Source organism: Kitasatospora sp. NPDC008115 (genome assembly GCF_042957205.1).
GTDB lineage: Bacteria > Actinomycetota > Actinomycetes > Streptomycetales > Streptomycetaceae > Kitasatospora.
The window spans coordinates 1-47,341 of record NZ_JBIBHU010000043.1; the positions used below are offsets into that span (position 1 = coordinate 1).

Genomic DNA, 47,341 nt, shown 5'->3' on the forward strand with positions numbered 1-47,341 from the left:
ACCCCTTTGTGTTCGGCGTTTATTCTTAAAAACTTTCCCTTAACCTCCGCATTTTTTTGGGCGAGGTGGGTGCCGGGGGGGGGGGGCGTTTTGGGGGGGGGGGGGGGGGGGGCGTCCCAACCCCCCCCCCCCCCCCACTCGTCTGAGTCAGCCTCTGCGGCGATCGCCCGGGTGCAGGGCGAGCACGATTTCGACGACTGGGCCCGGCAGCGGTTCCGGCTGCTTTGCAGGCACTCGGCTTGTTCAGGCGGGCCCGGCGGCGATCTCGCCCAGCGCCCAGTCGCTGCGCTGCAGTCCTCCCGAGTCCCGGCCGGTGCCGGACCTGGGCCGGCATGCTCCCGGTTCCGGGCAACGGCCGCCTGGAGGCCTGGCGGGTCACTCTTTCGAGTGGACTCCCCGGCCTGGCGGTTGGGAACACTGCCGCCGTGACCGATACTAATCTGTTCCAGCCGGGCACCCCGGTGGTGTGCCGCGATGTCCATGCCGGCAGGGTGTGGACCGCCATGCCGAAGCGGGTCGTCGAGGACACCGGACACGTGCTGACCCTGGCCTACTGGCCGGGGATCGAGAGCCTGGCCCCGAGGACCTGGATCACCTCGCTCGCCACCGGCGACGACACCGCCCGCAAGCAGGGCCTGGCCGATCTGGCGGCCGGCACCTGGAGGCTCGGCCCCCACCGCTGGCAGCACACCGAGGTGCGCTCCCACTTCCTGGCCGGCGAGTGGTTCTCCGTCCACTGCTTCCAGGACGCGACCACAAGGGAGCCGCTGCGCTGGTACGTCAACTTCGAGCGCCCCTACCAGCGCCGCGGCTTCGGCATCGACACCATGGACCTCGCCCTCGACCTGGTCGTCACCCCCGACCTGTCCGGACACCACTGGAAGGACGAGGAGGAGTACGCGCAGCTGCGCCGCCTCGGGGTGGTCGACGACTACACGGCCCGTCAGCTTGAGCGGGCCCGCGGCCGGGCGATCGGCATGCTGGACGGCCAGGGCGGGCCGTTCGCCGCCGGCTGGCCCACCTGGGCACCGGACCCCGCCTGGCCGCTGCCGATGCTGCCGCCCGGCGCCGACGAAGCGACCCCCTCGACGACGCCCTACCGGGCGTGAGCGCGACGGCGCGGCTGCCCTGGTGCTGGTCTATGCGGCCGCGGGCTGCGCCGGTTCGCTGGTGTGGTGGAGCCGGCTGCGGGCGGTCACCCGGTCCTCCCCGGAGAGTCCCGACCAGTAGGGGTCCGCCCACACCGCGTGGGCAGCCTGCCGCTCGGCCTCCTCCAGCCGGGCGGCAGGCCGCCAGCATGGAAATCCGCTCATCTGGTGGGCCTGGTTGCCACACTGGGCGGATGAACGAGAGATCGCCGGATCAGTGGCTGGCAGCGGCGCAGCATATTGACGCCCGGATCGAGGAACTCCGGCCTCAGGCCGACTACCGCCACGTGGTCGGCCAGCACGTGATCTCCAAGGTGCTGCTCAAACGCTTCGCCGTGCCATTCGGCAGCGCGGGGCTCAAGCTCGTTCCCTTCGACCTGAACCACCCCGACCGGCTGCACAAGCTGGCGGGCCTGCGCGAGTGCGGGAAGGTTGACAACTTTGCACGCTTCGCTTCCGCCTCCCTGGAACAAGTGTGGGGCCGGCTTGAGACACGGATACCCCCCGCTGCGCGCGCGGTAGAACGAGGCGACGTCTTCCAGCACGACCAACACGTGCAGACCCTGAAGGACCTCATCGCCCTGCATCTGGTCCGCTCGCTGAACTACCGCAAGGTTCACAACCGCATCTTCACCAAGGTCTACGCTGAGCACCGCACCTCTCTACTCACTGCCAAGTCCGACCTCCTGCGCCTTGCGGTACTTCAGCGCAGTGGACTCCACCTCGCCGGACCGCAGGGCCTGGCTGCGGCAGCTGACCAGATCCTGCGCCCACACCTCGACAACTTCGAGAACGGTGCGGACTTCAGGGCGCGGATCGAGGACACCTTCGCCAAGGCGAAGGAGATGATCAGCGGAGCCGGATTGGAGATCCTGGTTCCCGCCGCCGGTGAGTTTCTCCTGGGCGACACTCCGGCTCTGGCGATCCAGCAGAGTAGCGACAGAACCGCCTTCACGTTGCGATCGGCGACTCCACCGCCATCGTCCTGCCCTTCGGACCGAGGCACCTTCTGGTCGGCAGAACGCCCCGCAACGGTATGGGTATTGCAGCGGCGGAGGTGGTCGGCTTCCTCAACCGGTTGCAGATCGAGGCAGCGCAGCAGCGTGTCTACCTTCGGCCCAACAGCCGCCAGGACGACTTCGTCCGCAGCTACCTCAACCGGGGCGGCCGGAACTTTAGGAGGTAGAGGTTGGGAGGTTGGTCGTCCGGCCGCCAACCGGCCTCCCGACCGGTCCGCTAACCGGTGGTGAGAACCGGCGCACCAATCAGCGACCGACCCACCCGCCTGCCGCGCCTGAATGCCGGGAAAACCCACAGGTCAAATGCAGTGATGAGTGGCCATCAAGGCGAGGCTCACCACCCTGACAACCTTCTCCTTCCCCTTCCTGTCCCTGGCTTGGTGGTTGGTTGGGCGGGGCGGTGGCGTTGAGGGCCTGCTGCGCCTGCGGCGGGCGTATCTTCTCGCGGCCGGCTGGTGCCGGCCGCCCGCGGTGGGGGCAGGCGCGGCGCGCGGGCGGCCTCTGTTCGGGCCGGTCGGTGCGAGGGCCAGTTATAGGAGGTCTTGCGGCACAAGGGAGAACAGGACGAGGTCGACTCGGCCGGCATGTACGAAGCCGGCGTTCCGCAGGATGCCTTCTCGGTGCAGGCCGGCTCGGAGTGCGACTTTCTGGGAAGCGGTGTTCTCGGTGGCGGCCCGAAGTTCCATGCGCTGGAAGGCCTGGTCCGTCAGCATCCATCTTCCCAGCACCCGGGTGGCCTCGGCGGCGATCCCACGCCCCCTCGCCCAGGGCGCCACCCAGTAGCCGACCTCGCTCACGCGCGCCCGCCAGTCGGTCTTCTTCAGCCCGACGGTGCCCATCAACCGGTCGCTGGAGGCGTCGGCGATCGCGAAGTGGATACCGTCGCCGGACTCACGTAGGGCATGCGCGACCTTGGTGCACCAGGCCTTCGCGTCCTCATGGGTATAGGGCCGGGGCAGAGGGAGCCACCGCTGGGTGAACTCGTCCGAGCAAGCAGCCCGGGTGTCCTCGATGTCGCCATTGGTGAACGAACGAAGCGTCAGACGGCTCGTGTGCATGACCGTCTCAGGGAAGATGCCCGACATGCCCGTCTCCATTCGCAACCCGTCACCGCGGCCGGGCTGACGGTACAGGAGAGCGCCGGCTGTCAGGTGACGAGTCCTGCGCTTTGATCGCCGGCGAGCGTAGCCGTCCGGCGCGTTGGGCGAGGCCGGCGTCGCGGCCCGTACGCGGGGCAACAGGAGGTTCTCGGCGCGGGCGAGGGGGCGGCGGTGTGCCAGTACAGCCGGCGGTCGGCTGCCGGCGACAGGACGGACGCCGGGTCGCCGACGAGCGCCCGGCGGCGAGGAACTCGGCCTCGGCGTCCGCGCACACCTCGCCGCGCCCGTCCGCGTTGTCCGCGCGGCGGCCCCGGGTACGGGCCGCCGTACCGCCGTTGCCGCTGCCGCGCTCGGTGCCTGGCCGCTGCGGCGTGGAGCGGGACTCCGTGCCGGTGCCGCCCGCCGGGCCGGGGCTGTTCCTGTCGGGGGTGGTGTGGGTCCGCCGGCCGGGCCGGGTGGCCGGAAGGGGTTGTCCTCGGGGGCGTCGGGGCACGGTGGGACTCCGTCGCGCTCGCCGGGGCGTCGCTTCCGGAACGCGGGGCCGGGGGGTAGGGGTTCGAGGAACAGGCCGATGAGGTTGTCGGAGACGGGGTGCTACGGCCGTGCTGGTCGTGTCGGGGTTCGATCGGCGGCCGGGTGGGCTTGGTGCTGGAGTTGGTCGGGAAGGCCGGCCGAGGCCGGTTGGGGTGCCCGCGGTGCGTCGGTGACCGGGAGGAGGAGGGGCTGGGGCCGTTGGTGCTTGTCGGCTCCGGCCCGGCGCGAGCTGTTGGCCGCCCTGCTCTCGGCCCCGGACGATCCGTGGTGGGAGGTTCGGGTGTGGCATGCCGAGTTCTGCCCGGTGTAGGGCCGCGCCCCGTGAGCGGCGGTGCCGGAGCCTGTCGGGGTCCTGTGTCGTGTGGGGTGCTGTCGTGTCGTGCGGCCTGTGCGGGTCGGGGCTTGCTCCCGTGCGGGGTCGGGGGTGTTGCAGCTGCGCGCGGCAGGGTGCCGTCGGGGTGGGCGCCGGTCTGTTCAGTGGCCCGTGGTGTGGATGTCGTGGTTCACGTGCGGGTCCGGTTGTGAGTTCCAGAGGTTGACGGTCTCGCGTAGTCGTAGGGGTTTGTCTGCCGGGCCTTTCACCACGGCCGGGATGATGCGGTCTTTGTGGGTGCAGCTGCCCTCGGTGTGTAGTGCCGGGTTCATGCAGTGGTCCCGGCGGTGCGGGCGTACCGGCCACCGGCATGTCCACTGCGGTGCCCGGCGGCCGGACGACGCGGCGGCGTCCTGTTCGGCGGCCGCCGGGGGCCTCGGGCCGGGCGGTCCCGGTGGAAGGTCAGCCGCTTCCGCGGACGCGGACGGTGCCGTCGGGGTCGGGGAGGACGGCGGTGGGCAGGGTGCAGGCGTTGTCGGAGAGGACGGCGAGCCGGCGGACGCCGGCGAGGGCGGCGGTGTCTTCCGGGTCCTCCGGGTCGATCCAGCAGGCGGCGAGCCGGCCGTCGGTGTGCTCGCGCAGGATGTAGTGGCTGCAGTCGGGGTCGAGCGTGCCGAGGACGGTGTCCGGGTCCGCGGTGAAGGGGTTCGGCCGGACGGCCAGCCGGGAGCGCGGCGCGAGGCGGTCGCGCACGGCGTCCACGGTGCCGGGGGTGAGCCGGTGCCAGCGCGCGGTGTTGGCGGCGAAGCGCTCCTCCAGCAGGTGGGCCTCTCCCGCCGCGACCGCGCGCCGCAGCCGTGCCCAGTAGGCCTCGTCGGCCGGCGGTTCCGGTGCGCTTCCGTCGGGTTCGGGCGCGTACGGGGAGGCGGTGAGTGGTTCCGGGAACAGCCCCAGCTCCCGCGCGCGGTCCACTCCGGGGCGGGTCGGTCCGGCGGTGCCGATGTACATGTACTGGTCCCAGCCGACGTGCACGAAGAAGCCTTCCGCCGCCTCCAGCCGGCACCACGCGCCGGCGCCTTGCAGCATCGCCCGGACCAGCTCGACCGCGGTGGCGAGGTCCACCTCGGCGCCGTCGTGGAAGTCGGCAGGTTCGGCGAACAGGCCGGCGAGGTCGTGGGCGGCCGGATCCGGGTCGGCGTCGAAGTGGCCGGTGCCGGAGAGCTCCGGGTCACGGACGGTCAGCCGCTCCACCCCGGCCGCCCGCGCGAACGCGGCGACGGTCGCCAGGTACGCGGCCTCGACCGGCCCCTCGTCGCAGTCGGAGTCCAGCGGTCCGACGTAGTAGCCGTTCCCGTCGCGGTCGGCCGGGTCGTACTTGGTGACGCGGTGGACTCGGGTCTCAGGCACCGGAACACCCTAGGCCCTTGCCCGACGCGGTCGGGCGGGCCGACACCGGGCGGGCAGAGGTGAGCGGCCGCCCTGCACCCGCTTCCTCGGCGTTGACCCGGGCCGCTTCTCGGCCGTCGGGCGGACCTGATGTGGTCGGGTGGCACCCGAAGCGCGCTGGTTGTCACCAGCCGTAATGCGCGACCTGTGTGAAGTCGTGAGTGGAGCACGATGGTTGCCGACGCTTCGGTGCGTGCTACCTGGCACCTGCGGTCGGTGCTCGGGCTTTCTGTTACCTGCCGACGTCCTGGTCGGGGTGCACGCCGCCGTGCCGAGCGGTGCTTGGGTCGGCGCCGGTCGGCCGGTCGCGGTCGGCGCCGTCGTCTCGCAGGGCATGCGGGTCCCGTCCGGCTCGCCGACCGGGGCGTCGCCGTTGCCGGGACGTGGGGCCGGGGCGGGGAGTGTGGGTGGGGTGGTGGGTTCGAGGAAGAGGTCGATGAGTTCGGCGGGGACGGGTTGTTGTCCGGGGCCGGGGCGGGGCCCGCGTCGGGCGGGGAGGGCGCCCGTGGCGGGTACGACGCCACCGCGGCCCGGTGCGCCGGCCGCGTCCGCGCCGCCGGCTCCGCACCCGGAGAACGGCCGCCGGGACCGTGGTCGACGCCGAGCTTGTGGTGGGGTCACAGGTGCCGGAGACCCATGGCCTCACCGCTCTTGATCAGATGGCAGGTCTGGCTTGCTGGGCATCGCGTGGACGGTTTGCCCGGTCGGGGTGGATGATCCGGTCATGCCGACTGAAGAAGAGCTCGACTCCATGGAGGTGCGCATCGCGGCCGCATCCATGGGTGCGTGGATTCCTGTGCTGGCGACTCGCGGTGCGACTGTCGGGGCGAGCCGCATCCAGATCGCCCCAGTCACTGCTGTGGAAGACGATGAGATCTATCTCAGTCGGTTCACCAACGGAGAACAGGTCCAGGTCGGTCCGGACTTGCAACTGGATGCCGATCTCGATTTCAGCGCTTCCGCGCGACAGGACATGCCTCGCCTGATTGCTGAGGTGAGGCGACTGCGCACTCTGCTGGAGGGGGACAGTGATCGGCGGCATGCTGCTTTCGTGGCGCTCCGCGAGCTCGGGCGAAGCCAGGACTACCGTGACCGGGCGGATGCCGGTCGTGGCTTGGCGGGCTTCGCCGACATGCAGGAGGCCCATGGGCCACTGCTGGAGCTCGTGCTTGATCCGGGTGACACCTTCGTCACCCGGGTGACCGCGGAAGCCGTGCTTCGGCGAAGGGACAGGATCGGGCTGACGATAGTCGCCTCCGCGATGGCAGTCGCCAATCCGAATCACAGCGATTGGATCCACACTGCCATCGTCGACGTGTTCAGCATCTTCTCCGAGGACCGGGGCAAAGCGCTGCAGTTGTGCGAGGAGATATTGCGGGACGCTGACGACCGCGTCGCCCGGGGGGCCCGTCAGCTGCGCGACGTCCTGGCCGAGATCGACCCCGTTCTTCGCCCCGCGTAGCGCGGATCAGCCTGCCGGAGCTGCGATCTGGGCTTCGAGGTCAGCGACGCGCCGGACCTGGCCCGGTCACACCCGCCCGGGTATCCGCCGGTCGCCCTGGTCGTCACCGGTGCCGGGCCTCTCGCGCCGGCGAACCGCCAGGAAGCCGTGGCGGACCTGTCGGTGGGCGCGTGGATGCGCCGTCGGCGCATGGCCGCGGGCCTCACCTGCGTACAGGTCGCGAAGCTCGACGGCCTGGACGAGGTGTGGCGCCTGGAGCCGGACTGGAACAGCTCGTACCGCCGGCTGCTCGCCTACCTCGCCGCAGGCGGCACCCGTGGCGGCCCGGCGAATCGCACCGGCCTCGGCGACGACCCGGCCTTCCGGCCCGGCACCTGGCTGCGCAAGCAGGCGGGGGCCTGCACCGAGGGCAAGCTGACCGAGCAGCAGACCGCGCTCCTGGACGCGCTCACCCGGCACGCCGAGACCGTCACCGGCTGACCCGCCCCGCACCGATCCCGCTGTCTCGGCCCAGGGCGACGCCCCCCGCACGGACCGCACCGGCCCAGCTCCCTGCCCACGCGGCGAGCCGCCTAGGCTGGCCCGATGAGTGACGGGGTGTGGGAGGCGTTCTTGGCGGGGGTGGAGCCGGGGGCGCAGCTGCGCAGGCGGTGGCGGTCCGGGCTCGGGGACCGGCCGGACGCGCCCGTACAGGTGCTGCTCGCCCTGTTGGAGGGCGACGAACTGCACTTCCTGCACCGGCGTGGGCTGCCCGCGCCGGTGCTGGACGCGGCGGTCGTGCACCCGTCCAAGGGGGTGTGGGGGCGGGTGGCCGAGTCCGGGGCGCTGTCGCCCGGGCAGTGGGATCGGCTGCTGGACGCGCTCGCCGGGCGCGGGGCGAGCGGGGCCCTGCTCGGGGCCCTGCGCGAGATGCGGGACGACTTCGCCGCGCGCGGGAAGCGCGCTGCGGTCGGGGTGGAGCGCCCGCCCAGTGCGGACGCGGTGGCGCCCCGAACACCCGCGGAGATCGCCGCGCTGGCCGACACCGTCCCCGAGATCCCCGCGGAGGACAGGACGTACGGGCTCTGGTGGGTCGGCGCGCTGTTCCATGACCCGGACGCGATGCGGCAGTTGGCGGCCCACCCGAACCGGTGGGTCCGCCGCAGCGTGGCCCGCGCGCCCCGGCTGCCCCCCGACGTCGCCGCCCGGCTCGGACAGGACGAGGACCGGGTGGTGCGGCTGTTCCTCAGTGAGTCCTGTGCGGACGCCCCCGCCGAGACCCTGCTGGACGTGTGGAGCTGGTGGTCCGGCAGTTTCTCCTTCCCCGGCCGGCCCCGCAACCACCCCAACTTCCCGCGCGAGGGCCTGCGCCGCCACGCGGACGACCCCCGCCCCCGCTACCGGCTGCTCGCCCTGGACGACCCCGCCGCGCCGCCCGTGCTGGCCGTCCGCCTCGCCGCCGACCCCGACCCCGACGTTCGGGCCCGCGCCGCCGATGACCCGCGCCTGCCGTCGGCCTCGGCCCTCGCCCTGCTCGACGACCCCGACCCGACAGTCCGCCGGGTCGCCGCTCGCCACCCGGCGCTGCCCGCTGCGACCCTGGCCGCCCTGCTCCGTGACCCCGGCACCGCCGAGGACGCCGCCCGCAACCCCGCCGTCCCGCTGCCGGTGGCCCTGTGGATGGCCGCCTGCTAGCAGCCGGCCCGGCCCCACGATCCGTGGCCGGAGCGGGTCGCCGCGAAGTAGCTGTTCCGCACCAGGGTCCGCGACACCGACCCGGCCCTCGCCGGCCGGGAGCCGGCCGACCGAGACCGAGTTCCTGCTGCCGGGCGGGCGGCGCAAGGTGCGTCCGGTCGGCACCCGCCCCTGCCCGCCGCCCGTCCTGTGCGTGGTCAGCGCCTGCTGCGCCCCGGGGTGCGGCCGCTCCGTCCGGGGCCGCCGGTATCCCCGTCCCCGCTGGCACCGCCGCCCGGCCTGGCCAGGGCACGGATCCCGCCCCGCAGCCCCGACCCGGCACCCGTCGCGGTTGCTGCTGCTCCCGGGGTGCGGGTGGTTCTGACCGGGGTTTGAGGAAGCGGGTGGCTGGGGTGGGGCGGTCCGCCGGCCGGGGCCGGGGCCCGCCCTCCAGCTCCCGCCCCGGCAGCCGTCCCCGCTGTGCCCCGGGAAGGGGTGCCGTCGTGGGGGCGGCCAGACGCCTACGCCACGCCCTGACCGCCTACCTGGACGCCTGGAACAACCAGGCCGGTGCTGCACACGGAGCGGCGTTGCGTGCCCGGCGGTTCGAGGACATCGACAGGGTGACCGTCGGCGTTCTGACCGGCAGGGCGGCCAGGAGCCAGGAGGACGGGCTCGGCAAGGTGCCGGCCGGGCCGTGGCTGCTGCTCTCCCCAGCCGGTGGCTGCGACCGCGCCTTCGCCGGCATCGGCTGCGTGCCGGCCGCCCTCGCTGCGGGGTGTCGGGCGGGTGTAGCCGTTCGGCACGGTGTGCGAGGTCGGTGGTGGCTGCCCGTAGGCGGGGTAGCAGGAGGTTTTCGGTGCGGGCGCGGGGGTGGCGGTGTGCGGGTACAGGCGGTGGTCGGCTGCCGGCGACAGGCCGCACGCCGGGGCGCCGGGAGCGCCCGGCGGCGAGGAGCTCGGCCTCGGTGTCCGTGAACTGCTCGCCGAGCCCGGCTCCGGTGCGCCTGTCCGCGGTGTCCGCACGGCGCGCCCGGGTACGGGCCGGGCAGGCTCGGCAAGAAGCCCGACAGGGCCGCGCCGGCCTTCACGCCCGTCAGCTTCCAGGCGGCCAGCGGGTGGCCGGCGGCGACGGCCTCGAGGTTGCGGATGCGTTGCCGGGCGGTAGCTACGCAGGTGTCGAGCATGTGGGTGCCAGTCCCTGTCGGGCGGTCGGTGTCCAGCGGTACGGTGGCGCTCCCTCAGGACCATGATCAGGGGATCAACCATGGTGTTCTCGTTCCGCGTTGACAAGGTGACCCTTGCCGACGGCGCCGTCGTCTCCGTTCCAGCCGATGGGATGACGGTGTTCATCGGCCCCAACAACAGCGGCAAGTCGAAACTTCTGGAAGACCTCGCCGGACACCTCGCCAACTACCCCGGACCGCCCGCTACGCCTCGGTGGGTGAGTCGTGTGGATGTTGAGTGCGAAGGGACTTCCGAGGACCTGCTCCAGTACCTGCACAGCGTCGGGCTGGTGCCGCGGGTCCGGCCGGACGGCCAGACGGCCTATCCCCTGCAAGGCCGTGGAAGCATCCCGGGAGACGAGACGGGGATCGCTGAGCACACGTTGACGTCGTGCTGGAACAGCGGCACCTACGGACAGATTGCGCCCCTCCTGCTGTCTGCGCAGTGGACCGGCGATCGGCTCCACGACCAGACGTCCGCCCAGCCCCCGAACCCGATCTACCCGCGCCTATAACAACCTGCCCGGAGTCGTAGAGCAGGGCGACGGATTCCGCAGCTTCGTCAACCTCCTCCTGCACTCACTCGTGCGCCCCACACCCGTCATCGTCATCGACGAGCCCGAGGCATTCCTTCACCCACCGCAGGCCAGACTCCTGGGCCGTATCCTCGCCGAGCGCACACCGTCACCCTGCCAGGTGTTCGTCGCCACGCACAGCGCCGACTTCCTCGGCGGCGTCCTCGAAGCCACCACCAAGCCGGTAGCCCTCGTCCGGCTCACCCGCACTCCAGCAGGCCCCCGTGCGAACCAGTTGGACCCCGAAGACGTCGTCGACATCCTCCGTACTCCCCTCCTGCGCTACTCCAACATCATCACCGGGCTCTTCCACGACGGCGTGGTGCTCGGAGAGTCGGAGGCGGACTGCCAGTTCTACGCCGCGACCTTCGACGTGATCAAGAAGGACGACCGCCCCAACGACAACCTGGTCTTCCTCCACACCAGCGGCAAGACCCGCCTCGCCGACACCGCGGCCAGACTCCGGCGGTGCGGTATACCCGTCGCGGTGATCGCTGATCTGGATCTTCTCAACAACAAACAAACCCTGAGAACAGCCCTCACGGGCGTCGGCGGCGACTGGGAACGGATCACGGCCGAATTCGAGATCCTCGACCGCCACATGCGAGAGGAGAAGAGCATCGTCACCGCCGCCGCAGCCAAGAACCGGATTCTCAAGGTTCTCGGAGACCCGAAGGACGGCGACCTGATTACCGCACAACAGGTCGACGAGATCAGCAGCATGCTCAAGGCCACCAGCAGCTGGGCCCAGCTCAAGAAGGCCGGCCTCCCACAACTCAGCGGCGCGCTGGCCTACCAGGCCACCAAAAGGATCCTCGACGTGCTCGCCGAGCACGGGATCTTCGCGGTGCCGGTCGGAGAACTCGAACGATGGGTACCTGAACTGGCCGTGAGGAAGAACCGGTGGCTCACCCGCGTCTTCGAAGAAGGCCACCACAACAACCCCTCCGAAGACCTGCGCCGCTTCTGTGAACGGATCAAGAGCTACCTGGCCACCGCCGCCTGAGGCTGAGCTCGGCGTGCTTGGCCTTGATTCCGCGTTCCCCCGCGCGGGAGAGCGCGGGGCCGTCTCGGTGGTGCCGAGGTTGTAGACGTGCTTGATGTCGACCACGTCCGGCTGGTGCCAGCGGGGGGTGTGCCGGCCGTCCGAGGCCGGGGCGTGCGGGCGCCTGGTCCGGAGTCGGCCGGGGTCCGGCCACGGCTCTCCTGCGCCCGGCTGGCCTGGTCGGCCGTCAGGCCCGCTGTGTACGCCCGGCCTGGTCCGTGGGACCGGGCCGTTCTCTGCCGCCCGCTTTCTGCACCCTGGCCCTGGCCCTGGCCCTGGCCCTGGACCAGGTCCAGGTCCAGAGCCGGCTGCTGCGCCCCTGGCCGCGGCGATGTCCTGGTCTGGTCTGCCGAGGGTCCGGTGCGGTGTTCCGGTCGCCCGGGTAGTGCCGGCGTCGTGGCGGCCCGGGTGGTGCCCACACCTGGTCGTGCCGCCGAGGGCCTGGCCGCAGGTCTGGCTGTCCCGGCGTACGCGGTCGGGTATCGGATGCGGGGAAGGCGGGTAGCGGTCCGGCCATGGGGGGTTGGATCGCGCCGGTGTTCGCGTTGGTGGGTGTGTGTCTGGGGGCTGTGGCGACGCACTTGGCGGAACTGCGCAGGGCCCGTTGGGAGGACCGCCGGTGGGCGAGGGAGCAGAGGACGCGTGTCTACGGTGAGTTCCTGACCGCGTTGGAGGAGACCGGGCAGGCGCTGTTGAAGGTGCTGAGGACCTTGCCCCTGGGTGAGCGAGGCGAGGCTGCGCAGGAAGCGTTCGCCGCCCATGGTCTGGGGGCGGTGCGGCAGTGTCTGCATGTGGTGGCGCCGGCGAACGTCGTGGGGGCGGCGGACGCCGTGTTTCGGGAGCTGAGCAGGGGCCGTGACATGGCGGACGGGTTCGATGCCCTTGACCATGCCGCGCTGGTGGAGGCGAAGGACCGTGCGGGTGACCTGAGAGATCGGCTGCAGCGGCTGATGAGCGAGGACATTGGCAGGTAGGTCCAGCCTGGCAGCTGCTTGTTCGGGGTGGGTGGTGTGGGGGCCCGGCGGCCGCTGGCAGCCACGCGTATGGGGGCGTCCCGGCCGGCCGAGAGCTGGCTGCTGCGCCCCCGGCCGCTGTCCCTGGTCGGCCGTCAGGCCGTCCCGTAGCGCCCGGCCCAGGCCGCTCCTGGCCGTCGCTGTGTCCGCCTCTGCTGGGGCCGTTTTCAGGTGAAGAGGTCGGGACGGGGACAGGTCTCGAGAGGGAGATGGGGGCGGTCTGCCCATTGCCACCAGACGTGGCCCAGGGGGCAGCCCCAGACAGCGCGGCATGTGCGCCTGCCGTCGTCGTCCCGCTCGAAGAGAGCCATGGCGAGCCCCGCCAGGGGCCGGTCGCACGTGGGGCAGGCCGGCGTGTTCTTCTCGGAGGGCACGGCAAGCACGCTACCGGCCGTGATCCGGCCCGTCGTCCGCTGCGCCCTGCCCAGCCGTCGTGGGAGCCTCCTGGCTTTCGGCCCGCTGTGCCCGGCAGCGGACCGGCCCGGTGTTCGGTTTGGGGGTGCTGCTTCGGGAATTGCCGTCCTTGATGGTTCGCGCTGTTTGCCGGGCGGCCTTGATTGGCGGTCTCGGCGTCGGTGGCGAGGGCCGTAGGGCCCTTTTCGGCGTACCTGGGTTGGATTTCTTCTCTGATGGGTGGCGTGTGGGTTGCAGCGGTGGTGTGCCGCCAGTTTTCAGTGGCTGGGTGGTGGTCGTTGCTGGTCGTGCCGTGTGTCGCTGAACGGTGGTGTCGCGTCCGTACTGAAGAGCAGTGTCGCGGGCCGGTGAAGTTCCGATGTCGCCTGTGACAGAGACCGTGATGCGGCTGGCGCGGGTTGTACCGGGGCGGTCACCGAGCTGCGGCGCGGTTCTGTCTGAGGTGGAACTCGACGGAACGACACAGGCTCAGCACGTCCTGCGGGTCGTCGGCCCGGTGGTGGAACCGGCGGATGAGTATCACCGAGTCGAGTGTGATGCCTGCGCGGGCCAGCACGAACAGCAGGGTGAGCAGAGCGGCGCGGGCGTTGCCGTCGTCGAACGGGTGGAAGAAGCAGACATCCAGGTAGGCCCGGGCCGCCCTGGCAGCCAGCGAGAGTCGGCTGTCATCGGCCTGGGCCAGACAGACGTCGAGGCGGGTGCGGGTGTCGGGGCCGATCCCGTAGCGCTCCTCGCCGCCCTTGGCGAGGGCGGGGTGGGCGCGTAGCAGTGGCGGCTCGGGTGTGCCCAGTACGTGCTGCTGCCAGCCGCGCAGCAGCTCGAAGTCGAGCGCGGCACCACGCGCCGCGTCGGCCCGCACCAGCTCCAGCGCGGTGAGCAGGCCGGCGGCGCGGGCGGGGTCCACTGCGGCGTCGAAGGAGCGGAAGTCCTCCGCCGCGCCGTCGTGGGCGGGCGTCGCCAGTCCACTGTCTGCGCTGTCCTCGCCGTCCGGCCACGGCACGCTCTCGCGTACCGCGAGCCAGCACTCCAGGTGGTCCGGGAGCTCGCCCGGCTCCGGTGACCAGCGGGTGTCCTGCGGGCGCAGGGGGCCGACGAGCCGCTCGGCGACGTCCTCCGCCAGGACCATGTCGGGCGCGGTCCAGCTCTTGAACCGGCCGCCGATTGCCTGTTGCACCAGCCGCTCAGCCAACTCGGGGGCGACACCCCAGTAGCTGAGGAACCAGCCCAGGACCTGCTGACAGTGCCCGTACCAGCCACTCTCGGCGCCTGTCCGGTCGGCCACCTGCAAGATCAGATTGCGGGCGGCGCGCTCCCACAAGATCCGATCAGCCACCAGCGTCTCCGGGTCCAAGGGGTAGGCCTCGAACCACTCCGTGAGGTGCTCCAGCCAGTCACGCCACTCGCACAGCGACGCCACGACGTGGTCGAGGGTCTGCTCTGCAGTGGTGATCGAGTGCGACCCGCAGCACCAGTTCCCGACCGGCCCGCCCTCGACGTCCCCCTCACCGAGCGACCACCGCCACCCCGCGGCCCACCGGCCGTAGCGCTCTATCAGCACGTGCGTCATGGCATCGGACCAGGGTTTGGCCACCTCCCAGGCCCAGTTGACCTTGGTCAGATCGAGGTGGGGGTCCAGCCGGGAGGGTACCCGCCGCGCCGGGCCGAGGGAGTGGACCACCTGCGCCGCCGAAGCGGGGTCGAAAGGGTGGCCGGCGGGGTCGACCTCGTCCCAGGTCAGGCCTGTGGGGGAGAGCGCATTGAACACCCGGTCAGAGTGCCACGGAGCCCAGGGGGGCCAGCAACGCTATTCTCGCCAGATCGCGGCCAGGCGGACCGCCACCAGTACCTGGCCCGCCGGGCCCGCCAGGTCCCCGGCGGGACACCCGGAGCAGTGCCCGCAGTGGTGTCCCAGCGGCAACCGCGTGAGCACGTCGTTTCGCTGGACCCTGCCGTCGGCGATGGAGGCGATCACCGTGGCCGCGGGGAGCGCGGAGAGTTTTCCCGGGGCGCAGGAGAACGTCACCCACACGCCGGTATGGGTGCCGGTCAGCTCTCGCGGGCCCTCGGGCGTGCGGTGCACCCACCGGATGCGCTCGCCGGGCCGGGCGTCGGCCAGGGTGAACAGGTCCGGGGACCAGGTGGTCCAGGACGCGGCCACGATCGGGACGGTGACCGTGGCCGACACCCCGGTAAGGCCGGCCACCGTGCCCGCCAGAGCCGCGCCGACCTCCTCGGTGTAGCCGCCGATCGGCTCCGCGAAGAGGATCAACCCCGACCCGGCGGGCCGCCGGCGGGGGTCGAACGCCTCCTTCGGCGGGGTGGTGGCGGCGGCCAGGGCCAGTGACGTCATGTCGGCCGTCGCGTAGTACAGCTGCGCCTCGCGCAGCACCTGCGTCTCCTGCCGCAGCAGGAACTGCGCGCCGGCCGCGCCGGGCGACGCATTCACCCCCGGGACCACCGGCAGCAGATTCGTTCGGCCCGCGTCGATCGCCAGCGCCATGGACTGGACCGCGGCCGTCTGCTGGTGGGCAGTCACCATCCGGGAGCGCCACTTCGGCAGCTCGGCGGGGTCGGGCGGGGCCCAGGGCGGCCCGGACAGATCGGTCATCGTCATGTCCCCGGACAGTGGCGAGGAACACCGAGGCCAAGGTGCGTGGTCGAGCGGAGCCGATCTATCACCAGCCGCCACGCCCGGCCGGCGACCGCCTCCCCGCCGGCCGCAACACGGGGGCGTGACAACGAATCCCCGCTGCACACCTGACCTGGGCATTCCCCTTTTCCGAAGGACGGCGAGGCCGCGTTGCACCCGCGTGTTGTACCCGTGGCGGCCCGGCTCCGTGGACTTCGGGGCCCGCTGTCGGTGTCCCGGCCGGCCGCCGGGCTCTGGTGCAAGCAGGTGGTGGCCGTCCGGGTCGGTGCTCCCCTCGCGGGCAATGGTGTGCGGGGGAGCGGTCCGATCCTGTCACCCCGCCCGTTCCCGGTTCCGGCCGGCCCTGGCCTCACCCGCCGCCTGTTGCGTCCCGGTCCCGCCAAGCCCGACCAGGAGTGATCCCGGTGATCCACGACATCGACCGCCTGCTGGAGGGCGCGGGCTCCGGCCCCGCCGCCCGGCCCCGCTACGACCTGGAGGCCGGCCGCCGCTACATCGCCGAGCGGCAGGCCGCCCGCCGTACGGCGTCGCCGTCCGCCCCGCCGCCGCGCGTGCCCGCTCCCGCTCCGTCCGCTCCGGCGCGGCCGTTGATCCCGGTGGGGATGCTGATCGACGGCGCCGCCCGTGACCTGAAGGCGCCCTGTCCAAGGGCGTCATCCACGAGCCGGAGGCGGGCACGTGGGTGAACGGCCTGGTCACGCGCTGGGAGCCGCACGGCGGCCTGGTCTTCGGCTGCCTCTTCGACCTCACCGGCCGCCACCACCACGCCCAGTGGTGGTGGCAGTTCGCCGCCGGAGCCGGAGAGTCCCTGGCCGCCTACTGCCTCTACCTCCACCACGTGCGCGCCGGCGAGCTGCGCGACGCCGAGCACTGGTTCCACCAGGCCGCCCGCCTCGGCGAGGGCGCCGCCCCGCAGTCGCCGCGGCCCGCCGTCCCGGACGTGGCCGACTACCCGCACCTCGCGTTGCTCCTCGCGCCCCCGATCCCCGACGCCACCGCCCTGCCGAGCCCGGACCCCGCCCTGCCGAGCCCGGACCCCGCCCTGCGCGAGGCCCTCGCCGGCCTGCCCGCCGCGGTCGACGAGATGTGCGGCCCCTTCGCCCTGCCCACCGGCGACATCGCCCACCAGCTCCAGGAACTCGCCACCCACTGACCCCGCTGCCACCCCCCGGCCGGGGCCCGCCGCCGCGCGGGCCCCGGCCCCGCACCGAACCCGGGAGACCCCTGATGCCCACCCGCGACCCCGCGATCCTCGCCCTGGCCACCTCCGCCGCCGGCTACCTGCTGACCCTCGCGACCCTGGCCATCACCGCCATCGCCGCCCCCACCCCCGCCCGCCGCCGAGAGGCCCGCACCACCCTCGCCCTCCTCCTCAACCGCAAGCCCTGACCGCGGCCGGAGCCGGGTGCGGCGCTGACAGCCGACACCGCGAAGGAGCTCGGCGTCCTCAAGGTTGCGACCGCCGATCAGCTCCAGCGCCTGCTGCGCCCGGGGGCGGCGTCGAGCACCGTCGAGGTCGACCCCGGCGTCGTCCAGGAGCTGTGTCGTTGAGTCCGGGCACCGAAGGCGCCGACCACCCGCTGGTGGTCGGCGCCTTCTGCTGGGTCTGCTGACGGAATCGGGTTGTTACTGCGATGGGTCGGATTCCGAACTGGTGGAGGAGCCCGGCGGCGAGCTCATCGGCAGGTTCTTTCAGTGTCGTGTCGTCGGAGTTCGGGCTCAGCTCGGTGGAGGCGGGTAGCAGTCGAGTGGGGTGCCGCGAGTTGCGCTCCAGACCGAACCATCCGGACTCGCCCCCGAAGGGGAGGAGACGATGCTCCGTGGCCGGCCGGGCGACGCTGGCTGTGATGTCCATGGCGCTGTCAGGAGCACGATGCCGGCGGGAGGCGTCGGTGAGGGGCGACCGCTTCTAGTACGACGGTGCTCGGCACCTGGGTGTCGACCACCATGCCCGGGGGGTCGTCGAGGCGGTGGGTGAGGTCGGCGCTGACGGTGACGGTCCCGTCGTGGTGGAGCTCCACCATCACACCGCGAGCGTTGTTCGCATGGTCGGGAACGAGGAAGTTGCTGTCGACCCACCGACGCAGGCCGGATCGCCGGCCCGTGCCGGTGGTGCGTTCTTGCCTTCTTCGGGGCCGGAAACAGCCGGCGGGCCCGGTGGTGGTCCGGGCCCGCCGGCTGCGGTGATCAGGCGGTGGCTGCGGCCCCGCCAGCGGCCGGAGTGCCGGCCTTGGTGTTCTGGTTCAGCTTGCCGCCGAGGGCGGTCAGGTTGCCGCCGTTGCCGTCTTCACCGCCGCCGCTGCTGCCGCCTTCGCCGCCGCTGCCCGATGCGGCCTTGACGACGGTGTCGGCCGCGATCTTGGCCATCTTCTCCGCGTGTTCGGTGGCGGTCTGCAGGGCCGCCTGAGCGCGTGCGCCCGCGTCCCTGTCGTTGCTGGCGGCGGCCTCGATGCCCTTGGTGAGCACCTGGCTCATGCTGCTGAGGCCGCTCATGTCGCGGAACAGGTTCGCGGTGGCGATGGCCTGCGCCGTCTGGAGGCCGACCGGGTCGGGCATCGCCATCACCGGCGTGAAGTGCGCCTGGGAGACGCCCATTCCGGCCGCCGTGGTGTCGAGGTTCTGCGCGCGCGAGCCGGCGGCCACCGGGGCGATGTCGGCCGGGGTGATCTGGATGGGCGAGTCCTTCCAGTTCCAGAAGCGGGTGAGGTCGATCTTCTCGGCCGAGTTGGACCGGCCGAGGACGGCCTCGGCGAAGACGCCGTTGGTGGCGATGGCGATCGTGTTGGTCACCGGCGTCCCGAACGTGTTGTCGCCGACCTGGCGGGCCTTGGTCCACTCCTCGCGTTCCTGCTCGCTGGCGAAGTTCCAGCGGAAGCCCAGGTAGTTGCCGGTCGCGGCGATCGGCTTCGGGTCCAGCAGCATGCCGAGCGGGACCGGCTCCGCGGTCGAACCCGACGGCGTGTAGGAGTAGTTGGCGAGGATACGGCTGAGCGTCAGCTCGTCGGCGTGGGCCCAGACGGCCTGGCTGTAGTGGCGGCGGTTGTCGTTCAGGTGGTCCAGGACCGCCTGCGGCACGCTCGCGCCCCGCACGTGGAAGCCGATGGACGAGAGGTAGACGCGGCTGCCGGACTTCACCGTCGAACCGAACAGCCCGCAGAGGGCCGCGCCGCCGGCGTCCTCGTTCAGGTCGGGTGCGGCGGTGGTGGTCGCGGCGATGCCGAAGGTGGCCACGCCCGAGGTCATCGTCAGGCGCAGCCCGGCGAGGCCGCCGCGGGCGGCCGTGCCGGACCAGGCGTCGACGGAGATCAGCTTGTCGGCGCCGCCGAAGGTGTAGGAGTCGTGCTGCTGCGTGCCGGTGTCGCCGGTGTCGCCGTAGCGGACGGTGCGGTTCGGGAAGACCACCTGGATGCTGCGGATTCCGGCACCGTCGGACCAGACGTCGATCCTGGACGCGTAGGAGGAGTCGTCCTTCGGCTGGTCGTCGAAGGCCACCGGTGTCTCCCGTGCCAGGATCCGGGACAGTGTTCCGTTGCTCATCAGCACCCAGTAGTCCCCGTCGGCGGCCGAGGCGATCTCCGCCAGTCCGACGATGTTCTGCAGGCCGCCGGTGGTGGGACGGGCCAAGGCCGTCGTACCGGACGCCATCACGAAGGGCAGGGTCTCGGTGCTGGACTGGGGCTGTACGACGGCCCAGACCGCACCGTCGGGAGTGGTGGACAGGCGTTGCACGCCCTGCCCGTTCCGTTGCACCCAGCCGGTGCCGCTGCGCTCGTACATGACCCCCTGCCGGCAGTACCACACCTTGTCCTTGCCGGTGGTGGCGACATCGTCGGCCAACACGCCCATGTTCGTCCAGGAGCTGCCCGGGTTTCGCTGGTGGAGGAAGTTGTTGGCGCCGACGACGTAGACCGTGTCGTCCGCGCCGCAGGCGATGCGCACCCCCAGGCCTCCCGCCGGGTCGGTTCGCCAGGTCGTCCCGTCGAACTGCACGACCGCGTTGTCGGTGGCCCTGAGCGCCCAGACGCTGTCCTTGCCCGGCGCGATGCGGGTCAGGCCGCCGCTCAGTCCGGTGGTGGGCACCGACTTCCACTGCTGGGTCACCGGATCGAACCGGACCGGGAGGCCGTCGGCCTTGCGGACCCCGTACACGCCCATGGATGAAGCGGCGATGTCGGCCAACTCTATTCCGGCGAACTCCTGCCTGACCGGCGCCTCCTGCGCCGTGACCGGGTCGAGCTTGCGCACGGCGGTGTCGAAGGGGTTCGCCGCGCGGATCTTCGCCGCCCAGTCGATCGGCGCGACCGAGGCGAGCACCTCCTTGTACCGTTGCAGGCTGGTGTGGTTGAAGGTGAGCTCCTGCAGCGGGATGAACAGACAGCGTTCCAGCTTGGTGGGCTTGGTCGTCACGCTGTAGGTCTGGACGACCTCGTAGTACTGCACCGACATCGCGTGCATGTGGTTGTAGTTGGTGACGACCCGGGTGACGATCTGCTCCTTCTCCGACTGCGACGTCTCGCGCACGACCGTCATGTTCCGGCTGCGGGCCGCGGTCGCCAACTGCTGGGTCCGCGCGCCGATCCGCTGGCTCGCCTCGTTCGCGACCGACCGCACGCCCGTGGAGCGCGACACCGCGGTCACGATGCCCAGGTTCGCCGACTCGCTGCTGCTGCTGCCGACGCCGCCGAGGCCGGGGACCGCGAAGCCGGAGCTGCTGCCGGAGCTGGACGACGCACTGAGCCCGAACGCATCGGAGCTGCCGGACTGCTCCTCGCGGGCGATCGCGTTCGCTACCTCGCTGATCGACCGGTTCTGGTCGGTGCTCCCGGACATCGCCTCGTTCTCGGACGCCGTCTCGCTGCCGGTGGCCCTGGTGGTGCGCTGCCAGTCGACGACCGCGACCCGGGTGCTCTCGCCGGGCGCGAGCGCGAGGCTGTGCAGCAGCCTGCCGAGCGTGACGCCCTGGGCCGACCAGCTCTGCTCCGTCGTGACGACCATGCCCTCGGCGGGGCGGTCGTAGAACGGGAGGTTCTCCTCACCGAGGTCGATGGCGCCGGTCAGCTTGCGCGCCGGCTTCGCCCCGGGGATGTCGGTGAGCACCACCGAGCGGTACCGGACGATCTCCACCGGGTAGTTGCCGGTGGTCGGCAGCAGGTCCGTCGGCGTCGGACCGTCGAGTATCGCCCCGCCCGCTGCGGGAGTCGGTGACGAACTGGTCTGGGCCGCCGCTGGATCGGCGGCAGGGGTTCCGGTGCTCGAGGTGCTCATCGCGATTCCCGTCTGCGCAGAAGATGAGGGAGCGGCCAACGCGGCCGTGAGACCGTGGAACGACCTGAAGGTGAACGGTTCCTTCCGGTTGGCTCGAAGCTACACACGCCCGACCACCGTGGCGGCGGCCTTTGCCGAACTTGGCCAGAATCAGTGTTCGACGGCAATCACCCTGACGTTGGGCCGAGGAAGGCGGCTTCGGCCGCCCCGTCGCATGCTGCGCCGGGTGCCGTCGGGCCCGGCCGGTTCGCGTGCGGGGCGTCCGGGCCGGGTTAGGGGTGGGTGTGCGCGGTGTTCCAGGCGTTCAGGTAGGTGGTCAGGGCGGTGCGTAGGCGTCGGGTGTGGAGGGTGTCGGGCAGGCGGAGGCGGTGGGCGCGGTGGGCGAGGTCGGCGATGGCGGCGCGCAGGTGGGGCAGGAGGAGGTCCTCGTTGCGGGCGTGGGCGGACAGGTGTCGCCGCAGCTGGCGGTCGGCGGTCTTCGACAGGCCGGAGGCCGGGTTGCCGATGAGGGCCTGGGCGGTGGCGAGGAGCTCGGCCTCGGCGGCCGCGAACACCTCGGCGGCGGCGGATTCCTCGGTTTCCGTGGGCTCCTCGGTGGCCGTGAACACCTCGCTGCCGCCGGTGGCGTTGCCACGGCCGGAGCGTGGGGGCGGTGCGTTGCCTTCGGCGCTGCCGGCGGAGCGCTGGGCGCAGGCCGCCCCGGCCGCGGCGGTCCGTGCGGTGCGGTGGCGGGAGGGGAGGAGTTTGTCGTTGGCGGTGGTGTCGGGCAGGGGGCGGGTGTCCGGGGGCAGTACGGCGAGTGCCTGTTCCAGCGCGCCGGCCGGGGCCCCGCCGCCGGTGCCTGCCTGCTGCGCCCTGGAGCCGGCCGCGCCGTTGCTCCGGCCGTCGGTGCGGGCCGGGGATTGGCGGGTGGTGTGGGGGTGTGGTTCGTCGGGGTCGGGGATGTGGATCGGGTGGAGGAGGCCGGTTTGGCGGGGTGGGTCCTGCTGGTTGTCGTGGTCGGGCTGCTCGTTGCCTCCGGGGGGCCGGGGCCGGGGCCGGGGCCGGGGCGGGTGGTGCGGGTCGTGGGGTTGTGGGTTCGGGGAAGAGGCCGGTGAGTTGGTCGGGGACGGGTTGCTGTCCGGGGCCGGGACGGGGTCCGTGTCGGGCGGGGCGGGCGCCGGTGGCGGGTACGGCGTCACCGCGGTCCGGTGCGCCGGGCGTGTCCGTGTTGTCGGTGCCGGCCCGGCGGGCGGGAGCGTGTCCGGCGCCGAGCAGGTGGTGGAGGGTGTCGAGGTGCTCTTGGGCGGCGTGTGCGTGGCGGACGACCAGGGCGAGGTGCTCGCCGTCCATCGCCTCCAGGGCGTCCCGCCCGGCGGCGGCCGGCTCGGGGTCGAGGCCTTGCAGGAGTTTGCGGGCCTGTTCGCGTAGCCGTGGGGCCTGTTCGTCCGGGCGGCGCCGGCGCGGGGCGGCCTGGCGGCAGGCCTGCCCGCGGTACAGGCCGGTGCGGCCGGTGCGCGCGGGGCCGGGCAGTGGCCGCCGGCAGCGGGGGCCCGCGCACACGGCGGGGCCCTGCCTGTGAGGATCCGTCACCGTCCCACGGTGACGGAACCGGGCGTGCGCCCGCAGGCCGCCCCGCCGGCCGGGTGGCTGCTGCTGGACCTGCCACCAGGAACGCAGCGAGCGGCTGGAACGGGAGGCCGAGGAGCAGCTGGAGGCGGCCCGGGCCGCGAACGCCGCGCTGCGCCCTGGTTCGATCGGCGGCCGGTGTTGGAGTTGGTCGGGAAGGCCGGCCCGGACCGGCTGGAGTGCCCGCAGTGCGCCGCCGACCGGGAGGAGAAAGAGCTGGGGCCGCTGGTGCTGCCCGCCCCGACCCGACGCGAGCGGGTCACCGCGCTGGTCTTCGCTCCGGACGATCCGTGGTGGGAGGAGCGGGTACGGCACACCGGGCTCTACCCGGTGAAGGACCGCGCCTCGTGAGCACCGGAGCCTGTCACGGGGGCGTCGCGGCCGCGGCAGCCCCGGCCTGTGCTGTGCCGGGTGGCTGCGTCACCGGCGGTCCCGTCGGCGTGCCAGGCCAGGACACGGCCCGCGAAGCCGGGCGTGCCCGGTGAAGCCGGTGCGTCCGGGGAGTTCGCCGGCGGCCCCGGCGGAGTCTTGGTCGTAGTGGCCGGTGTCCATGTGTCCTCCCGTTGGTGGGTTATGACCGTACGGCGGGGGCGGCCCTCGTCCTGGCCGACGCCGCCGACCGATGCCCGCCCCGGCGTCCTGGCGGTGCCGGTGGGCGTCCTGCCCGCGTGCTGGGCCGGGCGGTTGCGTCACCTGCGGGTGGTGGCGGAAGCCTGCCGACGGTGCCCCGGCCGCCCTGGTTCGGCTGCCATGGCGGCACGGTGGCCGGACCGGTCCTGTGGCTGATCGCCATTTCGGTTGTGGCTTATGCCTGTGACGTGGGGTGTTGTGGGTGGAACGGGGACGTTGTCAGGCCCTTTCAGAGGGTTGGTGCGCGGCTTCTTGATCGTTTCTGTTGGGTGGGGCCGTTTTGCGGGGTTCTGATCTGCGGGTGTCGGTGATGGGTCGGGAATCGAGGGTTGTCTGAGATGTTCTGGGGTTGTTTGCTGGTCTATCGGTAGCCGTGTAGGCGGGCGGGGGTGTCGGCTGGCCCGGGGTTCAGTTGGTGCGTGTGTGGTGGATCCAGGTCCAGAGGAGGTCGCCGGGTGGGGGTGCGAGGCGTTCGAGGTGGAGTCGGTGGGCGGTGTGGGTCAGGAACGCGGTGATCGCGGGATGGGTCCGGGGTGTGGGTCCTTGTCGTGGTTGTCCGGGCAGGCTGGTGGTGGCCAGGATTCGGGCGAGGGTGATGGTTTCGGGGTAGGTGACGAGATCCCGCGCGTACAGGGCCCAGGACTTTCCGGCGGGTTCGGCGTGGGGGTTGGCGTGGGCGAGGAGCCGGAGCCGGTGCTGCCAGCGTGCGTCGAGTTGGGTCTGCCGGTCGTACCAGCGGGTGGTGATGGCGCCGGCCCAGCCAAGGGCCGCAGCGGCGTGCGCGTGGCGGATCAGGCGCTGGTGGTCGCGCCAGGCCTGGCCGAGTGCGGGCAGGGTCGCGGTGGTCAGGCTGGTGTCGGGGTCCGGGCTCCAGTGGCGGTGGCGCGGGCACAGGGTGCGGTGCGCGGGTGGGTGGACGTGGGCCCGGCCGGTGGCTCCCCGGGTGTGGCGCAGGGTGCAGGCAGGACACGCCCGCACGGGCTGCTCGCTTCTTTCCAGCGGCTGCCAGGCGGCGGTGGCGGCTGCGTCGGGTGCTGACTCCTCGCCGGGGTTGGGGGAGCGGCGTGCCGGTGTGGGGTGGCGGGTCAGGTTCGGCAGGGCGCGGGCGAGGTCTGCGGGCGGGGTGCGGGTGAGGGTGGCCAGGCGCTGCTGCGCCCCGATGTCGAGGTGGATCTCGGCGGTCCCGGCATCACCACCGGCGGTGCGCGGGCGGGTGACGGTGATGCCGAGGGCGTCCAAGAGGTCGGTGGTGGTGGCCTGGTAGGCGTGGGCGAGACGGTGCAGGTAGGAGAAGGTGGCCTCATGCGGTATCGGTCTCACCCGCAGCGCCCCGGCCGACGCTTGGGCGAGGCCGCGCGGCCCGGCCCCGTACACCGGGGCTGTGCGTGGCCGGGGGTCCATGGGTGACGCTGCCTGGTCAGGGCTCGCCGGCGCTGCCTCGCTCGCCGGGAACGCGGCGTCGGCCGGGTGCGGCGAGGTGGCATTGGTTGTCCGGCGGGCCGTCACGTGGTCTGGCGGGCGGGTCGGCTGGTGCGGGAGGACCGACGGCTGGGGGTGCGGGGCCGGTAGTGCTCTTCGGCGAGGTGGTCGAGGGCGATGGTGTCCAAGCTGGAGCGGGTGATCTTCTCGCTCTCGTCGAGGATGGCGGTGATCGCGGCGCGGCGCAGGAGACGGGAGAGGCTGCCGATGCGCCCGGCGGTGCGCTGGTGCAGGTAGGGGGCCAGGCGTACGAGGCTGCCGGGGCGGTGGCGCTGCAGGTCGAGGGCGTTCTCCATCGCGGCGACGGTCTCGCGGAACGGGCGGGTGACCAGCGCGCTGCCGTCGCTGGCTCCCGCACCGCCCCCGTCCCGTCCTCCGGTACTGCCCTCGACGCTGCTACTTCCGCTCTCGTTGTTGCGCCGGGTGTTGCCTGTGCTGCTTGTGGCGCTGCCTGCGTGTGCGGTGGCGGGCAGGGGGTCGCAGTCGATCAGACCGGCGCGGCCGGCGAGTTGGGCACCGGCGGTGCCGGTGAACAGGGCGGTGGTGGTGACGTCGATGCCGGCGTACACGAATGTCGCCGAGATCCGCTCGGTGAGGTCTTTGAGGAAGTCGGCGGCCTCGGCGCCGGTGCTGGTGCGCGGGTTGAGGCGGTGGATCTCGTCGATCATCACCAGCCGTACGCCGGCCGTGTTGTAGGTGTGGCACACGGACACGGCGATCTGGGCCTGGGTCATGCGGGCGGAGACGGGGATGCCGAGGTAGCGGGCGAACTCGAGCGCGAGGGCTTTGGCGGTGGCCCCGGGCGGCACCAGCAGATAGGCCACGGGGACCTGGCTGGCGGCGTGGCCGCCTCGGGTCTGTTCGGCCAGGTGGCAGGTGCGGCCGACCTCCAGCAGCGTGGTGGTCTTGCCCGTGGTGGGCGGTCCGGTGACGATCAGTGAGGGACGGGCGGTGGCCCGCTGGTGGCGCCCGAGGGCCATCAGGGTCCGCGCTTCCAGCAGCGTCTTGGCGACGGCGGGGGTGCGCACGGTCACGAAGCGGGAGTGGTAGGCCAGGCGCTGCTCCGCGGTGCGCGGCGCATCCCCTGGTCTGGGCGGTACCGGGGGCGGGTCGTCGGCGAAGCGGCGGAACAGCTCCCAGGTGGTGGGGGATGCGTCCAGTCCTGGCTCCGTCGTGTCGTCGGTCACCACAGTTCGGCCTCCTTGCGGGCGTCGTACAGCGCGAAGGCGCCCTCTTGTTCTTCACCGGGCCACGCGCCCCGGCCGTCCAGGTCCTCGTCGTCGTCCTCATCAGGACCGAGCTCGTCCAGGCTCTCCTCACCCGGCCAGCCACCCCGCGTGGCCCGACCGTCGTCGCCGTTTTGGCCTTGTGGCGGTGCGGACCGCGCCCCCGCAAGGCAGGCCCGCGCCGCGGTGGACTCCGAAGCATGGCCATCACCGGACTGATCGCCGGTTTCCGCACGTGCCGGCCCGGCGGACCCGTCGTCGGCAGCGGCCCGACTGGTCCGCTCCCGGCCCTCGTCTCGGACTTCTCCCGGGGCCGGGCCGGGGTTCAGGTCGTGGGGGAGTGAAGCAGGCGCTTGCCGGGCGGCGAGGTGCCGTTCGCGGGCGCTGGCCTGGCCGGTGCGGACCTTGAACAGGAGGTCGTCGAGGGCGCGGGCGAGGTCGGCTTCGTGTTGCTCGCGGCTGCCGCGGCGCTCCACGGTGCTCTTCAGGTGCTGCCACAGGTCATCGGCCAGCGGCTGGTGGATGTACTCGGCGTGGATCCACGGCACCGCGGTGAACTGCCCGTCGGGCAGGCGGACCCAGACCTGGCGCTGGTCGTGGGGGTTGTGGTGGACCTCCCAGCGGCCCCGCTGCGCGTTGATGCCGGAGGGCTGGCCGCGGTGCGGGTTGAGGGCGTGGTGGTCGTAGGTGCGGTGGTCGATGCGGATGCCGCGCTCGGTGATCGGCTTCCACACCACGGGCAGCAGCTCGACGTAGTCGGCGCCGGTCAGCGGGAGGGGGACGTGGCCGCAGGTGCCGAGCAGCGCGCCCCACATCTCGTTGGGGGACAGTGCGGCGGCGGGCATCGACGGGTGGCGCAGCCCCTCGTGGGGCCGGTTCTGCCATTCGGTGGTGATCCACTGGTCGAGGAGGTCCTGCAGCTGCGCCACGCTCCACAACGCCTCGGTCTCGGCGCGCGGTCCGCGCCGGGCGGGGTTGGAGCCGGTGTGGCCGGCGACGTGCTGGCAGAACAGGCTGTTGACGGAGCCGAAGGTGCGCTCCACGGGGCCCTTGGCGGCCGGCTGGCGCGGGGGAGCGGGCTGCACGCTGATGCCCAGCGTCTCGGCGGCGGCCAGGAACGCCTCGGAGACGAACACCCGCCCTCGGTCGACGACCACCGTCTCGGGCACGGCCACCGGCCGGGCGGCCGCGCCGCGCAGGCGGGCGTCGGCGTCCAGCAGAAGGTCGTACGGGACCGGTGCCCGCGACAGCTCCAGCACCTGCGGCCAGGTGGGCCGTACGGGGTGCGGGGTGGCCATCTCGGCCAGCAGCAGGGCGGCGTCCACCGCCTTGGTGCCGGCCGGACGCAGGACGGCGGCCAGGATCGAGCGGGACGCGACGTCGAGGGCGATGGTCAGTTCCGGCCGGCCGGTGGTGCCGTTGTCGAACACCGCGAAGATGTCGAGGCGGGTGGTGTCGAGCATGACCTGCTCACCGGGCCGCAGTACCCGGGTGGGGCGGTAGGGGCGGGCCGGTTTGCCGGCGGTGCGGGCCGGGCCGCCCGGCCGCTCACCCGGGTCGGCGAGGACGGCCGCCAGGCGGTAGAACGTCGCCTGCGCGGGAACCTTGACCACGCCAAGGCCGTGACGCTCCTCCAGCACCTGCGCGGTCAGCTGCCGCAGGCCCTTGACCGTGCCCCTGGACCTGCCGCGCTGGCGCCGCATCGCCTCCAGAACGGCCGCCACCACACGCTCGTCCGTGCGCCCGGTCGGGCTGTGCGTGCGGGTGGTGCGGTGGTCTACCAGCCCCCACAGGCCCTTCTTTCGGTACTCCAGGCGCATGCGCTGCACGGTCGTGCGCGCGACACTGCCAAAGCCCAGCGCGGTCAACTCCTGCGCCTTGGCCAGTTCCCGCTGGGCCAGGGTGCGGGTGGCCGGGTCGTACTCCGGGCGCGGCGCCAGCCCGCTGGTCGACGCCGCGTCCGGCAGCCCGGTCTCCACTTCACGGATGTGCCGCTGCCAGGCCAGGGCCCGCTCCTGCTCACGCAGCGGCACCGTCGCGAACATCCCCCACTGCGGCACCGGCACCGCGACCGCGGCGCCGACCAGCGCGAAGTCATCGGCCGCGAACAGGTAGGCCGCCAGCAGCGTCACCGCCGTCCCCTGCTCGTCGAGCAACCGCACCTGTTGCCCCTGCAATCCGACGACCTGCCAGGCACCGCCCTCGAACACCACATGAGCGCCCACCGCCAGCACCGGCCGGCTTCCCGCGGCCCGGCTCACCGCCCCGGCCCCGCACCCACGATGCCGCCCACGACGGCCCCCGCGTCGGCCCCGGACCAAGCGGGGCCCGGCCCGACGAGCACTCCACCGTGCAGAGGCCGCTCCAGCGGCGCCCGCAGCCGGTGCGCCCACAGCGCGTGGTAGACCACCGGCAGCACCACCAGAGGATTGCCCACCGCCCGCACCCCCTCCACCAGCGGCCGCGGGCACGCGAACGCCTCCATCACCGCCTCCTCCACCTGCCGCGCACCGCGAAAACGCGGATGCCGGTACCCGGCCAGCCACCGCACATTGCCCACCACCACCGGATCCGGCACGCGCAGCCGCCGGTACACCCATCCGACCCGCGCGCACGCCTCACCCACCGCCGCGGCCGCCCGCTGCGCCGCCACCCCGCCCGCACCGGGGGAGCCCGGGCAGTCGGCCAGCAGCCCCGTCCCGTCCGCGTACCGGGCGAACACCTGCGGCACCCAGGAGCGCACCGCGCCCCGCTCCTGCGGATCGCGCCACAACACCCGCACCGGACGCCCGGCCATCGCGACCACACGCGGATCGCGGTCCAGCAGCATCAACTGCACGACCGTAGCCGCCGACCCGTGCGCCACATGCCCCCCGGTCGTGGCCGACCACCACCACCCCGGCCCCCATCGCTTGCCCGGAATCACCGGGAACGCCGACACCGGCCGCAATTCCTCGAACCGCACCCGGTCCACAGCCCGGTCCCACCGCTCCTGCTCGAGCTCCCCGCCGACAGTGAAAACCGCCTCGAAGCCCTCCACCGGAACAGTCGGCCCAAGCACGCCCATGTCCGCCATGACGGCCAGTCAAGTATGTGAGAAAGCAGCAGATACAGCGGGACGGCAACCAGTCCGCCCGTACGAGCGATGCCCCGCCGAACCCGCCACGCAGAGCCTCACCCGCGTGATAAGGGAGCCGTCACCCGTACCGCTCCTTGAGGTCGTCGCGGTGATCGTCGATGTCCTGCTGGAGGTCCTCTACGGGGATACAGGTCCAGGCGCTGAGCTGGCTGAGGGGGATGCCTGCGGTCTGCGCCGCGCCGGCGATGCCGATAGTGGCCTCGGCCAGGATGCCGATGGTCGCGTTGAGGATGCCCAGCAACTGTTGGGCGGCTGCGGCGAGCGGTGCGGTGTCGTCGAGGTCCAGTTGTGCCAGGAGGCCGGTGGCGTCGCGGAGCCTGTCCTTGATCAAGGCGCGCTCGGGGCGGGGGACGCAAGCGCGCCAGGTGATGGTGCCGTCGGCGCGCCGGGCCATGGTCCGCAACTGCGCCGCCATGGACGCCGGTTGGTCCTCGCGCCTGACCCACCACAGGTCCAGGAACCGGTCGCCGCTGTGGCCGGCGCCGCGGCGCCGGCGCACGAGCGCTCCCCACCACGCGGTGAGCGCGCTGCTGCCGGGGACCGCGCCGACCTCACCGAGCCAGGGGCGGGCGAGCCTGCGGCCCAGTTCCTGGCACAGCACCCCGTCGGGCGGGAAGGGACGGATCCGCTCCGCGCCGCTGTCCTGCCACACCAACTCCGCCACCAGCGGGTCCACCAGAGCCCCGGCGACCGTGACGACCTCGGGGAACGTAGCGGCCTCCCGGGCCACCGCCCGCCACCACCAGAACCCGGGCCCCGCATCCCCACCCGCCAGAGCATGGAGCCGCGCCGGCCAGATCCGCTCCTGCTCCCACTCCAGGGCGAGATCCCACCACCGGCACACCACCGCCCGCGCCACACCGAACACCTCCCCGGGCTCCACCCCCGCCCGCACCGCACGCCGGGCCACCCCCACCCACCGCCGCTGCGCCCGGGCGATCTCCGGCAGACCCCGGACGTCGAGAAACTCCATGTCCTGGCCGAGGTCGGCGTCGGCGTCCAGCAGCCACCGCCCGTGCCGCGCGCACACCCGCTCCCACCGCCGCGCGTAGCGCATCACCCGTACCGGTGCTCCGGTCCGCCGAGCCGTGCACGACCGGCACCCGAACGCCACCGGCCCCACCGCCGCGCCGCCCACCCGCCATGTCGCCTGCGGCCCGTTCCCGCCGGCCCGTGCGGTCAGCTTCTCGTCGTCCAGCCCCCACGCCGGCAGCGCCCGCCCCAACGCCTCCTCGCCGGCCCCGCACAACCCGGCCAGTACCCGCCGCCCTGCCTCGTCCAACAGCATCTCGGCGTCCGCCCGCAGCGCGCCGCTCTCGTGCCGCAGACGGTGACCGTGCCATTGCCAGTGCGTCAGCACAGCGGCGTCGTCCAGGCCGTAGCGGGCAGCGACCCGGCCAAGAAACGAGAAGGTCGTCTCCCCAGCGAGGGGGGACACACGGAAGATCCCGGAAGCCATGACCCCAGCCTCGCGAAGAGCCGCAAGTCATGACGGCAAGTTCCGTCCTTTCCCTTTCGCGTCCTGGTGACCAGCCGCTCCCGTCAACGAATGGCTTCGTGCTGCCTCGATCCGGTGAATGTGCGCCGAAATGTGCGATCCGTGAGTTACTTTCACGCTAGGCTGTTGGTCGGAGGTGGACCTGTGAGTGATGACCTGTTCGCGGCGATCGACGCGCTGCTGGCTCGGCCCCGGCCGGTGGACGACCTGCCGGTGCCCGCGGAGCGGGAGCGGCTGCGCAAGCTCGGCGAGTACACGCAGGAGGAGCTGGCCGCCGCGCTGAAGACCCGCCGCGAGACGATCGTGCGCTGGGAGGCCGGCACGACGGAGCCCAGGCCGCCGAAGCGCGAGGTGTACATCCGGTTCCTGGCGACGCTGGCGCTCCAGCACGGCACGGTCGAGCCGACCGAATGGCTGCGCCGCGCGCAGGCCGCAGGCCTGGTGCGCACCCCAGCCGGGGCCGACAGTGCGGCCGCCGTCCCCGGACCCGCCGCACCGGCCGTGCCTGCCGCTGCTGCGCCTGTGGTGTCGGCGGCGTTCGGCGGCGAGCAGCAGGACCAGGCCGTGGTTGAGCTCGACCGGACGGCGGCCGGGGAACTGGTCGCCGGGCCGCCCGAGCCGTGTGTGCGGTGCGGGCGGCCGACGCCGTACCGCTCGCAGGGCCGTCCGGTCCACATGGGCGGCTGGTGCGCGAGCGCCCCGGCTGGGCAGCTGGTGTCCGCCGTCCCGGCCGAGCAGCAGCCCGCCCCGGCCGCGCCCGCCGAGTCGCCGGCCCCGGTCGCTTCGGTCGCTGCGCCCCGCCAGGTTGCCCCCGCCCCCGTGCCCGCCGCTGCTCCCGCCGGGGCTCGGCGGGGGCCTTCGCCCCGTCCCGCGGCCGGTGCGCCGTCGCGGGCCCGGAAGACGGCGGCGAAGAAGCCGGCCGCCAAGGCCGAGGGCCCGGCGGACTGGGAGGCGGCTGCGGCCGCGCGGTTCCCGGCTGGCCCGCTCGCGGTGTTGGACGTCGCCCCGTCCGGCAAGGGACTGGTGGCCTACCTCGCCGACGGCACGGTGGCGGCGGCCGCGCCGGTGGGCCGCACGCTCGCCGCCGTTGTGGAGTGGGCGCTGGAGACCGGGCTCGGCTCCCCGCGCCTGCACCGGCACGGCAAGGACGGCGACGCCCTGGCCGTCCTCACCGACGCCGCCCTGGCGGAACTCGGCCTGCCGCCGCTCGGGCGGGACGAGAAGAAGGAGTTCGTCCCCCGCCTCGGCCGGCTCCCGAAGACCCACAAGGCCGTCAAGCAGCTGGAGAAGGCGGGCTGGCTGCTCACGCAGCGAGGCCTCGGGCCGTGGGCCCGCATATACCGCACGCCCGAGGACGGCAAGCGCCAGTGCGTGCAGCTGTGTATCCCCGGCTGGAGTGCCCTCGCGAGCGGCGGCTGGCAGATCCCCGAAGGCCTCGACGCCTCCGGCCTGGCCCGCCTCCTCGGCACCTACGCCACCCGCGTCCTCACCCCCCGCGGCTCCACCGCCGTCTCCGGCCTCGAACTCGTCACCGCGCTGCGCCCGCCGACCCGCGCGGTGCGCACCGAGGCCGGCTGGACCTCGGGTGCGGTGGAGGGCTCCCGCCCGAAGGACGCCTTCGACCCGGCGCCGCCGGAGGTCCCGGACGTGCACCCGCTCGCCCAGGAACGCGGCCCCGGGCAGGAGCTGGTGACCGAGGCGTGGGACTGGTACCGGCCCCTCACCGACGCCGAGAAGGCCACCGGCTGGGCGGTGGGCCTGGACGTCAACATGGCCTTCCTGGCCGCCGCAGGCCGGTTGGCGCTGCCGCTGTCCGGCCCGGTGCACGAACTCAACCCCACGTTCGACAAGACGGTGCCCGGGTCCTGGCTGGTCGACCTCTCCCACGTCGCCACCGACCCGCTGCTGCCCAGCCCGTTCACCGCGGACGGCTCCCGCCCGACCGGCCCCGCCTGGTACAGCACGGCGAAGGTCGCGTACGCCGTCGAGCTCGGCGCCACCGTGCGGCCGACCGAGGGGTGGCTGCGCCACGAGCACAGCCCCTACTTGGACCCGTGGCACAAGCACCTGCGCGCCGCGTACCTGGAGACGATGGCCGCCCTCGGCGTCCCGCTGAACATGGCCGACACCGACCCGGTGGCGTTCCTGGACGCCATGGCCACCCTCAAGGCCACCGGCGACCCGGCGGAGCTGGCGGTGCTCACCGCGATCAAGCAGACCGCGAAGGGCACCATCGGCAAGATGCGCGAACGCCCGCGCGGCCACGGCTACAAGCCCGGCGAGCGCTGGGCCGCCCTGGACCGGCCGACCTGGGACCCGCTGATGCGCGCCCTGGTCATCGACACCGCCACCGTCAACCTCCACCGCAAACTCCGCAAGATGGCCGCCGACACCGGCCTGCACGCCTTCGCCGTCCTCTCCGACTGCGCCGTCTTCGCCTCACCCGGCCCCGGCGCCCTTGACATCCTCACCCGACCCGACACCACCCTCACCACCTCCCTGCGCCTGGGGGTCTCGCCCGGGATGGTCAAGTTCGAGGGCAGCAGGCCGATGCCGGAGATCGCCGAGCTGCTCGCCGACGACGCCAACCCCGCCCGGCACATCAAGACCGGCGGCATCGTCTCCGCCGACGAATAGCCGATCCCCACCGCGGCCCGCCGGCACCCGCCCGGCGGGCCGACCACCCACACCGCTCCACGACACGACACGACGCCGCCCCGAACCCGGGAGCGCCAGGAAGGACCGATGCGCCGTGGGGGAGATCGACGAGGGCCTGGAGCGCGCCGAGCGCACCCGCCCCATCCCCGTACACCTCAACACCCGCGTGCGCTTCCTATGGGAAAAGGTCGCCAAGGAGGACACCAGACTGCTCGCCCGGGCCGCCGGCGTCTCGGTGCGCACCGCGCAGCGCTGGGCCCGTTCCCTGGCCGACCTGGCCGAGGGCGAGCTCACGGGCGACATCCCGATGAGCAAGGCCAACGCGGTCAAGGTCGAGCGCGCGGTGCGGGCGGCCTGGCAGCCGCGGGTGAAGCGGCGGGTGCGCCGCGACGCCGAGCAGCGCGGCTTCATGCTCCACATCCAGGCGACCTTCGGCTACAGCGCGGCCGGGGGCTCCACCGACGACCCCCGCCCCCGCATCATCACCCACAAGATGCCCGGCTCCGTGGCCCAGCGGCTGTACGAGGCCCGCGACGCCGGAGCCACCCAGGCCCAGCAGGAGAAGATCCTCGCCGAGGCCCTGCGCGACGAGTACTTCAAGGACAGCGGCCGCCGCGCCCGCGGCCTTGACGTCGAGCTCAACGACATCGCCTGGATGGACATGGAGCTGTAGATCCCGCCCGATGCTGTGCCGCTGCCGCCGGGGTGTGACTGAGCGCTCCACCTGGCGAGTTTGCGGTGGGTGTGGCGGGTTAAACGTTCGCTGTTCTCCCTGATCAGCGGGCTGCGAGGCCCCGACGATCGTCCTCCCGGGAACGATTGTGGTCATCACCGGTGGTCAGGCGTTTCGCTCAACTCGCCATGTGAAGCGCTCACTCACACAGGGTGTGAGTCGGGTAGCCGGGCCACACAGGGCGGCCGTCAGTCCCGCATTGGTCAGGCGTTCGCTCCCGCCGACCAGCGGTACGGGCACCGAAGGCAACGATCCAGGGGAAGCCGGAGAGTGCGGGAACCCGTCGGACGGATCCTGTCGGCTGCGGATGATAGATGATCATCAAGGCTCGATGGCTGAACAGGGGAGTGCGTGGTGTCCGGTGTGCTGATACGGGGTTCGCTGGGCGATATCGCACGGCTGGCAGGACTTCAGGGGGGAGCCCACATCGAGGATGCCTACGCGGCTGCCGTGTGCTGGTGGTCCGCCGCAGTGGCTCCCGCAGCGGTCATGCCCGGATGGCGCTCCTGCGTTGTTTGGGGAGCCTTCCTTGCACAGGAGAACCAGCCCTCGCTGGCAACCGCCCTGCAGAACACAGGCCTGGAACCGCGCCGCTTTCCCCACCTCGGCCTCCACCCGGACATCACCACCGAAACGGCCCTCCGGGCAGCCCGCGCCGCAACCACCCGACGCACCCGGCCCGGCACCGCGTTCTCCATGCTGCTCACCGGCAGCCCGATCAAGAACGGCACCTCGAGAAAGTCCTCCGACGAGTTCCTCGCCAGCACCCTCAGGGTCGCCTGGGACGGAGAGGAGTACAGGCCCGACAGCGAGCTGCGCCCTCTGCGCAGGCTCGGTCCCGTGGGGAATGCGCCGAGGATTGGTGTGCTGTGGGAGATGCCGGAGCAGGACTGGCGGTATGACGCGCAGACTTCCCCGGCCTCCTCCACCCGCTTCCTGATCTTCCGCCGCAGGCAGGAAGACCCCCACGGGGAGCCCGACCGCCGGCGGGTGACCGCAGCGGCGGTGCGGGCGCTCGAGGAACTCACCCGCATCCACGACGATCTGTCGACCTGCCAGGTCGACTTCACGATGACCGGCGAGGCCGCCGAGAAGTTCTGGCCCATCCGGCTCACCGAAGACCGTTTCGACAGCGAGGAGACGCTGCCTGAAAGCCAGTTCTTCCGCCTGGACGACCACACCCACCGGATCGCCGCGGCTCTCGCCCTCGCCGAGGGGACGCAGGTCATCACCGGAGGCCACATCGAGGCGGCGTGGTCGCTGGTGGCCCGCTCGTGCCGGGACCGGGCCCGGCTGCTGTGCCCCGGCGACCTGGACCTCGTCGACCGCATCCTGCGCGACACCGGCGCGCAGATCTCCTCCTCGACCGGCTCCCCGCAACCACTGCCACTGGGGACACCCTCCCCGCACGACGCGGCCCGCGGCGCGGCCTCGGCTGTGGTGTCGACCAGAGGAGCCAGGGGCCGCAACGGCAAGGTGAAGCGGGACAGCGCGGTGGTCCAGGACGTCAAGGGCTGGCACGGTGACCGGTGCCAGATGTGCGGAAGCGTCCTGAGGATCCCAGGACCACGCCAGGCGGCCAGCGAAGGCGCCCATATCCGTCCACTGGGCAAGGGAGGCCACGACTACACCGGCAACGTTCTGTGCCTGTGCCCGAACTGCCACACACAGTTCGACCAGGGCGGCCTCTACCTGACCGACGACCTGTACGTTGTGGAAACGGTCACCGGCACGGTACGCCGGCGTCTTGAGACCGACCCCCGCCACGATGTCGACCTGGAGTGCATCCGCTGGCACCGTGCACGCTGGGTACAGGATGTCCCGCCCCCGGACCGCCAGGCCCGACCCTCAGTGGTCACAGCCCGCGGCCTGTGACTGCGCTCGGCGGGCCCGCACCCGGCGCTACGGGACGAGGCCGGATGCCGCAGCACGAGGCCACGCATACAGGGCCTGTCACAGCCGGATGATGCACTTTCGCGCATGACAGATCTCCCGACCGTGCTCGCCGTCTGGCTGGTGTGGGTCCTCTTCACCCTGCTGTTCGTCGCGGCCCCGTGGATCCGCTCAAACCGGCGCCCCGGCCGGATCCTGCAGGTCATCCGCCCGCTGCGCACCTTCGCCTGGAACCGGCACCTGGCCGGCGCGCACCGTGTCCGCGACACGCTGCGCCAGCACGGTGCTTCCCCCACCGGGCTGCCGGACTGTGACGCGATGGCCAGGCGGTCCGCAGCCGTCGGCGCGCACAAGGCCGGTGTGCTGCTGACCTGGGCCGTACCGTTCCTGCTGGTCCTCGCGGCGACGGCGGCCCAGGGCACCGGCTGGGGTATTGGCATCGTCTACGGCATGCTGCTGACCACCACGGGGCTGGCTCTCGCCGACGCCCGTGCCACCGCACGGGGCACCGTCTTCGCCTCGACCACGCGCGCGGCCATGAACGTGGCCGAACTCCTGGGCACCGGTGAGGAGGCCGTCCGCCTGGCCAGGGGCCACCAGAGCAGGACCCAGGCCCTGTCGGCGGCGGTCAACACCCTGTGCCGGACCGTCCTGCTGCAAGCGACGGCCCTGTCGGCCCGCACCGACCCGCACGCGCGCACCGAGATCGTCTCCAACGCCGAGAACCTGCTGGCCAACCTCAAGGACGAGCGCACACGGCTCCTGCAGCGGCCGCAGGACAGCCAAGCCCGCATCGCCGAACTCTGCGCGGCTGTCCTCACCGGGGCGGTCAAGCCCCACGAGAGCGCACTGCACTCCCTGCTGGTCGCCGATCCCGCCGTGCTGCGTACCGAGATGGACTGGAGACCTGCACGCTCCCCACGCCGTCACACCGCCTTGGCCGTCACCGTCCAGACCGTCATGGTCCTCGCCCTGCTCGGCGTCGTCGTCAGCCTGACACACTTCCAGGTGCCGGAAGCCGTGCTCCTGCTCGTCTTCGTCCTCATGGCGGCACTGTTTGCCCGGATCCTGGCGGCCCTCGACCTGCCTGCCACGGACTGGCTGCGCATCTCGCGTCGTTGACCGGCCTGGGCGGCCACGCCCCGTCCTGGCATCCGCTGCAGATCGGCAGCACCGGGCCACTTGCGAGGAAACCGGTCAGGCGCCCAGGCCGTGCGGACCCCTCGTCGGCGATGCCGTCCGCACTCGGCTCCGTGACATCCCGGGGTGGCCGCGGCGATCAGTCCTTGCCCTGATCCTGACCTGCGCCGTCGCCCTGCCCGGGCTCGGGGCAGCCGTACCCGTCACGGGTGGAACGCTGACGGAGTCCGGTTGGCCCGTGTACCAGGCACGTGTCTGGCACCGACATGATCCAGCAGTAGTTCTTGACATCAAGTTCGGCGGTGCTGGTTGAGTTTGGCGAGCATGGTCTGGTTGTGGCTTTCCCAGCCGTCGGGGAACTTGGCCGGCACGGACAGGCGGACGGGGGCGGTGGCTGTCGACGGTTCCTTCGTGGGTGACGACGATGCAGCCCTGCCGGTGGCGGGAGGTGAGGACGCACAGGCGTCCGGCGTCCGGGTGGAAGGCGCTGGCGTACCGGCGCCCTGACAGCGGGTGGACGACGATGACGATCTCGAACTCGCGGCCCTGGAACCGGTTCGCGGTGTCGACTGTCACATGCGGTGCGCGGGGGTGTCCGGTGCGAATGGCCCGGCTTACTGCGAGCTTGGCCGCTCCGGTGCCTCTCGTCAGGGCATGCAGCAGGTCGCCGCCGGTACCACCTGCCTCGCTCCCGCCGCCCGCCGGGGACTTGCCTACCTCGCCCGACTCGACGGCGGCTTCCCCACCGTGCTCGCCACTGCCCAGAGCCTCGGCTGGGCCGGCCGCCAGTACCGTGTTCTCGGCGACCTTTGGTGGGTCCGCGCCGAGGCGGACCGGGCCGCTGCCCACGAGGCCGCCCGCACCGAAGCCGAACACCACGGCGTCGCCGGCGAGGCCGCCACCTCCCGAGGCCTGCTGGCGTTTGTCCATGCCTTGACCGGCCCGGGGCCGCCGCCGACGACCTCGACCTCGCCCACCAGTTCCTCACCGGTCTCGACCTGCGCGCCACCACCCTCACCACCCACATTGCCGCGCTCGTCCGTGACGCCGGTACCCCCCCGGCGGCGCCGTTCGGCTGGTTCGACAGACAGGACGTGGTCCGCGATCGACCGTCGGCGTGCCGCTGCCGCTCGACCAGGGCCTGCTGGCCAAGGCCGGCGGCCACCTGTGTGCGGCCGACCGGCAGATCACTGCGGGCGAGTACGCCGATGCCATCCGCGAGACGCGCCTGGCCATCAGCGACATGCGCGACATGAAGGTCTGGCCCCAGGACGTCGCCAAGGCGCGCAAGAACCAGGACCAGGGCGACCGGTACGGGGTGATGCTGGACCGGCTCGCCGAGATGGCCGACGGTTACGCTGAGCTGATCCAGCGTGTCTTCAACCAGGCCAGCGGAGTACAGCACCAGGACGGCGCGCTCGCCCGGGCGACCTGGGTGCGCGCGGACGCGGTTGCCCTCAACGGCATGGCCGTCTCCCTCATGCACCGGCTGGCTGGAGAGCTGACGGCCCGCTGACCTCCGCAGGCCGCCATCCAGGGACGACGGCCTGCAGCGTTGTCGTAGGGCCCGGCGGGCTATCGCCGGTTGTGCCGGAACAGTTCGTTCAGCTCGGTTTCCAGCCGGGCGGTGAGCCCGGCGTCGTCATCGGGCACCGGCCGGCCGAGGCGGTGCGCGAGGTCGCGGTGGAGCCGACGGGCAGCGGTGTTACCGCCGGCGGCGAGGAGCACCGACCAGCACGGGGCGTCCGGCGGGGTGGCGCGCTCGACGAAGGCCAGGACCTCGAGCTTGTCGCGCTCGTTGAGCCGCTTGAGCTGCGGTGTGCCGGTGCGCCGTGCGATGTCGGCCCAGGTCCGTGTCTCGCCTTCCCCGGCGGCCTTCTTGAGGGCGCCGAGGACCGGGCGGGCGAGGTTGGCGAACTCGTCCGTCCGGGAGTGGAGTGTCTGTTCCTTCTGTTCGCGCGCCCGTCGTTGTTCTTCCTCCTGCAGGCGTTCGCGGGCGGCGGCGATGGCCTCGTCCAGGCTTGTGCGAGGGTGGGGCGCCTGGTGCGGTACCGCGTCCTGCCGGGCCCTCTCGGTCAGCTGACGCTGGATCTCCTGGACGGCGGCCTTCTCGTGGGCGGGCGCGTCCACGTCGCTCACCAGCCGGAGCGCGTCGTTCAGGGAGGTACCGGGCGGGAGGTTGGCGGCGTGCCTGCTGCGGAGCTGCGCGACGGCGGCGGTCCGGCGCTTGTTCCGCTGCTCCCGCCAGTGCTGTCCCCGCAGGTGTGCGTCGCGCAGGACGCGGTCCGCGTCCTCGCCGTGCCCTTCGGCCAGGAGCTGCTCCACGGCGAGCATCGCCTCGGAGACCTGTTCGGGATCCTTGTCGTGGAACGCCTTGTCGAGTTGCTGGACCGCGTGCCGGACGGCGTCGGGCTGCCGGGTGTGCGGAACCTTCACGGGCGCGGGCCGGTGACGGCATCGCGCAGCAGGACCTCGTTCCGGGTGTTGCAGCCGTCGCGGTCGGCGTCGATCCAGTGCTTGAACTGCTCGCGGGAGTAGCCGTCGCGCGGGCCCTTGGCCTCGACGGGTAGCGCCGCGACCAGCTCCGACAGCGGGGCGCTCACCACCTCACCGGGCGCAGCTGCGGCCGTGCTGGAGGGCAGGAGCAAGGAGCAGGGAGGGGACGGCGATGGAGACGATGGCGAGGGCGGTGCGCAGGGTTCTCATGCCGGGTCTACCGCGTCCGGCGAGCGCCAAGTGACGGGGAATCCCCAGGGTTCATCCGAAAGCGCAGCCGACGGCCGACTCCGCTCAACGCGGCTGCTCGACGGCGTCTTCGAAGACGAACTGAGCGGCCGGTCGACGAGGGCACAGCAGGCTGGCTGGTCCCTGCCTGAAACAGGGCTAGCGGGACCTGGCAGCGGCGCTGGCACATGCCATCAGCTGCACCTTCTGTCGAATACGAGACTCGTACTCGACAAACGCTCGTTCTGGTGGAACCATCATCACCATGAGCACCCCGCGTATGACCAAACCGACCATCGGGGTGCTGGAAGTTCTCTTGGCCGCGACCGACGATGACCCCGCATGGGGGCTGAAGATCTGCGTCGAGGCCGATCTGGGTTCCGGCACCGTCTACCCGATCCTGGAACGACTCTCCGAGCGTGGCTGGGTCGAGTCGTTCACCGAGACCGCCCCCCACCCGGGCCGACCGCCCCGGCGCTTTTACCAGCTCACCGGAACCGGACGGCTCCAGGCGACCGAGGCACTTCGGGCCCGCCAGCGACGTCGCCACATGTTCGGCACAGCAGGAGTGAACGCATGATCCGCCCCCTGCTCGCACTGTCACAGAGCCTCTTCGCGCAATCCGCACTTCTCGTACTCGCGCTGGTCAACGTCATCCTCTGGTCCAACACACTGGTGGGAGCCTGGAGCAATCAGCCGTCCGGCCTAGCAGCGGGAGCCCTGTACGTTCTGGTGAGTCTCTGGAGCGTCGCCGCCCACTGGGTGCTGATCCTTCTCCGCAAAATGAGAAGGCAGATTGCTGAGGACGACGCCGCACGGGAGGAGATCACCTGGAAAGCCAACGACCTTCGAGACAAGGTGAAGACGTTCGACGCTGAATTCGCGGCGTCGTGCGACGTCGCCCAGAACCTTGACGACGTCGAGGAGATCGGTCAGCGATACCGCGCGAAGCAAGCCAGCCTCATGGCCGAAGTCCACACCCTTGAGGTGAGAGCCGACCGACTTCAGCGGAATCACAAACGGCGTGAGCGAACGTTCACTGCAGCGGAGATCCTTGCCGGCCGCTCCCTGTGGCGCTACTTCTCGCGGCTCCGCCGCTCACCGCAGTCGCCGGGCCAGGCACTCGCCTTCTTCGCCACCCGGCTAGCCGGACCAGGTCATGCCCACCTTCGCGAGGCATGGCAAGCTGACCTTGCGGGGTCTCCCGAGGACGGCATCATGGTCACCCCCCGCCAAGCTCGCCTCCTCGGGATCGGATTCGTTCTCGCCGGATTGAAGCTGCGCCTTCACACCCTCGGGGCACCGTTGTGGGTGCCGGTCGACTGGATTCTGAGGAGCAAGGCCCGTACCACCAACTCGATCGCCGCTGCGGTCGGCGCGGTGGCCATCTACTTCCAGTTCACCGATGGGCTCCACGGCCTCCTGAGCGATGGCATTGGGACGGGAGGCATCGTCTACGGGACTCTTCAGGCGGCAGCCAGTATGTTGCGTCGCCACCGAGCGATCGAGCTCAGCGATACGCCTGAGACTGCTGGCCGCGCGGACCAGTAGAGACAGCTCCTGGCTATCGATGCTGGGTGGTGAGCAGCCAGCACCGACCGGCGATCGCCGCTCGATGAAGGCCCCCACAGACCGAAGGCCGCCACCCACAGGGTGACGGCCTTCCACAATGACGCCACCTTCCTACCAGCCGACCCCGAGGGCCTCCAGCTGCCGGAGCTGCTCGCCGGTGAGCTTGTCCCGGCGTGCTTTCTGGTTGTTCAGCCAGGTTCCGAGCGACACCCCGCCCTCCTTGTGCGTCCGCGGAACCCTCGCGTGGCCCTCGCGCTCGACGAACTGGGCGAGCGCCGCCAGGCCATGGGCGAACCGGTCGCCGCGGGAGAGCGTCGGCTTCGCCTCGGCGGCGGCCTTCGCGGCGACCAGCTCCCGGTCCGGCTCGATGCCGATCGCCGACAGCAGGTCCCGCTGGTCGGCCTCCAGGTCCGGCCAGCCGGCCCGCGCTGCGCCTGTACCCAGCGGCCGAGCTGCTCGCCCTCGAACACCGTGTCCAGGGGCAGCCGGGGCCAGTCGACCAGGCCGTCGGTGTCCAGCCACCACATCCGGGCGGTTGCGTAGGCGAGTTGTCAGGTGATGGGCGAGGCCGGGTACAACCAGAGGCGATTTCCTCCAGTGCCCGTTGGCGCTCCGGTGTTAGCGCCCGGTTTCCCGGGCAGCACCGCCGCAGGGGCCTGCGGTTCGGGGCGGGCTTCGAGACCGCCGACCAGCGATGAAGACGGTCGGCCGGTCGGCCTCCGGGACCGGCCGACCCTTTGGGCCATGCCCAGAGGCCCACCCCGCTCGGCCGAGCCGAGGCGGTCAGCGTTTCACACGGCTGCGCACCGCGAGGGCGGCGAGGCCCAGCAGGACGGGTTCACCGATCCGGGAGGCCATCTCGATCACAGTCCCGGGCAGGGTGAGGTTCTGTCCGCTGGAACGGAACACCACCGAGTTCACCACCACCAGGGCGGCCTTCTCCACCCGCGCCGTGCTGACCCGCTGGCGCACGGGCAGAGTCAGGACCGGGTCCGGGGTCTTCGTCGACACCTTTACCACCCCGGCACCGTACGTCCCGTTGGTCTGCGGGACCGGGCTGTCGTCCGGAAGCCCGAACAACATCATCAGGAGCAAGGTGACCCCCATCGCTGCCACCAACCACGACAGGGCCCGCGACGCCCGCAACCCGTACCCCGACGCCAGCCAGTACGCCCACAGCAGCCGCCGCTCGGCCCGCGGCCGCTGCCGGTCGTGGCGGCGCATCTCCATCTCGCCGTAGTAGAAGTCCGCCGCGTCCGGCTCGTTGCCCGCCTCCTCGAACGCCTTCCGCAACTGCTGGTACACCCCCGCCAGATCCTCCGGACCCGCCCCCAGTCCCGGCACCCCGTGATGCGGGTCCGCCAGCCACCCCCTTCCGGCTCGCCCACCCATCAGCAACCGCCAGTGCTGCTCCTCTGCGAGGACCTTGCGCCGGGACCAGCGGGCGGGCAGCACTCCCCACCGGCGCCAACCGGTGGGGGGTGCTGCGAAGCGGCAGCCGAACTCGATCCGGATCTGGTCGAGGTGGAACGCGCCGGTGAATCGGCACTCGTCCAGGTTGACGTCGGTCAGGACCAAGTGGGCTGCGTCCACGCCGTCCAGCGACGCTAGCCGGACACCGGGTGGGTAGTCGCCGTTGGCGAGCAGGCTCTCGTCCAAAACAGTTCTGAACGGGACGGGCCAGGCCTGCAAGGCCATGGGTGCGGCCAGGCTCGCGCGGCTCAGCACCACCGTCGCGTACCGCAGCCGCAGCACCACCGATCCTTCGAAAGCTGCCCGTTCGAACACCAGGGAAAGGGCGGCAGCCTCGACGGTGACCTGGGTCCCGGTGAACCGGGCGCCATCGAACCGGATCTCGCCCGCGCAGGTCATCGGGCCCAGATGCTGCAGCCCTTCGAAGGCAGCCGAACGAAACAGGGCGTTGCCCGCGAAGGTGGCCAAGTCGAACCGAGCGTCGCCGGTGAAGACGGCCGAGTCGAACCAGGCATTGCCGGTGAAGGTAGCCGAGTCGAACCTGGCGTCGCTGCGGAAGGTGGCCGAGTTGAAGCGGGCGTCGCTGGTGAAGGTGGCGGAGTCGAACTCCGCGCTTCCGCGGAAGGTGGCCGAGCCGAACCCCGCAGTGCTGGTGAAGGTAGTTGAGCGGAACCTGGCGTCGCTGCGGAAGGTGGCCGAGTCGAACCCCGTGCTGCCGCTGAAGGTGGCCGAGTTGAACATGGCGTCGCCAACGAAGGTGGCCGAGTTGAACCAGGTGTAGCTGGTGAAGGTGGCCGAGATGAACTGGGCGTTGCTGCGGAAGGTGGCCCAGGCGAACCGGGCGCCTCCGGTGAAAGCCGCGTGGAACTTGGCGTCGCCGACGAAGGTGGCCGCGTCGAACTCCGCGTGTCCGATGAAGTCGACGGCGTGGAACTCGGCGTCGCCGGTGAATGTGGCCGATTCGAACTTGGCGTCGCCACTGAAGGTGACCGCGTCGAATCCCGCGTCGCCGGTGAAGGTGGCCAATTCGAACTTGGCGTCGCCGGTGAAGGTGGCCGAGTAGAAGCGGGCATCGCCGGTGAAGGTGCTCTCGGTGAAGTCCGTCCGACCGAAGCGGGGATTTGTCGTCGAACGGTCGGTGCAGGCGGCGCGGATGCTGGACAGCAGGGTTTCGTCGATGGTGGTGCCACGCAGGTCGAGGTCGCTACCGGGCGCGAGCGCGGTTAGGTAAGCGACGCGGTCCGAATCCGGAAGATGGGCAAGGCACCGACCGTCGGACCCCACACGAATACCCCGGCAACCCACTAGGTCAGCGGCGGTGACCCCTTCTCCGCAATGATCCCAGGATGGCTCGGTGACGCTGGATGCGGCGTTCATGAACGTTTTCTAATGGCTACCCAATCCACGTATGGAGGAGATACGCAAGCTGTGACAGAGCTGGTGCAGAACCCCACCAGCGGCCCGAAAGCGTGGCCTAGGAGCAATACCACTGACTTTGCGGCCTTCCATGGCCCTCTGGTCGAAGCATCGACGCAGGTCAGCGACGCCAGCCCGGCCAGGACGGAGGACGCCCCGCTACGCCCACTCCACGCCGTGTTCGGCGAGCTGCGCGAGCTGGCCCGGCGTGAGCTTGGCCCGGCGGGCTTTCTGGTTGTTGAGCCAGGTGCCCAGGGCGAAGTGGGACACCACGACCTCGCCGCCGGGGCCGGCTTCCACGGTCTCGACCGGTTCCTTGTGCGGGCGGGGGACCCGGGGGTGCTGCTCGCGCTCGACGAACTGGGCGAGCGCGGCCAGGCCCTGCTGGAACCTGTCGGCGCGCGAGGTCTTCGGCTTTGCCTCGGCGGCGGCCTTCGCGGCCACCAGCTCGGGGTCGGCCTCGATGCCGATCGCGGCGAGCAGGTCCTGCTGGTCGGCCTCCAGGCCGGGCCAGCCGGCGCGCTGCGCCTGGACCCAGCGGCCGAGTTGCTCGCCCTCGTAGACGGTGTCCAGGGGCAGGGAGGTCCAGTCGACCAGGCCGTCGGTGTCCAGCCACCACATCCGGGCAGTCGCGTAGGCGCGCTGCCAGGTCACCGGCCACACCGGGGACCACCACGGGTCGATCTCCTCCAGCGCGCGGCGCCGCTCCGGCGCCAGCGCCCCCGGCTCGCCCGCCGGCACCTGCGCTGCGGCCCGCAGCTCCGAGAGCCAGGTCCCGATCGCGTAGCCGCCGACCGATGCCCGCGCCGGTGCCGCGAGCGAGCCGCCGTGGCCCTTCGCCCAGACCCGGGCCCAGTCGAGGCCGGCCTCGAAGCGGGCGTCGCTCACGGACCAGATCATGCCGAGCGCGTCGAGCATCTCGACCCGGTATGGCGCCAGCTCACCATTCGCATTCTCGCCGCGCCGGTCTGACAGCCACTTTCCGAGCGGGTAATTACCGTTTTCCCCGACGAGCGCGGAATAGGGGACGTCGAGGCCGCCGGTCTCCTCGAACCACCGCCGCGCGTGGCCGATTCCTTCACGCCACAACTGCGTCTCGCCGACCAGAACCCGGGAGGCGATGAAAAGGGCGAGCACGTTCTCGTCGACCGGCGTCTGGAACCGCACCGGCAGCGTGAACGCCGACCCGCCACCCCCACCGACCATGCTCTCACCAGGGCCGGAAGCAGCCTCGGCGCTGCGCCCCTTGGTCCGCTTGCCGGACTTCTGCGGTACCGCGAGGGCCTCGACCACCTTGGCGTCGTGGCTGCGCAAAGCGGTAAGGATCTTGACCAGGGGCCCGTAGGAGTCCGACTCCAGAATGTCCCCCGGCTCCTCTCCGGGCTTGAGGAAGACCGGCACGATCAGGCTGGCGGTCTTCCCCTCGCCGGGCTGCATACGCAGGGCCCGGCCGATGGCCTGGACGATATCTACCATGCTGCCCCGGCCCTGCAGAAGAACCGAATCCGCATTCGGCATGTCGACACCTTCGCCCAGGACTTTGCAGTTGCTGAAAATTCTGTGCTTGAGCCCGTCGCCCTCCTCGCCCTTCCCGAAGTCCCCGATCAGCTCCTTGCGGTAGTCGATCTCGTGCTCACCGGAGAGCCACTGCGACCAGAACTCGGGCGGGTATTTCTGCGGGTTCTCGAAGTGCAGCTTCTCGACCGTCTGATTCAGCGTCTCGGAGAAATAGCGGGCCTCGATCGTGCGGCTGTGGAACGTGATGCACCGCTCCAGGTCCCGCTCGACCACGGTCTTGGCCAGCCCGGCCTGGATGGCCGCGATCCGCGCGGCCGGCACCTCGTCCTCGCTCCCGTCCTCCGCCTCACCTACGCCCGGGCCCCACGGCACGCCCTGCGCCTCGGCCGCGGCCCGGTCGCCGAGCGGGTCGCGCAGCTCCAGGACCACGATCTCGAACGGGGCCAACAACTTGCGGTCGATCGCCTCCGCCAGGCCCAGGGAGTAGACGTGCGGGCCGAAGACCCGCTGGTCGTCCATGGACACCGCCAGCTCCTCCGGCAGCGGCTGATAGGCACCCTCACGGCCCTTTACGGAGCGCTTCGGCGGCGCCCAGATCCGCGGTGTCGCCGTCATGTACAGCCGGCGGTCCGCTGGGATGGCGCTCTGGTCGTGCACCACGGTCCAGGTCTTCTCGACACTGCCGGAGGAGCGGTGCGCCTCGTCGCAGACCATCAGCCCGAGCGGGGGCAGGACCTCACCCTGGCGCTCCGCCCAGTACTCGTAGGCGTCCTTCACCGCCCCGACCGAGGTGTAGGTGGCGAACAGGGTGGTCGGCCGGCGGTGCCTCGCGGCGTGCTCCAGCCACCTGCCGATCATCAGCGGGCTGGTGCTCGCCATCACCCCGAACGGCAGCTCACGGTCGACCAGGGAGCAGATGGCGTGCATGTCCCCGGCGCGCCCGGCCGCCCGCCAGGCGCCGACCATCTGCACCAGCAGGTCCAGGGTCGGCACGACCACCAGGACCACGCCTCGGGGCACCAGTTTCTGGCCGGCCGCCGCCCCGACGTACGACTTCCCCGACCCGGTGGCCATCTGCACCGTTACCCGCAGCCCGTTCGGCGCCGGGTACCCCGGATGGGGCGTCAAGCCCCGCACGATGGCCTCCAGCGCCTCCTCCTGGTGCCCGCGCAGCGAGATGCCGGCAGCGGACTGAGCGGCCTTCAGGCCAGGCTTTACGACGTTCACGAAGACGTGTCTCCCCTCACCCATTCCCGGGCCCACACCAGGGACCACACGGGAAAAACTGACAGTGCCCTACTGATACATTCGACGGACCGGCCAGAAAACCGTGGCGACCGGAAAACCTGCGCGACAGAAGCGACTATCCGGCAGGATATCAGTCCTCGGTCACGAATTCCGGCGAATGCCCGAAAAGCACGGGCCCGGACCCCACTTTCGGCGGGATCGCCTGACACACTGAGACTGATACACTGGAGACCGTTGCTCACCCTCCGAGGGTAGCGCACCCCGATCTGCCGCGAGACCGAAACGGTGGTCTAGACCGTGGACTAGACCAATCTGACAGGAGTGAATCAGACCCGCACGCGCCCCCGGCACACCAACCCCTCCCCAGTTAGCCTGTCGTAAGGTCAGCCAAAAATCCAGTTCAAGCCTATGATCCTGCCTCAGCCCCCAGGCCTCATGGAGCGAAGCGGAGTGAGGCCGGCCAAGGCGCGAAGCGCCGGGCCCACCCGGGCGAAGCCCGGGTGCGGACACGCGGAGCGGGTCCG

At 71.8% G+C, this 47,341-nt stretch carries 39 protein-coding genes; 20 read left to right on the top strand and 19 right to left on the bottom strand.

What is annotated here, in order from left to right; translation table 11 throughout:
- Positions 1 to 425: 425 nt before the first annotated feature.
- Complete coding sequence (locus ACFZBX_RS34755; protein ID WP_391537802.1) at positions 426 to 1,109, top strand: DUF402 domain-containing protein; 684 nt, start codon at positions 426 to 428, stop codon at positions 1,107 to 1,109.
- 30 nt (positions 1,110 to 1,139) lie between these two features.
- Here the strand turns inward: ACFZBX_RS34755 and ACFZBX_RS34760 are convergent, their stop codons facing one another.
- Positions 1,140 to 1,313, bottom strand: a complete 174-nt coding sequence (locus ACFZBX_RS34760; protein ID WP_391537803.1) for a hypothetical protein — start codon at positions 1,311 to 1,313, stop codon at positions 1,140 to 1,142.
- 29 nt (positions 1,314 to 1,342) lie between these two features.
- Between ACFZBX_RS34760 and ACFZBX_RS34765 the strand changes: the two genes are divergently transcribed.
- Positions 1,343 to 2,398 carry a DUF4238 domain-containing protein gene (locus tag ACFZBX_RS34765; protein WP_391537804.1) on the top strand — a complete coding sequence of 352 codons (1,056 nt, stop codon included), beginning with the start codon at positions 1,343 to 1,345 and terminating at the stop codon, positions 2,396 to 2,398.
- Between the two features lie 299 nt (positions 2,399 to 2,697).
- Here ACFZBX_RS34765 and ACFZBX_RS34770 read toward each other — a convergent pair whose 3' ends face one another.
- Both ACFZBX_RS34770 and ACFZBX_RS34775 read right to left on the bottom strand, forming a co-directional pair.
- Positions 2,698 to 3,252 (bottom strand): GNAT family N-acetyltransferase, encoded by a 555-nt coding sequence (locus tag ACFZBX_RS34770; protein WP_391537805.1) that lies wholly within the window; start codon positions 3,250 to 3,252, stop codon positions 2,698 to 2,700.
- A gap of 1,324 nt (positions 3,253 to 4,576) precedes the next feature.
- On the bottom strand, positions 4,577 to 5,521 hold the full coding sequence (locus ACFZBX_RS34775) for an RNA-binding protein (protein ID WP_391537806.1): 945 nt from the start codon (positions 5,519 to 5,521) through the stop codon (positions 4,577 to 4,579).
- 763 nt (positions 5,522 to 6,284) lie between these two features.
- Between ACFZBX_RS34775 and ACFZBX_RS34780 the strand changes: the two genes are divergently transcribed.
- From ACFZBX_RS34780 to ACFZBX_RS34805, 6 genes are all read left to right on the top strand, one after another.
- A complete protein-coding gene (locus ACFZBX_RS34780; RefSeq protein ID WP_391537807.1) occupies positions 6,285 to 7,022 on the top strand; it encodes a hypothetical protein in 738 nt (245 codons plus the stop codon).
- A 147-nt stretch (positions 7,023 to 7,169) separates the two neighbouring features.
- Positions 7,170 to 7,502: a helicase associated domain-containing protein gene (locus ACFZBX_RS34785; RefSeq protein ID WP_391537808.1), complete on the top strand. Its 333-nt coding sequence runs from the start codon at positions 7,170 to 7,172 to the stop codon at positions 7,500 to 7,502.
- Between the two features lie 105 nt (positions 7,503 to 7,607).
- Complete coding sequence (locus ACFZBX_RS34790; protein WP_391537809.1) at positions 7,608 to 8,696, top strand: hypothetical protein; 1,089 nt, start codon at positions 7,608 to 7,610, stop codon at positions 8,694 to 8,696.
- 1,245 nt (positions 8,697 to 9,941) lie between these two features.
- Positions 9,942 to 10,415, top strand: coding sequence for a hypothetical protein (locus tag ACFZBX_RS34795; protein ID WP_391537810.1), 474 nt, complete (start codon positions 9,942 to 9,944; stop codon positions 10,413 to 10,415).
- Positions 10,321 to 11,481, top strand: a complete 1,161-nt coding sequence (locus ACFZBX_RS34800; RefSeq protein WP_391537811.1) for an ATP-dependent endonuclease — start codon at positions 10,321 to 10,323, stop codon at positions 11,479 to 11,481. The genes ACFZBX_RS34795 and ACFZBX_RS34800 overlap by 95 nt, the downstream gene beginning before the upstream one ends.
- A 575-nt stretch (positions 11,482 to 12,056) precedes the next feature.
- The gene (locus ACFZBX_RS34805; RefSeq protein WP_391537812.1) at positions 12,057 to 12,494 is read left to right on the top strand and encodes a hypothetical protein; all 438 of its coding nucleotides are present in this window, start codon (positions 12,057 to 12,059) and stop codon (positions 12,492 to 12,494) included.
- 865 nt (positions 12,495 to 13,359) lie between these two features.
- Here ACFZBX_RS34805 and ACFZBX_RS34810 read toward each other — a convergent pair.
- Both ACFZBX_RS34810 and ACFZBX_RS34815 read right to left on the bottom strand, forming a co-directional pair.
- The gene (locus ACFZBX_RS34810) at positions 13,360 to 14,712 is read right to left on the bottom strand and encodes a Fic family protein (RefSeq protein WP_391537813.1); all 1,353 of its coding nucleotides are present in this window, start codon (positions 14,710 to 14,712) and stop codon (positions 13,360 to 13,362) included.
- Positions 14,713 to 14,751: 39 nt separating this feature from the next.
- Positions 14,752 to 15,561, bottom strand: a complete 810-nt coding sequence (locus ACFZBX_RS34815) for a hypothetical protein (RefSeq protein WP_391537814.1) — start codon at positions 15,559 to 15,561, stop codon at positions 14,752 to 14,754.
- 440 nt (positions 15,562 to 16,001) lie between these two features.
- Between ACFZBX_RS34815 and ACFZBX_RS34820 the strand changes: the two genes are divergently transcribed.
- From ACFZBX_RS34820 to ACFZBX_RS34830, 3 genes are all read left to right on the top strand, one after another.
- Positions 16,002 to 16,283, top strand: coding sequence for a hypothetical protein (locus ACFZBX_RS34820; protein WP_391537815.1), 282 nt, complete (start codon positions 16,002 to 16,004; stop codon positions 16,281 to 16,283).
- Positions 16,280 to 16,750: a hypothetical protein gene (locus ACFZBX_RS34825; RefSeq protein WP_391537816.1), complete on the top strand. Its 471-nt coding sequence runs from the start codon at positions 16,280 to 16,282 to the stop codon at positions 16,748 to 16,750. The genes ACFZBX_RS34820 and ACFZBX_RS34825 overlap by 4 nt, the downstream gene beginning before the upstream one ends.
- 74 nt (positions 16,751 to 16,824) lie before the next feature.
- A complete protein-coding gene (locus tag ACFZBX_RS34830; RefSeq protein WP_391537817.1) occupies positions 16,825 to 16,986 on the top strand; it encodes a hypothetical protein in 162 nt (53 codons plus the stop codon).
- A gap of 473 nt (positions 16,987 to 17,459) precedes the next feature.
- Here the strand turns inward: ACFZBX_RS34830 and ACFZBX_RS34835 are convergent, their stop codons facing one another.
- From ACFZBX_RS34835 to ACFZBX_RS34845, 3 genes are all read right to left on the bottom strand, one after another.
- Positions 17,460 to 17,624: a hypothetical protein gene (locus ACFZBX_RS34835; protein WP_391537818.1), complete on the bottom strand. Its 165-nt coding sequence runs from the start codon at positions 17,622 to 17,624 to the stop codon at positions 17,460 to 17,462.
- Between the two features lie 160 nt (positions 17,625 to 17,784).
- Positions 17,785 to 20,862: a hypothetical protein gene (locus ACFZBX_RS34840; protein WP_391537819.1), complete on the bottom strand. Its 3,078-nt coding sequence runs from the start codon at positions 20,860 to 20,862 to the stop codon at positions 17,785 to 17,787.
- Between the two features lie 272 nt (positions 20,863 to 21,134).
- Positions 21,135 to 22,043 carry a hypothetical protein gene (locus ACFZBX_RS34845; RefSeq protein ID WP_391537820.1) on the bottom strand — a complete coding sequence of 303 codons (909 nt, stop codon included), beginning with the start codon at positions 22,041 to 22,043 and terminating at the stop codon, positions 21,135 to 21,137.
- Positions 22,044 to 22,101: 58 nt separating this feature from the next.
- On the opposite strand from ACFZBX_RS34845, the gene ACFZBX_RS34850 reads away from it, so the two are divergent.
- Entirely contained in the window at positions 22,102 to 22,272 is a 171-nt protein-coding gene (locus tag ACFZBX_RS34850; protein ID WP_391537821.1) for a hypothetical protein, read from the top strand.
- Positions 22,273 to 22,608: 336 nt separating this feature from the next.
- Positions 22,609 to 22,821 carry a hypothetical protein gene (locus tag ACFZBX_RS34855; RefSeq protein WP_391537822.1) on the top strand — a complete coding sequence of 71 codons (213 nt, stop codon included), beginning with the start codon at positions 22,609 to 22,611 and terminating at the stop codon, positions 22,819 to 22,821.
- A 687-nt stretch (positions 22,822 to 23,508) separates the two neighbouring features.
- Here the strand turns inward: ACFZBX_RS34855 and ACFZBX_RS34860 are convergent.
- The 5 genes from ACFZBX_RS34860 to ACFZBX_RS34880 form a co-directional block, all read right to left on the bottom strand.
- Positions 23,509 to 24,420, bottom strand: a complete 912-nt coding sequence (locus ACFZBX_RS34860) for a TniQ family protein (RefSeq protein ID WP_391537823.1) — start codon at positions 24,418 to 24,420, stop codon at positions 23,509 to 23,511.
- Positions 24,421 to 24,602: 182 nt separating this feature from the next.
- Positions 24,603 to 25,769, bottom strand: coding sequence for a TniB family NTP-binding protein (locus tag ACFZBX_RS34865; RefSeq protein WP_391537824.1), 1,167 nt, complete (start codon positions 25,767 to 25,769; stop codon positions 24,603 to 24,605).
- The gene (locus ACFZBX_RS34870; protein ID WP_391537825.1) at positions 25,763 to 28,030 is read right to left on the bottom strand and encodes a Mu transposase C-terminal domain-containing protein; all 2,268 of its coding nucleotides are present in this window, start codon (positions 28,028 to 28,030) and stop codon (positions 25,763 to 25,765) included. The genes ACFZBX_RS34865 and ACFZBX_RS34870 overlap by 7 nt, the downstream gene beginning before the upstream one ends.
- A gap of 32 nt (positions 28,031 to 28,062) precedes the next feature.
- Positions 28,063 to 28,881 (bottom strand): TnsA-like heteromeric transposase endonuclease subunit, encoded by an 819-nt coding sequence (locus ACFZBX_RS34875; RefSeq protein ID WP_391537826.1) that lies wholly within the window; start codon positions 28,879 to 28,881, stop codon positions 28,063 to 28,065.
- Positions 28,882 to 29,002: 121 nt separating this feature from the next.
- The gene (locus ACFZBX_RS34880; RefSeq protein WP_391537827.1) at positions 29,003 to 30,382 is read right to left on the bottom strand and encodes a DNA-binding protein; all 1,380 of its coding nucleotides are present in this window, start codon (positions 30,380 to 30,382) and stop codon (positions 29,003 to 29,005) included.
- 204 nt (positions 30,383 to 30,586) lie between these two features.
- On the opposite strand from ACFZBX_RS34880, the gene tap reads away from it, so the two are divergent.
- The 4 genes from tap to ACFZBX_RS34900 all read left to right on the top strand — a co-directional run bounded on the left by tap (position 30,587) and on the right by ACFZBX_RS34900 (position 36,848).
- On the top strand, positions 30,587 to 33,079 hold the full coding sequence (gene tap, locus ACFZBX_RS34885; RefSeq protein ID WP_391537828.1) for a telomere-associated protein Tap: 2,493 nt from the start codon (positions 30,587 to 30,589) through the stop codon (positions 33,077 to 33,079).
- Positions 33,080 to 33,194: 115 nt separating this feature from the next.
- On the top strand, positions 33,195 to 33,773 hold the full coding sequence (gene tpg, locus ACFZBX_RS34890; RefSeq protein WP_391537829.1) for a telomere-protecting terminal protein Tpg: 579 nt from the start codon (positions 33,195 to 33,197) through the stop codon (positions 33,771 to 33,773).
- A gap of 414 nt (positions 33,774 to 34,187) precedes the next feature.
- Positions 34,188 to 35,708 carry an HNH endonuclease gene (locus ACFZBX_RS34895; protein WP_391537830.1) on the top strand — a complete coding sequence of 507 codons (1,521 nt, stop codon included), beginning with the start codon at positions 34,188 to 34,190 and terminating at the stop codon, positions 35,706 to 35,708.
- A gap of 105 nt (positions 35,709 to 35,813) precedes the next feature.
- Positions 35,814 to 36,848, top strand: a complete 1,035-nt coding sequence (locus ACFZBX_RS34900; protein WP_391537831.1) for a hypothetical protein — start codon at positions 35,814 to 35,816, stop codon at positions 36,846 to 36,848.
- Between the two features lie 75 nt (positions 36,849 to 36,923).
- Here the strand turns inward: ACFZBX_RS34900 and ACFZBX_RS34905 are convergent, their stop codons facing one another.
- On the bottom strand, positions 36,924 to 37,796 hold the full coding sequence (locus tag ACFZBX_RS34905) for an AAA domain-containing protein (RefSeq protein ID WP_391537832.1): 873 nt from the start codon (positions 37,794 to 37,796) through the stop codon (positions 36,924 to 36,926).
- A gap of 187 nt (positions 37,797 to 37,983) precedes the next feature.
- Here ACFZBX_RS34905 and ACFZBX_RS34910 point away from each other — a divergent pair, with 187 nt between their 5' ends.
- Positions 37,984 to 38,382 (top strand): hypothetical protein, encoded by a 399-nt coding sequence (locus ACFZBX_RS34910; protein ID WP_391537833.1) that lies wholly within the window; start codon positions 37,984 to 37,986, stop codon positions 38,380 to 38,382.
- 59 nt (positions 38,383 to 38,441) lie between these two features.
- Here ACFZBX_RS34910 and ACFZBX_RS34915 read toward each other — a convergent pair whose 3' ends face one another.
- A complete protein-coding gene (locus tag ACFZBX_RS34915) occupies positions 38,442 to 39,302 on the bottom strand; it encodes a hypothetical protein (RefSeq protein WP_391537834.1) in 861 nt (286 codons plus the stop codon).
- Positions 39,299 to 39,469 carry a hypothetical protein gene (locus tag ACFZBX_RS34920; protein ID WP_391537835.1) on the bottom strand — a complete coding sequence of 57 codons (171 nt, stop codon included), beginning with the start codon at positions 39,467 to 39,469 and terminating at the stop codon, positions 39,299 to 39,301. Before ACFZBX_RS34920 ends, ACFZBX_RS34915 begins: the two co-directional genes overlap by 4 nt.
- A gap of 386 nt (positions 39,470 to 39,855) precedes the next feature.
- Here ACFZBX_RS34920 and ACFZBX_RS34925 point away from each other — a divergent pair, with 386 nt between their 5' ends.
- Complete coding sequence (locus ACFZBX_RS34925; protein ID WP_391537836.1) at positions 39,856 to 40,170, top strand: PadR family transcriptional regulator; 315 nt, start codon at positions 39,856 to 39,858, stop codon at positions 40,168 to 40,170.
- The gene (locus tag ACFZBX_RS34930) at positions 40,167 to 41,141 is read left to right on the top strand and encodes a hypothetical protein (protein WP_391537837.1); all 975 of its coding nucleotides are present in this window, start codon (positions 40,167 to 40,169) and stop codon (positions 41,139 to 41,141) included. Before ACFZBX_RS34925 ends, ACFZBX_RS34930 begins: the two co-directional genes overlap by 4 nt.
- 132 nt (positions 41,142 to 41,273) lie before the next feature.
- Here ACFZBX_RS34930 and ACFZBX_RS34935 read toward each other — a convergent pair whose 3' ends face one another.
- The 3 genes from ACFZBX_RS34935 to ACFZBX_RS34945 all read right to left on the bottom strand — a co-directional run bounded on the left by ACFZBX_RS34935 (position 41,274) and on the right by ACFZBX_RS34945 (position 46,796).
- Entirely contained in the window at positions 41,274 to 41,684 is a 411-nt protein-coding gene (locus ACFZBX_RS34935; protein ID WP_391537838.1) for a helicase associated domain-containing protein, read from the bottom strand.
- A 261-nt stretch (positions 41,685 to 41,945) separates the two neighbouring features.
- Positions 41,946 to 44,012 carry a pentapeptide repeat-containing protein gene (locus tag ACFZBX_RS34940; protein WP_391537839.1) on the bottom strand — a complete coding sequence of 689 codons (2,067 nt, stop codon included), beginning with the start codon at positions 44,010 to 44,012 and terminating at the stop codon, positions 41,946 to 41,948.
- 198 nt (positions 44,013 to 44,210) lie between these two features.
- Positions 44,211 to 46,796, bottom strand: a complete 2,586-nt coding sequence (locus ACFZBX_RS34945) for a Helicase associated domain protein (RefSeq protein WP_391537840.1) — start codon at positions 46,794 to 46,796, stop codon at positions 44,211 to 44,213.
- Positions 46,797 to 47,341: the final 545 nt, after the last annotated feature.

Bases quoted from the DNA above. Each gene is read 5' to 3' on its own strand.
- ACFZBX_RS34760 (WP_391537803.1), bottom strand. From the start codon at position 1,313: ATGAGCGGATTTCCATGCTGGCGGCCTGCCGCCCGGCTGGAGGAGGCC.
- ACFZBX_RS34765 (WP_391537804.1), top strand. From the start codon at position 1,343: ATGAACGAGAGATCGCCGGATCAGTGGCTGGCAGCGGCGCAGCATATT.
- ACFZBX_RS34770 (WP_391537805.1), bottom strand. From the start codon at position 3,252: ATGTCGGGCATCTTCCCTGAGACGGTCATGCACACGAGCCGTCTGACG.
- ACFZBX_RS34780 (WP_391537807.1), top strand. From the start codon at position 6,285: ATGCCGACTGAAGAAGAGCTCGACTCCATGGAGGTGCGCATCGCGGCC.
- ACFZBX_RS34790 (WP_391537809.1), top strand. From the start codon at position 7,608: ATGAGTGACGGGGTGTGGGAGGCGTTCTTGGCGGGGGTGGAGCCGGGG.
- ACFZBX_RS34795 (WP_391537810.1), top strand. From the start codon at position 9,942: ATGGTGTTCTCGTTCCGCGTTGACAAGGTGACCCTTGCCGACGGCGCC.
- ACFZBX_RS34815 (WP_391537814.1), bottom strand. From the start codon at position 15,561: ATGACGATGACCGATCTGTCCGGGCCGCCCTGGGCCCCGCCCGACCCC.
- ACFZBX_RS34830 (WP_391537817.1), top strand. From the start codon at position 16,825: ATGCCCACCCGCGACCCCGCGATCCTCGCCCTGGCCACCTCCGCCGCC.
- ACFZBX_RS34840 (WP_391537819.1), bottom strand. From the start codon at position 20,862: ATGAGCACCTCGAGCACCGGAACCCCTGCCGCCGATCCAGCGGCGGCC.
- ACFZBX_RS34875 (WP_391537826.1), bottom strand. From the start codon at position 28,881: ATGGCGGACATGGGCGTGCTTGGGCCGACTGTTCCGGTGGAGGGCTTC.
- ACFZBX_RS34900 (WP_391537831.1), top strand. From the start codon at position 35,814: ATGACAGATCTCCCGACCGTGCTCGCCGTCTGGCTGGTGTGGGTCCTC.
- ACFZBX_RS34905 (WP_391537832.1), bottom strand. From the start codon at position 37,796: ATGGACAAACGCCAGCAGGCCTCGGGAGGTGGCGGCCTCGCCGGCGAC.
- ACFZBX_RS34925 (WP_391537836.1), top strand. From the start codon at position 39,856: ATGAGCACCCCGCGTATGACCAAACCGACCATCGGGGTGCTGGAAGTT.
- ACFZBX_RS34930 (WP_391537837.1), top strand. From the start codon at position 40,167: ATGATCCGCCCCCTGCTCGCACTGTCACAGAGCCTCTTCGCGCAATCC.
- ACFZBX_RS34940 (WP_391537839.1), bottom strand. From the start codon at position 44,012: ATGAACGCCGCATCCAGCGTCACCGAGCCATCCTGGGATCATTGCGGA.